The 57,671-nt window shown below is 39.1% G+C and carries 57 protein-coding genes and 1 riboswitch (2 of these 58 cut by a window edge); of the genes, 42 read left to right on the top strand and 15 right to left on the bottom strand.

Annotated elements, in window-relative coordinates; translation table 11 throughout:
- A protein-coding gene (locus tag L0657_RS20075; RefSeq protein ID WP_235152540.1) for a hypothetical protein crosses the window boundary here: on the top strand, positions 1-870 show its 3' end. The gene continues 870 nt to the left of window position 1, outside the view; the window shows 870 of its 1,740 coding nt (coding positions 871-1,740); its start codon lies off the left edge, out of view; it ends in the stop codon at positions 868-870.
- A 23-nt stretch (positions 871-893) separates the two neighbouring features.
- Here the strand turns inward: L0657_RS20075 and L0657_RS20070 are convergent, their stop codons facing one another.
- From L0657_RS20070 to L0657_RS20060, 3 genes are all read right to left on the bottom strand, one after another.
- Positions 894-2,588 (bottom strand): GMC oxidoreductase, encoded by a 1,695-nt coding sequence (locus L0657_RS20070; protein ID WP_235152539.1) that lies wholly within the window; start codon positions 2,586-2,588, stop codon positions 894-896.
- 29 nt (positions 2,589-2,617) lie between these two features.
- Positions 2,618-3,361, bottom strand: a complete 744-nt coding sequence (locus L0657_RS20065; protein WP_235152538.1) for a glucosamine-6-phosphate deaminase — start codon at positions 3,359-3,361, stop codon at positions 2,618-2,620.
- Between the two features lie 71 nt (positions 3,362-3,432).
- On the bottom strand, positions 3,433-4,056 hold the full coding sequence (locus tag L0657_RS20060; RefSeq protein WP_235152537.1) for a pseudouridine synthase: 624 nt from the start codon (positions 4,054-4,056) through the stop codon (positions 3,433-3,435).
- Between the two features lie 232 nt (positions 4,057-4,288).
- Between L0657_RS20060 and L0657_RS20055 the strand changes: the two genes are divergently transcribed.
- From L0657_RS20055 to L0657_RS20015, 9 genes are all read left to right on the top strand, one after another.
- Positions 4,289-5,632, top strand: coding sequence for a deoxyguanosinetriphosphate triphosphohydrolase (locus L0657_RS20055; RefSeq protein ID WP_235152536.1), 1,344 nt, complete (start codon positions 4,289-4,291; stop codon positions 5,630-5,632).
- Between the two features lie 119 nt (positions 5,633-5,751).
- Entirely contained in the window at positions 5,752-6,876 is a 1,125-nt protein-coding gene (locus L0657_RS20050) for an FIST signal transduction protein (RefSeq protein WP_235152535.1), read from the top strand.
- 3 nt (positions 6,877-6,879) lie between these two features.
- Positions 6,880-8,571 (top strand): PAS domain-containing sensor histidine kinase, encoded by a 1,692-nt coding sequence (locus tag L0657_RS20045; RefSeq protein WP_235152534.1) that lies wholly within the window; start codon positions 6,880-6,882, stop codon positions 8,569-8,571.
- A 52-nt stretch (positions 8,572-8,623) separates the two neighbouring features.
- Positions 8,624-9,055: a response regulator gene (locus L0657_RS20040; protein WP_235152533.1), complete on the top strand. Its 432-nt coding sequence runs from the start codon at positions 8,624-8,626 to the stop codon at positions 9,053-9,055.
- 28 nt (positions 9,056-9,083) lie between these two features.
- A complete protein-coding gene (locus L0657_RS20035; RefSeq protein ID WP_235152532.1) occupies positions 9,084-11,054 on the top strand; it encodes a response regulator in 1,971 nt (656 codons plus the stop codon).
- Positions 11,055-11,161: 107 nt separating this feature from the next.
- Positions 11,162-11,386, top strand: coding sequence for a CDGSH iron-sulfur domain-containing protein (locus L0657_RS20030; protein WP_234647321.1), 225 nt, complete (start codon positions 11,162-11,164; stop codon positions 11,384-11,386).
- 140 nt (positions 11,387-11,526) lie between these two features.
- Positions 11,527-12,420 (top strand): alpha/beta hydrolase, encoded by an 894-nt coding sequence (locus L0657_RS20025; RefSeq protein WP_235152531.1) that lies wholly within the window; start codon positions 11,527-11,529, stop codon positions 12,418-12,420.
- Between the two features lie 113 nt (positions 12,421-12,533).
- Positions 12,534-13,793 carry a putative DNA modification/repair radical SAM protein gene (locus L0657_RS20020; RefSeq protein ID WP_234647319.1) on the top strand — a complete coding sequence of 420 codons (1,260 nt, stop codon included), beginning with the start codon at positions 12,534-12,536 and terminating at the stop codon, positions 13,791-13,793.
- Positions 13,762-14,559 (top strand): TIGR03915 family putative DNA repair protein, encoded by a 798-nt coding sequence (locus L0657_RS20015; RefSeq protein ID WP_235152530.1) that lies wholly within the window; start codon positions 13,762-13,764, stop codon positions 14,557-14,559. Before L0657_RS20020 ends, L0657_RS20015 begins: the two co-directional genes overlap by 32 nt.
- Positions 14,560-15,686: 1,127 nt before the next feature.
- On the opposite strand, the gene pdeM is transcribed toward L0657_RS20015, so the two are convergent.
- Both pdeM and L0657_RS20005 read right to left on the bottom strand, forming a co-directional pair.
- Positions 15,687-16,328: a ligase-associated DNA damage response endonuclease PdeM gene (gene pdeM, locus L0657_RS20010; protein WP_235152529.1), complete on the bottom strand. Its 642-nt coding sequence runs from the start codon at positions 16,326-16,328 to the stop codon at positions 15,687-15,689.
- On the bottom strand, positions 16,318-18,780 hold the full coding sequence (locus L0657_RS20005; RefSeq protein WP_235152528.1) for a ligase-associated DNA damage response DEXH box helicase: 2,463 nt from the start codon (positions 18,778-18,780) through the stop codon (positions 16,318-16,320). Before L0657_RS20005 ends, pdeM begins: the two co-directional genes overlap by 11 nt.
- Positions 18,781-18,917: 137 nt before the next feature.
- On the opposite strand from L0657_RS20005, the gene L0657_RS20000 reads away from it, so the two are divergent.
- The gene (locus tag L0657_RS20000) at positions 18,918-19,133 is read left to right on the top strand and encodes a DUF2281 domain-containing protein (protein WP_235152527.1); all 216 of its coding nucleotides are present in this window, start codon (positions 18,918-18,920) and stop codon (positions 19,131-19,133) included.
- A gap of 22 nt (positions 19,134-19,155) precedes the next feature.
- Here the strand turns inward: L0657_RS20000 and L0657_RS19995 are convergent, their stop codons facing one another.
- The 3 genes from L0657_RS19995 to L0657_RS19985 all read right to left on the bottom strand — a co-directional run bounded on the left by L0657_RS19995 (position 19,156) and on the right by L0657_RS19985 (position 23,132).
- Entirely contained in the window at positions 19,156-20,331 is a 1,176-nt protein-coding gene (locus L0657_RS19995; RefSeq protein WP_235152526.1) for an ATP-binding protein, read from the bottom strand.
- Between the two features lie 74 nt (positions 20,332-20,405).
- The gene (locus L0657_RS19990) at positions 20,406-22,004 is read right to left on the bottom strand and encodes an ATP-dependent DNA ligase (protein WP_235152525.1); all 1,599 of its coding nucleotides are present in this window, start codon (positions 22,002-22,004) and stop codon (positions 20,406-20,408) included.
- Positions 22,005-22,034: 30 nt separating this feature from the next.
- On the bottom strand, positions 22,035-23,132 hold the full coding sequence (locus L0657_RS19985) for a ligase-associated DNA damage response exonuclease (RefSeq protein WP_235152524.1): 1,098 nt from the start codon (positions 23,130-23,132) through the stop codon (positions 22,035-22,037).
- A gap of 137 nt (positions 23,133-23,269) precedes the next feature.
- On the opposite strand from L0657_RS19985, the gene L0657_RS19980 reads away from it, so the two are divergent.
- The 23 genes from L0657_RS19980 (at position 23,270) to L0657_RS19870 (ending at position 43,797) form a co-directional block, all read left to right on the top strand.
- Positions 23,270-23,665, top strand: a complete 396-nt coding sequence (locus tag L0657_RS19980) for a DUF5618 family protein (RefSeq protein ID WP_235152523.1) — start codon at positions 23,270-23,272, stop codon at positions 23,663-23,665.
- Positions 23,666-23,832: 167 nt separating this feature from the next.
- Positions 23,833-25,776, top strand: coding sequence for a magnesium chelatase subunit D family protein (locus L0657_RS19975; protein ID WP_235152522.1), 1,944 nt, complete (start codon positions 23,833-23,835; stop codon positions 25,774-25,776).
- Positions 25,777-26,011: 235 nt separating this feature from the next.
- Positions 26,012-27,490, top strand: a complete 1,479-nt coding sequence (locus tag L0657_RS19970) for a cobyric acid synthase (protein ID WP_235152521.1) — start codon at positions 26,012-26,014, stop codon at positions 27,488-27,490.
- 12 nt (positions 27,491-27,502) lie between these two features.
- Complete coding sequence (locus L0657_RS19965; RefSeq protein WP_235152520.1) at positions 27,503-28,519, top strand: histidinol-phosphate transaminase; 1,017 nt, start codon at positions 27,503-27,505, stop codon at positions 28,517-28,519.
- On the top strand, positions 28,504-29,448 hold the full coding sequence (gene cbiB, locus L0657_RS19960; RefSeq protein ID WP_235152519.1) for an adenosylcobinamide-phosphate synthase CbiB: 945 nt from the start codon (positions 28,504-28,506) through the stop codon (positions 29,446-29,448). The genes L0657_RS19965 and cbiB overlap by 16 nt, the downstream gene beginning before the upstream one ends.
- 55 nt (positions 29,449-29,503) lie before the next feature.
- Positions 29,504-29,796, top strand: a riboswitch (cobalamin riboswitch).
- Between the two features lie 29 nt (positions 29,797-29,825).
- Positions 29,826-31,067 carry an ABC transporter substrate-binding protein gene (locus tag L0657_RS19955; RefSeq protein ID WP_235152518.1) on the top strand — a complete coding sequence of 414 codons (1,242 nt, stop codon included), beginning with the start codon at positions 29,826-29,828 and terminating at the stop codon, positions 31,065-31,067.
- A 70-nt stretch (positions 31,068-31,137) separates the two neighbouring features.
- Positions 31,138-32,202, top strand: coding sequence for an iron ABC transporter permease (locus L0657_RS19950; RefSeq protein WP_235152517.1), 1,065 nt, complete (start codon positions 31,138-31,140; stop codon positions 32,200-32,202).
- A complete protein-coding gene (locus L0657_RS19945; protein ID WP_235152516.1) occupies positions 32,199-33,221 on the top strand; it encodes an ABC transporter ATP-binding protein in 1,023 nt (340 codons plus the stop codon). The genes L0657_RS19950 and L0657_RS19945 overlap by 4 nt, the downstream gene beginning before the upstream one ends.
- 27 nt (positions 33,222-33,248) lie before the next feature.
- Positions 33,249-33,833 carry a cob(I)yrinic acid a,c-diamide adenosyltransferase gene (locus L0657_RS19940; RefSeq protein WP_235152515.1) on the top strand — a complete coding sequence of 195 codons (585 nt, stop codon included), beginning with the start codon at positions 33,249-33,251 and terminating at the stop codon, positions 33,831-33,833.
- Complete coding sequence (locus tag L0657_RS19935) at positions 33,830-34,333, top strand: bifunctional adenosylcobinamide kinase/adenosylcobinamide-phosphate guanylyltransferase (protein ID WP_235152514.1); 504 nt, start codon at positions 33,830-33,832, stop codon at positions 34,331-34,333. The genes L0657_RS19940 and L0657_RS19935 overlap by 4 nt, the downstream gene beginning before the upstream one ends.
- A 156-nt stretch (positions 34,334-34,489) precedes the next feature.
- On the top strand, positions 34,490-35,497 hold the full coding sequence (cobT, locus tag L0657_RS19930) for a nicotinate-nucleotide--dimethylbenzimidazole phosphoribosyltransferase (protein WP_235152513.1): 1,008 nt from the start codon (positions 34,490-34,492) through the stop codon (positions 35,495-35,497).
- Between the two features lie 137 nt (positions 35,498-35,634).
- Positions 35,635-36,036, top strand: a complete 402-nt coding sequence (locus L0657_RS19925; RefSeq protein ID WP_235152512.1) for a hypothetical protein — start codon at positions 35,635-35,637, stop codon at positions 36,034-36,036.
- A gap of 48 nt (positions 36,037-36,084) precedes the next feature.
- On the top strand, positions 36,085-36,483 hold the full coding sequence (locus tag L0657_RS19920) for a ketosteroid isomerase-related protein (RefSeq protein ID WP_235152511.1): 399 nt from the start codon (positions 36,085-36,087) through the stop codon (positions 36,481-36,483).
- A 110-nt stretch (positions 36,484-36,593) separates the two neighbouring features.
- A complete protein-coding gene (locus L0657_RS19915; protein ID WP_235152510.1) occupies positions 36,594-37,184 on the top strand; it encodes a GNAT family N-acetyltransferase in 591 nt (196 codons plus the stop codon).
- 51 nt (positions 37,185-37,235) lie between these two features.
- Positions 37,236-38,129, top strand: coding sequence for a carbon-nitrogen hydrolase family protein (locus tag L0657_RS19910; RefSeq protein WP_235152509.1), 894 nt, complete (start codon positions 37,236-37,238; stop codon positions 38,127-38,129).
- A 24-nt stretch (positions 38,130-38,153) separates the two neighbouring features.
- Complete coding sequence (locus L0657_RS19905) at positions 38,154-38,945, top strand: adenosylcobinamide-GDP ribazoletransferase (protein WP_235152508.1); 792 nt, start codon at positions 38,154-38,156, stop codon at positions 38,943-38,945.
- Entirely contained in the window at positions 38,930-39,454 is a 525-nt protein-coding gene (cobC, locus tag L0657_RS19900) for an alpha-ribazole phosphatase (RefSeq protein WP_235152507.1), read from the top strand. The genes L0657_RS19905 and cobC overlap by 16 nt, the downstream gene beginning before the upstream one ends.
- A 101-nt stretch (positions 39,455-39,555) precedes the next feature.
- A complete protein-coding gene (locus L0657_RS19895) occupies positions 39,556-39,909 on the top strand; it encodes a hypothetical protein (RefSeq protein WP_234647295.1) in 354 nt (117 codons plus the stop codon).
- 77 nt (positions 39,910-39,986) lie between these two features.
- Positions 39,987-40,421 (top strand): hypothetical protein, encoded by a 435-nt coding sequence (locus tag L0657_RS19890; protein ID WP_235152506.1) that lies wholly within the window; start codon positions 39,987-39,989, stop codon positions 40,419-40,421.
- A gap of 12 nt (positions 40,422-40,433) precedes the next feature.
- Positions 40,434-41,537: an FAD-binding domain-containing protein gene (locus L0657_RS19885; RefSeq protein ID WP_235152505.1), complete on the top strand. Its 1,104-nt coding sequence runs from the start codon at positions 40,434-40,436 to the stop codon at positions 41,535-41,537.
- Positions 41,538-42,179 carry a flavin reductase family protein gene (locus L0657_RS19880; RefSeq protein ID WP_235152504.1) on the top strand — a complete coding sequence of 214 codons (642 nt, stop codon included), beginning with the start codon at positions 41,538-41,540 and terminating at the stop codon, positions 42,177-42,179.
- The gene (locus L0657_RS19875; protein ID WP_234647291.1) at positions 42,180-42,329 is read left to right on the top strand and encodes a DUF2256 domain-containing protein; all 150 of its coding nucleotides are present in this window, start codon (positions 42,180-42,182) and stop codon (positions 42,327-42,329) included. It abuts the gene before it with no gap.
- Positions 42,316-43,797, top strand: coding sequence for a cryptochrome/photolyase family protein (locus L0657_RS19870; RefSeq protein ID WP_235152503.1), 1,482 nt, complete (start codon positions 42,316-42,318; stop codon positions 43,795-43,797). Before L0657_RS19875 ends, L0657_RS19870 begins: the two co-directional genes overlap by 14 nt.
- 34 nt (positions 43,798-43,831) lie before the next feature.
- Here L0657_RS19870 and L0657_RS19865 read toward each other — a convergent pair whose 3' ends face one another.
- From L0657_RS19865 to L0657_RS19855, 3 genes are all read right to left on the bottom strand, one after another.
- Positions 43,832-44,368, bottom strand: a complete 537-nt coding sequence (locus tag L0657_RS19865) for a hypothetical protein (protein WP_235152502.1) — start codon at positions 44,366-44,368, stop codon at positions 43,832-43,834.
- Positions 44,325-44,819, bottom strand: coding sequence for a Panacea domain-containing protein (locus L0657_RS19860; protein ID WP_235152501.1), 495 nt, complete (start codon positions 44,817-44,819; stop codon positions 44,325-44,327). Before L0657_RS19860 ends, L0657_RS19865 begins: the two co-directional genes overlap by 44 nt.
- A 288-nt stretch (positions 44,820-45,107) precedes the next feature.
- On the bottom strand, positions 45,108-46,070 hold the full coding sequence (locus tag L0657_RS19855; protein WP_235152500.1) for a hypothetical protein: 963 nt from the start codon (positions 46,068-46,070) through the stop codon (positions 45,108-45,110).
- A 487-nt stretch (positions 46,071-46,557) separates the two neighbouring features.
- On the opposite strand from L0657_RS19855, the gene L0657_RS19850 reads away from it, so the two are divergent.
- From L0657_RS19850 to L0657_RS19840, 3 genes are all read left to right on the top strand, one after another.
- Positions 46,558-47,799: a site-specific integrase gene (locus L0657_RS19850; protein WP_235152499.1), complete on the top strand. Its 1,242-nt coding sequence runs from the start codon at positions 46,558-46,560 to the stop codon at positions 47,797-47,799.
- Positions 47,783-48,736 (top strand): hypothetical protein, encoded by a 954-nt coding sequence (locus L0657_RS19845; protein WP_235152498.1) that lies wholly within the window; start codon positions 47,783-47,785, stop codon positions 48,734-48,736. Before L0657_RS19850 ends, L0657_RS19845 begins: the two co-directional genes overlap by 17 nt.
- 446 nt (positions 48,737-49,182) lie before the next feature.
- Positions 49,183-50,643: a hypothetical protein gene (locus L0657_RS19840; RefSeq protein ID WP_235152497.1), complete on the top strand. Its 1,461-nt coding sequence runs from the start codon at positions 49,183-49,185 to the stop codon at positions 50,641-50,643.
- A 251-nt stretch (positions 50,644-50,894) separates the two neighbouring features.
- Here L0657_RS19840 and L0657_RS19835 read toward each other — a convergent pair whose 3' ends face one another.
- Both L0657_RS19835 and L0657_RS19830 read right to left on the bottom strand, forming a co-directional pair.
- A complete protein-coding gene (locus L0657_RS19835) occupies positions 50,895-51,608 on the bottom strand; it encodes a tetratricopeptide repeat protein (RefSeq protein WP_235152496.1) in 714 nt (237 codons plus the stop codon).
- Between the two features lie 24 nt (positions 51,609-51,632).
- Positions 51,633-52,112, bottom strand: coding sequence for a hypothetical protein (locus tag L0657_RS19830; RefSeq protein WP_235152495.1), 480 nt, complete (start codon positions 52,110-52,112; stop codon positions 51,633-51,635).
- A gap of 107 nt (positions 52,113-52,219) precedes the next feature.
- Between L0657_RS19830 and L0657_RS19825 the strand changes: the two genes are divergently transcribed.
- From L0657_RS19825 to L0657_RS19805, 5 genes are all read left to right on the top strand, one after another.
- The gene (locus tag L0657_RS19825; protein ID WP_235152494.1) at positions 52,220-52,444 is read left to right on the top strand and encodes a helix-turn-helix domain-containing protein; all 225 of its coding nucleotides are present in this window, start codon (positions 52,220-52,222) and stop codon (positions 52,442-52,444) included.
- Positions 52,445-52,624: 180 nt separating this feature from the next.
- Entirely contained in the window at positions 52,625-52,957 is a 333-nt protein-coding gene (locus L0657_RS19820) for a hypothetical protein (protein WP_235152493.1), read from the top strand.
- A 75-nt stretch (positions 52,958-53,032) separates the two neighbouring features.
- Positions 53,033-53,863 (top strand): AAA family ATPase, encoded by an 831-nt coding sequence (locus tag L0657_RS19815; protein ID WP_235152492.1) that lies wholly within the window; start codon positions 53,033-53,035, stop codon positions 53,861-53,863.
- On the top strand, positions 53,844-54,803 hold the full coding sequence (locus tag L0657_RS19810) for a DUF3871 family protein (protein ID WP_235152491.1): 960 nt from the start codon (positions 53,844-53,846) through the stop codon (positions 54,801-54,803). Before L0657_RS19815 ends, L0657_RS19810 begins: the two co-directional genes overlap by 20 nt.
- A gap of 78 nt (positions 54,804-54,881) precedes the next feature.
- Positions 54,882-55,112, top strand: coding sequence for a hypothetical protein (locus L0657_RS19805; RefSeq protein WP_235152490.1), 231 nt, complete (start codon positions 54,882-54,884; stop codon positions 55,110-55,112).
- A gap of 669 nt (positions 55,113-55,781) precedes the next feature.
- Here L0657_RS19805 and L0657_RS19800 read toward each other — a convergent pair.
- Both L0657_RS19800 and L0657_RS19795 read right to left on the bottom strand, forming a co-directional pair.
- Complete coding sequence (locus L0657_RS19800) at positions 55,782-56,915, bottom strand: hypothetical protein (RefSeq protein ID WP_235152489.1); 1,134 nt, start codon at positions 56,913-56,915, stop codon at positions 55,782-55,784.
- Between the two features lie 31 nt (positions 56,916-56,946).
- Positions 56,947-57,671, bottom strand: partial view of a hypothetical protein gene (locus tag L0657_RS19795; protein ID WP_235152488.1) — the 3' portion only. The gene runs 187 nt beyond the window's last position; 725 of the gene's 912 nt are visible here — the last part of the coding sequence; its start codon lies beyond the right edge, outside the window; its stop codon occupies positions 56,947-56,949.

Genomic DNA, 57,671 nt, shown 5'->3' with positions numbered 1-57,671 from the left:
GTTTTCCTGTTTGTCTCACCGTTTGTCAGCACGGGACTAGGCTTCTCGTTTAATAAAATTACGATACCATATCAGGATGTTCTCTTCACAAACCTATCTTTTCAACAAAAACTTAGTAACCATAAAAATCGTATAGAATACCATATTGACTCCAAAATTGCAAAATCTTTTAAAGGGAAAACGGTTGATGTTGTGCCATATGAAATTGCCTATACTTTTTTTAATGACCTGCATTATAATCCACGTCCGGCAATTCAGTCTTATCAGGCCTATAATAATTATTTGACAAGCCTTAATTACGACAAATATCTGTCGCCAACTGCGCCGGATTATGTGTTATATACAACAGTCGGCCCAACAGATTCACAGCGTTACAATTTTTGGAGTGATTCCAAAACGACGCTGGCTATGCTTCAAAATTACGACTACGATACTACAACGATCAGTAAGGATACGCTTCAAATTGTCAAAAAACGGGCAGGCGCGCTTCAAATCGTAAAATCTGGTCAGAAAGATCTGACATTCAAACTTGACGAGGAAGTGCAAGTTTCACAACAAAATAAATTGACCTGGATCGAAGTCAAAGTCAAATATTCTCTCTGGGGAAAAATTATGAGAGTGCTTGTGCAGCCTCCCGTTTTACGTGTGAAGGCTACTTATGAAGACGGGACAACGGAAGTTTTCAAGGCAATTATATCAGAAATTGAAGCAGGGATATTCCTGAAAAAGCTTCAAACCAACACAGAAGCAGAACATTTTTTCAGGACGCGAGGACAAAATCAATCCATTACAAAATTGCAGTTTTTGCAAAATCATGCAGGATTTCAGGAGGACATCACGGCACATCTTTATGATGTATCATTTCAGTAACTGTTCCTGCAATAACTTAAAATTTACAAATCACCTTTTTTGATTTCCTGGACTGCAAAATCAACCGCCCGCGCAGCCAAAGCCATATACAAAAGTGACGGGCTTTGATTGCCGGTACTTGTCATGCAGGCACCATCTGTAACAAAAACATTTTTGCAGTGATGCAGCTGATTCCATTCATTCAGCATAGAAGTTTTGGGATCTTTGCCCATCCGGCATCCGCCCATTTCATGGATATCCAGTCCGGGAGCTTGCTTGTTGTCATGCTGCGAAATGTTTTTACATCCTGATTTTTCAAGCATATCCGCACTTTCTTTCAGGAAATCGCGGATCATTTTTTCATCATTATCATCATACCCAACCGAAGTGACGAGTAACGGAATTCCCCACTGATCTTTTTTATCCAAACTTAAACTGACCTGATTTGTGACTTTTGGTATTGTCTCGCCCTGCATATACATATACACTTTCCATCCGCCCGGCTTGCTCATATTTTCTTTCAGTGCCGACCCGATTTCGGTTTGAGCAGAATCGTTTCCCCGCGTTCGGTATGCGCCCATGAAGGTTGTAAACCCGCCGACATAATCAGTATCCTGTTTATGTAGATTCCGGTAGTTGGCGAGAATAGGCTCGGTCGGATTTCTTCCGAAGTAATATTTATCTTCATAACCATCAATATCTGCGGCCACCGATGCGCGATAATTATGAAAAGCCACGTATTTCCCTAAAACACCGCTGTCATTTCCAAGTCCGGCAGGAAAGCGGTTCGATTTTGAGTTGAGTAATATCAGATTGCTGTTCAGCGCAGAAGCATTCAGGAAAATAATCCGGGCAGAAAATTCAATAACTTCTTTCGTATTGGCATCAATAATTTTCACTCCACTGGCTTTCCCTGATTTTTCATCAAATGTTATGGAGTGCACGACAGAATGCGGCCTGACTGTGAGATTCCCGGTTTTTTCCGCCCAGGGCAAGGTCGAACTTACAGAACTAAAATAACCTCCATAAGGACAACCGCGCATACACAAATTTCTAGCCTGGCACCCGCCCCGTCCCTGTTTCAGATGGATCTCCTTCGGTTTGGTCAAATGCGCCCATCGCGCATGAACAAGATGTCGGTCTTTATAATTTTCCTTGATTTTTTGTTGAACAACCTGTTGCACACAATTCAATTCAAACGGTGGAAGATATTCTCCGTCAGGCATTGATTCAAGTCCATCCTTATTGCCGCAGACGCCAATAAATTCCTCAACATGCGAATACCAGGGCGCGACATCTTGATAACCAATCGGCCAGCCAATGCCGTATCCAAAACGTTCGGGAGCTGTGAATTCAAACTCGCTCCAACGCTGACAAGCTCTGCCCCAGGTTAGCGATTTTCCACCAACCTGATAACCCCGGATCCAGTCAAACGGCTTTTCCTGCACATATGGATGATCTTTGTCCTGCACAAAAAAATGTTTCGTATCATCGCCGAATCCCGCAGCCTTACTAATCAAAGGATTTTCATTCAGGAATTTTTTAGTCAGATTTCCACGATGTTCAAAATCCCAGGGATTCAAATGCGCCGTTGGATAATCTTTGTTATGCTCCACATTTCTTCCGCGTTCCAGCACAAGCGTTTTCATTCCTTTTTCGCAGAGCTCTTTCGCCGCCCAGCCTCCGCTTATACCAGAACCAATTACAATTGCATCGAAAGTATTTTCATTTTGTGACATACCGGGTATCGAAGAAATTATAGGGAAGATTAAAAAAACGAGGATGATCTGTCGAGTTTTGACGCTGCGTCTTCATCCACCAGAACATAAGCATTTGCATGCGATTGGACAATTGTCCCGGGAATTTCGTTCGTGACCGAATTTGTTAAAACTTCTTTAAGAATCCCTGATTTTTTTCCTCCGGAAACGATAAGGACAGCCATTTTCGCTTCCATCAAATGCTGTAAACCAAGCGTAATACCGCCAGATAATTCCGTAGATTTCTGGAAATATTTCTGTGCAACCTCGACTGTTATTGGATCCAGTTCAGCTTGGTGGGCGTATAATTTAAAATCGGTTCCGGGTTCATTTAATCCGATATGCCCATTCATCCCCAGCCCAACCATAATCAGGTCGATAGGGCCATTATCCTTAATATACGCATCCATTTTCTGACATTCTTCATCCAGATCCGCAGCCATACCATCAAAGAAAACAATTTGTTCTTCCCTGATATTTAATAGTTTAAAAAATTTGGAATACATAAAATGCTTGCAGCTTCCCTCATCGTTTTCGTTCATTCCGATCCATTCATCCAGGCCTACGAAATGGCAACGATCAAAATCGACTACCTTTTCTTTTCCGTATTTAACCAGATATTCCAGTACAATCAGTGGAGATTCTCCTGAGGGAAAACATAAGATTGAATTAGCTTTTTTTTGAACTTGTGCCACAACGAGATCTGCCGCAGCCTTAGACATTGCATCTTTTGAAGGATATACTTTCAGTTCCATGGAATCGACTTTACAAAAAAGAATACAAAAACTTGTTGCTATTTATTCTTTATAAAAGTCAATTATAAGCACTAATTACTTGCAACCTCTTCTTTCCAGTTATTTATTTTCAACTTTCTAAAAAACTCCTCCTCTGCCATCTCCAAAACTTCACCTGGCTTTAAATCTCCCAAAACAATATCTTCAATAGAAACCCGGATCAATCTTTTGCATTTATGTCCCGCAGCACTCACCATTTTCCTCACCTGATGGTATTTGCCTTCCGTCATCGTGATTTTTAGCCAGCTATGCGGAATGTCTTCTCGTTCAGGAGAACGCTTGATTAAACCTGCTGGTTTCCCAATTATTTCCACTTCACAGGGTGTTGTAACCCAATGAATATTTCCTTTGATCAGAATTGGTATACCTGTTCTCAATAACATAAGCGTTTCTTCGCTGACCACATTTCTTACGTGAACAATGTAAGTTCTGGAATGTGGTACTTCACCCTGAAACAACAGGCGTGTTACTTTTTTATTTGTCGTTAAAATCAATAATCCCTCAGAATGACTATCGAGGCGGCCAATTGCATGCGTTCCCTCCGGAAAATCAAATGAAATATCACCTAACAAACCCACATTATCAGGGCTGATAAACTGTGATACCATATTTGCCGGCTTATTAAGAATGAAGTAACGATGTTTGGTTTGCGTCATGGATTAGTCTAAAACGAAAATATTCTCTATAAGATTAAATTCAAAGATTGTTCATTTTTACCAAAAAACAGAAGATAACTTTCCGACACCTGCCCACCATTATCTTTGCCGGCTGGAATTTCCAGGCATAATATTCCTGATCTCTGACGTTGCTGTTTACAATAAAATACAGCGGCTAATTCGTATACTTGCGACTTAGCTATATGCAGTTTACAATTATTCTTTCAGTGCAATGAATTGGGAAAAATTACTCTCGGCGAAACGCTGGGGCAGTGAAGACAAAAACATTGAGGACCAGGCCGAAGCCAGATCGGAATTTCAGCGCGACTACGACCGGTTGATATTTTCTTCTCCATTTCGAAGGCTGCAAAATAAAACGCAGGTTTTCCCTTTGCCAGGAAGTATTTTCGTACATAACCGATTGACGCATAGCCTCGAAGTCGCCAGTGTCGGACGTTCTTTAGGGCGTATTTTTTATAATCGTTTAAGAAAAGATCGTCCCGATCTGGATGAAGAACTTCCGTTGATCAGTGAAATTGGGAATATTGTTGCTGCTGCTTGTCTGGCGCACGATCTTGGAAATCCGGCTTTCGGGCATTCGGGAGAGGCAGCGATTTCTTATTATTTTACAAATGGCGAAGGACTGATCTATAAAGATAAGGTCTCCGAGGCACAATGGAAAGACCTGACAAATTTCGAAGGAAATGCAAATGCTTTCAGGATATTGACGCACCCTTATGCTGGAAAAGGTTATGGAAGTTTTGCGTTAACCTATTCCACGCTCGCTTCCATTGCAAAATATCCTTGCGAATCACTCGCTGGGAAGGACAAGACCAAAATTTACAGAAAAAAATATGGCTTTTTCCAATCCGAACAAACTGGTTTTGTTAAAATTGCGACCGAACTCGGCCTTAACAAAGTTGACGGTGAATATTTAATTTACAAACGACACCCAATCGTGTTTCTGGTGGAAGCAGCAGATGATATCTGTTACAATATTATCGATCTGGAAGACGCACATCGCCTGAAAATCCTGTCGTACGATGAGGTCAAAAATCTGCTTTTGCCGCTTTCAAATGATCCAAAAATAGAAGAACGACTGAATGATATCGATGATGATGATGCGAAAATAAGTCTGCTTCGTGCGAAGGCAATCAATACTTTAATCGGCCAATGTTCGGAGCTTTTTTATCGGGAACAGGAGTCGATTCTGGCCGGAGAATTTAATCATTCCCTGATTGATCAAATCAATGAGCCATACCGCACAGTGATGAAAGAAATAGAAACAATTTCGATAAAGAAAATCTACAATTATTCTTCCGTTGTCCAAATCGAGGTGGCTGGTTATAAGGTAATGGGCGGACTTCTTGAAGAATTTATTCCGGCATACCTGAACAACGATTCTCATTATTCAAAAAAACTGGTGGAATTAATCCCAAAACAATTCATCACCAACGCAACCGACGAGTACTCAAAAATCCAGACGGTATTGGACTTTGTGTCTGGCATGACCGACCTATATGCAGTAGAATTATTTCGAAAAATTAAGGGAATTTCTTTTCCATCGATTAGTTAAAAACCGGCAAAAATTTGTAACCAAAGATTATTAATCTCGGTTCATATTTAATTTGAAACAGGTCGAAAACTTTCGTTACCTTGTATGTCTAACGAGCTTATAAAGCGACTTTACTCAACATGAAAATTGAACAACTGATCTACTCTGGTGGACATTCCCTCAACAACTTTACCGTAAATCCTCACCTGATTTTTGCTTTCGGACACAGGGAAATTCTTGAAAAAAGCAATCTCACAAACGAGCTTATAAATAATTATCCTGACGCTGCTTTTACAGGCTGTTCAACATCGGGTGAAATCATGGGTGAATCTGTCACCGATGGGAAAGTTATCGTGACGGCAATTGAATTTGAAAAATCCACAATTGAGTCCAAAAAAGTATCTTTGAAAGAGATCGGATTTGACAGTTTCGAGGCCGGCAAGAAGCTGGTTTCTCAATTTCCAGTTGAAAATTTAAAGCATGTTTTTGTCGTTTCCGACGGCCTGAAAGTTAATGGAACTGACCTTGTCAAAGGAATAGCGGCGCAGCTGCCCGACCATGTCACACTTACAGGAGGACTTGCCGGTGACGGACCGAATTTTTCCAGAACCGTAATCATAGAGCCTGATGGCGCAGTCGCTACTGAAAGTGTTGCCGCCATTGCTTTCTATGGAGAGTCATTAGAAATCGGCTTTGGCTCTCGCGGCGGCTGGGACAGTTTCGGCATGGACCGCCTGGTTACCAGATCGCATGAAAATGTTTTATTCGAAATTGACGGACAGCCGGCACTGGATCTATACAAATCTTTTCTCGGAGATAAAGCAAAGGATCTCCCCTCTTCCGGACTTCTGTTTCCGTTGAGTATGCGGGATAGTGAAGACCGCACCCCGGTTGTTCGAACGATTCTGGGTATTAATGAAGGAGAAAAAAGCTTGACTTTCGCGGGTGATATCCCCGAAGGCTCATTCGTAAGATTGATGAAAGCCAATACGGACAGACTTATTAATGGTGCAGAAGAAGCGGCCATTGTCGCGCGTAATGGAAAAGTGGAGTCTCCTGAATTTGCTCTTCTCGTGAGTTGCGTGGGAAGAAAACTGGTGTTAAAACAAATTGTTGAAGAAGAAGTGGAATGCGTATCAGCAGTTCTCGAGAAACCTGTTATGACCGGTTTTTATTCCTATGGAGAAATTGGGCCTTTCAACCAGAATGCAGTTTGCGAGCTTCATAACCAGACCATGACCATCACAACTTTCCGTGAATCTTAACTTATGACTGCACCAGAAACAACGGAAATAACATATCACCGCCTCCTAAAACGACAGATCCGAAAATCTTTGTCTGCTGAACTGGCAGAAAATCCGGAAATTCAGGAATTTCTTGCTTCTGTAAATCAAGCATATCTGGAATTTCAGGATGATATGTCGCGCGTGGAGCATATTCTTGAACAGAGCTCTTCGGAATTATTCAAAGCAAACCGTGAACTGATCAAGATCGCAGACGAAAAAACGGAAGAAGCGGCTTCGACAAACAGACGGCTTGAAGAAGTAGCAAACAGTATTTCCGAAGTGCTTATTCAGCTTAACAAAGATGGAAAGATAATTTATCTCAATAATGCGTGGAAAAAGGTTACCGGATTTGAAATTTCTGAAAGTTTGAACAAAAACTGGAAAGAATTCCACGTTAGCCAGGACGCCCAAAATACGCTTAATTTACTATTTACCGGCCAGATAAAATCCATTCAGGAAACCTTCATTTTAAAAACCGGAGATAATAAAGAAAAGTGGCTTGAACTGACTATGTCGGCTCAACTATCTTCAAAAAATGATATCCTTGGATTTATTGGTACGCTAAGCGACATTACAGCACGAAAAAAACAAGAAGCAGAGATTAACAGAATGGTAGACTGGTTCAATGAATCCAGCGAGGCTGTTCAGGTTTCGGACGATCAGGGAAAATTACTATTTATAAATCAGGAGGCGGCCAGGCGTTTAGGTAAATCTCAGGAAGAAGTTATAGGCACGCATATCAGCGGGATTGAAAAAATATTTGAAGACCATGCAGCATGGCAGGAGCATGTTGAAACGCTCAAAGGAATGTCGAAGATGATGATAAACGGCGTTCATAAAAGACAAGACGGCTCAACATTTCCTGTGGAGGCAAGTGTCAAATATTATGAGTCAGAGGGACAGGGATACATCCTGGCGTTTATTCAGGATATATCTGAAAGGGTAGAAGCTGAAATGAAACTGAAATCTTACATGCGTGATCTTGAAAGGATCAATGCCGAGCTCGATCAATTCGCATACGTTGTCAGTCATGATTTAAAAGCCCCATTGCGTGCGATCAATAACTTATCGGAATGGATTGAGGAAGATATCACTGATCTTCTGGAAGGTGATACCAAAGATCAGTTTCGGCTGTTGCGAGGACGCGTGCATCGGATGGAAGGTCTGATCAACGGAATTTTGTCCTATTCAAGAGCGGGGCGAATTAAAACCAATAAAGAGAAATTTCTGGTAAAATCCGTTATCGATGATCTTTGCGAAACATTCAGTTCTAAAAAACAAATTGAATTTAAGCTCGAAGGCAACCCCGATCTTGAAATGGTATCTGAGAAAATTACACTAATACAAATTCTCCAGAATCTGATTTCAAACGGAATTAAATACAACGACAAACCCGATATTGAAATCACGATTGGATGGAAAAATAATAATCATGAACTGGAATTTTTTGTCCGGGATAATGGTCCCGGAATAAGTCCTGAATTCCATGATAAAATATTCGTCATTTTCCAGACATTGCAATCCCGCGATGAATTTGAAAGTACCGGCGTTGGTTTAGCTATTGTCAAAAAAATTCTGGATGAGAAGCATGCTAGAATCTGGATAGAGTCAACGATGGGAATAGGCACCACTTTTCATTTCACCTGGCCGGCTCTTGAAAAAAACGAAGTTTGAAAATTCACCTAACAACTACACTAATTAGTCCCAACTATAAAAATCTGAACAAATGTCCATTCCAAACCCTGTTCCTATGACAATTTTGCTGGTTGAAGATGATGAGGTCGATATCATGAACGTGAAACGAGCCTTTAAAAAGAATAACATTTCCAATCCGCTCGTTGTCGCACATAATGGAATCGAGGCGCTGGAACTGTTGAGGTCTACCGAAACGGATGCTCCAAAACCGAGAATAGTGCTGCTTGACCTGAATATGCCGAAAATGGGAGGAATCGAATTTCTTAAAGAGATTCGCCAGGATTCTGAACTTGCGGCATTATCAGTTTTTGTGATGACTACATCGAATGAAGACGGCGACAAAATAGATGCGTTTAATCTAAATGTTGCCGGTTACATTTTGAAGCCACTTTCCATGGATCGTTTCATTGCAGCCGTTTCTACCTTGAAAAGTTACTGGACACTTTGCGAGTACCCTGAATAACCCCATAAACCCTCTTCTGGCAAATAATATGACATCATTAAATATTTTATTAGTAGAGGATGATATGATCGACGCCATGGAATTTCGGCGCGCGGTAGGAAAATGTAATGTGGAAATTCTGGAAATACGTGTTTGTAAATATGCAGAAGAAGCCATAAAAACACTTGAAAAATGGCTGCCAACCTGCATTTTTATTGACTATCAACTGCCTAAAACCAATGGCTTGGAGTTGCTTAAAAAGATCAAAAAAATTGCTCCCAAATTGCCTGTTATCGTGTTGACGTCCCAGGGTGACGAGCGTATTGCTGTCGAGATGATGAAAGCCGGAGCTATGGAATATTTTCCAAAAGCAGAGATAAACCCTGAAAAACTTACCAAAACTTTCCATACAATGAGCCAGATGCTGGACGTGGAGATGGAAAGAGAAATAGCGCAAAAAGAACTTGCGGAAAAAGAAGAATTTATTCAAAAAGTCGCCCAGCTTTCTCCCAATATCATTTACGTGATCGATATAAAAAAATGGACAAACATCTTTCATAACCATCAGATCGGAGAAATTTTAGGGTATAGTATCGAAGAAACCGGATCAGGAAATTCGTTTGCATTCATTGATTTAATTGATTGCCAAGACCTTCAAATATTTAAAAAACATTATAATCAAATCAGGTACAACCTGAAAGATGGCGAAGTAATTGAGAAGGAATTCAGGTTAAAACATAAAAACGGCTGCGACGTATGGATTATAACCCGCGAAGTACCTTTTAAAAGAAACAAAGCGGGCGAAGTTCAGGAAGTCCTTGGGACTGCGATTGACATCACGAGCAGAAAAATTGCAGAAACAGAACTCATTAACGCTAAAAAAGAAGCAGAAGAAGCTGCGCGGATTAAGTCAGATTTCCTGTCAACGATGAGCCATGAAATCCGTACACCAATGAATGCTATTATCGGGTTTACAGATTTATTATTGACCAGCAATTTTTCTGAACAGGACTCTCAGTATCTGAACACAATCAAATATTCAGCTGATAATCTGATGGTTATATTGAATGATATTTTAGATATTTCAAAGATAGAAGCAGGAAAATTCAGTATTGAAAACTTCGAATTTGATCTTCGTGAAAAACTTCAATACCTCTATCAGACATTTGAATTTAAGGCGCAGGATAAGGGGTTAAAACTGATATTTGAAATTGATGAAAAGATCCCTCCGATCCTGATTGGTGACGCTTACAGATTAAACCAGATAATGGTCAACCTGATCGGGAATGCACTTAAATTCACTTCCAGTGGATTTGTAAAACTGAAAATTGATGTGATTAGTCAGCAGTCAGATCTGGTAGATTTAAATATTCAGGTTTCAGATTCGGGTATTGGAATCTCAGACGACAAATTGTGCATGATCTTCGACAGCTTTTCTCAGGCACATAACAATAATGCAGCAAAATATTTTGGAGGAACCGGACTTGGGCTGAGTATCACAAGAAAGATAGCCGAGCTTATGGAAGGAGAAATTACAGCTGAAAGCGAACTGGGCTCCGGAAGTAAATTCAGTGTAAAACTTACGTTCAGACGAGGAGAAATTCTTCCAATAAAAAATTTACTGAATAATGATACTCCCTTTTCACTCAAAGGGTTTAGTGTAATAGTAGCCGAGGACATTTTAGCTAATCAGCTGTTATTAAAACACTTATTAACTAAATGGGAAGCAGATTTTATAATTTGCAACAACGGCCAGGAGGTTTTAAGCACTTTACAGGTTCGCAGTTTTGATCTGGTGCTAATGGATTTACAAATGCCGGTGATGGATGGAATGACAACCATTAAATTCATCCGCAGCTCATTTCCTCACTTGGATGCAGTGCCGATTGTGGCTCTCACTGCGGATACTTTTGCCCGGACAACACAAGATATTCTGGATTGTAATTTCGATGATTTCGTAACGAAACCATTCAAGATAGACGAATTAACCAGCGTGATTCGAAAGCAGCTAAGACTTTGAAACCTGCCTGGTCCAGAAACGATAATTAGATTTGTACTGATGCTAAATTAGCTCAGTGATAACTCTCCATCCATTACGATTGTTACCTTTGGGCAAAATTATTCATCATGACAAAAGTAAAGCTTACCGTAAATAACAACGGATCTCTGAAAGTTGACGGAGATTTTGAAATCGTAGACGCACAAGGAAATGTGTACGGATTGGAAGGAAGGACTGTGGTTTCGATCTGCCGCTGCGGTATGTCAGCTAACAAACCTTTCTGCGACGGTTCCCACAAAGGACATTTTGAGCATAATGCAGTTGCATTTAATCTGCCTCCGAAAAAGGTTTAGGCTAGAAAAAATTCTATTTAAAATCCACTGATTTTCACCAATCAGTGGATTTTTTATTGCCATATGTTTTCATAAAATTAAATCCACAGACATCCGTCCAACGTATGTTATTATATATCAAAATCAAAAAGTCCGGATCTGTGAGTTCAAAAACACGTGTCAGCATCATCATCATACTAATATTATTCGGAGCCTTTTTGTTAACACTTTCAGGCTGTACTTTTTTGGGAAATAAAGCGCATAAGAATATCATTTATGCGAAAGCAACTGGCAAAATTCCGGATCAGGAGCTGAATATTTTCGAACCAAATAAACCAAAATCACCAAAAGATGTTCTGATATTTATCCATGGCGGAAACTGGAATTCGGGTAAAAAATCCCAGTATAGTCTGATGGGACGCAACTGGACGAAAAAAGACATTGTTTATGTTATCATCGATTATCCATTAAGTCCATCTGCGACTTACAAGGAAATGGCTGAATATTCAGCGAAATCGGTCAAATGGGTAAAAGAAAATATTCATAATTATGGTGGAAATCCTGACCGGATATTCATCTCAGGGCATTCGGCTGGCGGACATCTGGCAGCACTTATTTCTATTGATGACAAATATTTTAAAAAACTGGGAATGGAAAATCCGATCAGGGGACTGATATTAATCGACGCAGCGGGACTGGATATGTATGGTTATCTTTTGGAAGAAAAGTTTTCAAACGACAACACCTATCTTAAAACTTTTACACCTGATCAGAAAAACTGGAAAGACGCTTCGCCGCTTTATCATTTGCATAAAGGAATGCCTCCGATGACGATTCTCAGGGGTGAAAAAACTTATCCATCCATCGCTTCCAGTAATGAAAAATTCATCAAGGCTTTACTAGAATATGCTCCGGAAACGCCCTATGAAATTTTGAAAGGCAAAAAACACATTCCTATGATAACCCAGTTTTTCAATCCATGGAACAAGCGTTATAATCAAATTCATCAGTTTATGGAAAGTATTGACAGCAAAGGAAATGTTGTCGATAATTAGGTAAATGACCTACGAATTATATCAAAAAAATTCTTTCAAAGTTCATTTCAGTATCAAAATTTTATTATCTTTGTGATACTAATAGTATCATCAACAAACGTTAGAACATCGATATGTCGGAAAGACTTCATGAGAAGCTGGAAATTCTTGCTGATGCGGCCAAGTACGACGTATCCTGTTCATCCAGTGGAAGTAAGCGTAAAAATCATAACAAAGGATTAGGTGAAGCAACGGGTAGTGGAATCTGTCATACTTACACAGAAGATGGCCGTTGCGTATCTCTTCTGAAAATTTTGCTTACCAACCATTGCATTTTTGATTGTGCATATTGTGTCACTCGAAAAAGCAACGATATCAAAAGAGCCGCATTCACGGTTCAGGAAGTCGTCGATCTGACGATGAATTTTTATCGCAGAAATTATATTGAAGGCCTTTTTCTTAGTTCCGGTATTTTTAAAAATGCTGATTACACGATGGAAAGGCTGGTTTCTGTCGCCAAGAAACTTCGCACGGAAAATAAATTCAATGGTTATATCCACCTCAAAACAATACCAGGCGCAAGTGATGAATTAATGCACGAGGCTGGTTTGTGGGCGGATAGACTTAGCGTTAATATTGAAATTCCTACGGAAAGCGGATTGAAATTATTGGCACCGGATAAGAATATAAAGGACATGATTGAGCCGATGACTTACCTGAAAAAGGAAATCATCAGGACGAAGGAAGAATCGAAAATATTCAAATCTGCACCGCTTTTCGCCCCTGCCGGACAAAGCACGCAAATGATCATCGGCGCCAGTGGCGAATCGGATAAAGATATCATGCATACGGCAAATAAATTCTATAAAGGGTTTAATTTGAAACGTGTTTATTATTCTGGTTATGTGCCTATCAGTAATGATAACCGGCTCCCGGAACTAGGAAGCGCTGTACCTGTTTTAAGAGAAAACCGCTTATACCAAACGGATTGGCTGATGCGGTTTTATGGGTTTCATGTGCAGGAATTACTTAACGATCAATTCCCGAATCTTGATCCTGAAATTGACCCAAAACTTAGCTGGGCGCTTAGAAACATGGCGTTTTTTCCGGTTGATGTTAATACGGCTGATTTGCAGCTGATACTTCGTGTACCTGGAATTGGTGTACAATCAGCCCAGAAAATTGTTGGTGCTCGTCGGTTTAACAAATTGGGATGGGATCATCTCAAAAAAATCGGAATTGCACTTAACCGGGCAAAATATTTTATAACCTGCAATAGTCCGATAACCGATCGGAAGGATTACACGGAAGCCAAAATCCGTCAGTTCATCCTTAACGAATCCCGAAGTAAATTTCTTACCAATGGAGGCCAGCAGTATAATCTTTTCGGATAAACCTGTCAATGTTTCCTACGACGGAACCTGGTATGGACTGCTGACTGCTGTTTTTGAAGCCTATTCAAAAAAGTGGAATGTTTCCGGTTTTTCAATTATTGACAAAGAAAGCCAATCAGATTTTTTTGCTGAAAAGGTTATTGTAGTGACGGACGAAACGAAGTCGCAAAGAGTTTGGCTGGGGCTGAAAAAGAAAGTCCCGAAGGAAAATTGCATTCAATTATACCGCTGTTATTTATCAGAAATGCCCGGAATGGAATTTACAATCTTTTCCTGCATCAAATTTTATTTTTCCGGTTTTGATTCGCCGCACCTAGCCTATGGAAATTCTGATGTTCTGAAGATCAGCCAGACTTCAAAAATGGTATACAGGGAAAAACACAGAATGGAAGCGTTTGTAAGATTTCAGCGCACGGCGGATGATTTATATTATGCCGGAATCGAACCTGATTTCAACGTAATTCCTTTACTAAGCCAGCATTTCGCTGAACGTTATGCCGATCAGAATTGGCTGATTTATGATATCAAACGGAAGTATGGAATTTATTATGATCAGGATAAAGTGGAAGAAATCACGCTGAATTTTTCAAATGAAGCAGGAGAAAAAACAGCCGTAAAAGATGTTTTTCATGATTCCGAAACTTTGTATCAGGAGTTATGGAAGAATTATTTTAAAAACGTAAATATTCCTTCCAGGCGAAATATCAAGTTGCACGTGCAGCATGTGCCGAAACGGTATTGGAAGCATTTGATTGAGAAGAAATGATTAAGTGATGTAAAAATACATCTGAACAAAAACTGGCTAAATACGGAATCCAATTCCGTATTTAGCCAGTTTTTTTTGGTTTGGAGCTAGGGCCATTGATATGCACATGTAACCCTTTCAGGGTTCAGTTGGTCGCTTCGTTCAATGCATTTCTATAATAATGTCAACCCTTCGGGTTTATTTCCAAAATCAATATCCGGAACGGATAACATTATTATAGTATCAGATTTCAATGTCCAAAACAAAAATCCCGAAGGGATGACATTATTATAGGAATCAGATTCAATGTCTAAAACAAAAATCCCAAATGGATGACATTATTATAGAATCAGATTCAATGTCCAAAACAAAAATCCCGAAGGGATGACATTATTATAGAATCAGATTCAATGTCCAAAACAAAAATCCCGAAGGGATGACATTATTATAGAAATCAGATTCAATATCCAAAACCAAAATCCCAAAGGGATGACATTATTATAGGAATTAGATTCAATATCCAAAACCAAAATCCCAAAGGGGTGACATTATTATAGAATCAGATTCAATGTTCAAAACAAAAATCCCGAAGGGATGACATTATTATAGAAAACAGATTCAATGTTCAAAACAAAAATCCCGAAGGGATGACATTATTATAGAAAACAGATTCAATCTTCAAAACAAAAATCCGAAGGGATGGCATTATTATAGAAATCAGATTCAATATCCAAAACAAAAATCCCTAAGGGATGGCATTATTATAGGAATTAGATTCAATATCCAAAACAAAAATCCCGAAGGGATGGCATTATTATAGAAATCAGATTCAATGTCCAAAACAAAAATCCCGAAGGGATGACATTATTATAGGAATCAGATTCAATGTCTAAAACAAAAATCCCAAATGGATGACATTATTATAGAAAACAGATTCAATGTCTAAAACAAAAATTCCAAATGGATAACATTATTATAGAATCAGATTCAATATCCAAAAACAAAATCCCGAAGGGATGACATTATTGTAGAAATCAGATTCGATGCCCAAAACAAAATCCCGAAGGGATGACATTATTATAGAAATATCGAAATGTGAATGGGTTAAACCCGGAACGGGTGACATAATTACTTAATATTGCCCGCCATTACCCAATCGCAAAAACCCGCTCCTCCGTCAACATATAAATCTTTCTTCCTGCTACCAGATCAACCCCAAATCCCCCTGTAAAAACGCCAAAACTTGGCAAAATGGCCTGATTTTTATCCACAACAAAACATGGCAGCCGAAAACTTTGACGCCCTTTTCCATACGATGTAAAAACCGGGTGGATATGTCCGGCAAATACAAATTTCAATGGGTCCAATTCTACTTTTGGATGATGGGTAAAAATGAAGTTCTCTTCTTCAAAATCATTTTTATACACTTCAATATTATTTTCCAAAAACAAACTGACCGGCAAAACATCATGATTTCCGATCACAATGATCATTTCAACAAAATGATATTTTTTCCTCCATTCCGAAAAGGTTTCCCACTCTGAATTGTATTTATTATGAAAAAGATCACCCAGGAAAACGATACGCGATGGATTCGTATTTTGAAGTAATTCATCCAGCCTTTCAAAATTATTTCCCGCTGCAAGTTGCGGCACTGCTATTCCCTCTTTTCTGAAATGTGTGATTTTACCAAGGTGTAAATCTCCAATAAGTAATGTTTGTTTTTCCTGCCAAAAAATCGCCTTTTGTGTTAATAAATCAAAGTGGTTATTTCTAATTTCAATCTGCATCACTATACTGTTTGAGCATTTTTTGTATCCGGTCTTCCAATTTTTCAGAAGTCAGCTGCTCCCTTAGCCGGTCTACCATTATAGGGAACGAAAAAGGCGTTGGCTTTCTCGTCCTTTTGATTATTATTTTTTGTGTTGCAATCCTGTCAAGCGCTTTCCGCATCCTGACTTCTTCCAGCTGATAAGTCAATACTTCCTGATAGGCCTGATTTACCAGCAAATTATTTTTTTCATATTTAGTCATCACCGTAAACAACAACGAGCTTGACGCCTGAACCTGCTTCGTTTTCATAAATTTCCCAGGATAACCCTGAAACATCAGTCCGGCAATGGCGGCAATCTCTCTGAATTTTCGCTTCGCCATTTCAGTTGCATTCACGCTCTGGTAAATGTCATCAACCAAATGAGCCGTTGAAAATAAGTCATTTTCCTTTGTTATTTTTTCCATATCAACATACTGGTCACTGAGCAATTCAAATCCGTAATCATTCATCGCCAGTGAAAAAGTGATTGGAGACAATTTACTGAGCCGGTAAGCCAGAATTATCGCCATACCTTCATGAACCAACCTGCCTTCAAAAGGAAAAATAAAAATGTGGTGCCCTTCCTTGGTCTCGCATTGTTCGATCAATAATTCACCTGCATTGGGAATCATCGATCGTTCCCGCTGCAATTCCAGAAGCGGTTTTAATTTTGCTAATTCCTTTTCCTTATGCGGATTTTCGATCGCATCGGATAACCGGTCGCGAATAAAAGCTGACAATTGAGACGATAACGGCATTCTTCCTCCCGCCCAACGCACCAAAAATCCTCGTTTCCCTTCCGCTTTTTTGACAGTTACCGTCATTTCATGGATACGGATAAACTCTACGCTCATGCCGGCAAAGACAAAAACATCACCCGCTTTCATCCTAGTTACAAAAGATTCTTCGACAGAACCCAGGTACCGTCCATGCTGCAACTTCACTTTCAGCGATGTTTCTGAAACGATGGTGCCCATACTCAGCATATGCCGGTGCGCGATCCGGCGACTGGTAACCTTGTAAAGTCCGTCGATTCTCTCCACTTTTTTATATTCATCATACACTTCCAGTGATGGGCTGCCGGTTGTAATATAACCCAAAAGCCACTCCCACTCTTCCCGGTTGATGAACTGATATCCATAACAATTCCTGACCTCATCAAACAGCTGTTTTTCATCAAAACCTTCACCGACAGCAAGCGTGATCATCCATTGCGCCAATACATCAAAAGCATGAATTACGGGCGGACGATCCTCAATTATTTGTCTTTCAACACCATCACGAAGGGAGACCGCCTCGATCAGTTCCAGTGCATTTGTAGGACAAAAGAAGATTTTACTGGCAACACCTGGCTGGTGTCCGCTTCTACCCGCCCGCTGAATAAACCGCGCGATACTTTTAGGACTTCCCACCTGAATGACGGTATCGACAGGACGAAAATCGACGCCCAAATCCAAACTTGCCGTACAAATGACCAGTTTCAGTTTTTCAGCATGTAAGGATTCTTCCACCCAATCCCGGATTTCACGATCAAGAGATGCGTGGTGAAGAGCCATAATTCCGGCAAATTCCGGATATTTATCGATGATCACCCGGTACCAGATTTCTGTTTGCGAACGTGTGTTTGTAAAAAGTAAAGTGGTTTTACTTTTTTGAATAATATCAACGACATAATCAATCAGCCGCGTCCCCATATACCCTGCCCAGGGAAGTGTTTCCACTTTTTCAGGCAATATACTTTCAACAAGAATTTTCTTCTGTGTTTTTGCTTTGATGATCACCGTATCTTCCTCCGCAGAATCCATCCCGACCAGAACCTGTTTCGCTTCTTCAAGGTTTCCTATGGTTGCCGAAATGCCCCAGGTTTGAAGGTCAGGATTGATCGTTCTCAATCGTGCAATCGCAAGTTCTGTTTGCGTGCCACGTTTGCTTCCCATCAGTTCATGCCATTCGTCGACGACGATGGTATGCAGATTTTTGAAAGTTTCAGAACTGCCTTTTTGTGCAAATAAAAGATGCAGACTTTCCGGTGTGATCAGCAATGCTTCCGGCATTTGCTTTTTCTGGCTGGCTCTTTCTTTGGTACTGGTATCACCCGAACGAACGCCAATCCGCAACGTCAGATTCATTTCCAAAGCCGCGATTTCCATATTCCGGAAAAGATCTTTTGACAAAGCACGCAAAGGTGTCACCCACAAAATCTGCAATCCTTTACTTCGTTTTGCAGGATTTTTGGGTAATGAATTAATATATCGGATCAGAAAAGGAATCCATAAAGAATAAGTTTTCCCGCTTCCTGTCGGAGCATTCACCAGACCACTTTTCCCGGAAAGATAAGCCTCGGAAGCTTCCTTTTGAAAAGCCGCCCATTTCCAGTTTTTCGATTTAAACCATTGCTCAACAATGATATGTCCGCGGGATTTTGTCAAAGGGATATTCTTTTTTTAATTATTGATAATTAATATTTTTAGGATATGATGCTTTTATCAAATTTCATTCCTGATTTTCTAAATTATCAACTAATCTTTCAAATAGGTATATTTGTTAACGACTAAATATAAAAGTTATGCTAACTACAATTGAAGGTGTTTATGAAAATGGTCAGGTAATTCTGACAGAAAATCCTCCTTTGAGAAAAAAAGCAAAAGTTTTAATAACTTTTATGGAGGAAGTGGAGCCAGATGTATCCTTAAAAAAACGTCCATTGGGGACAATGAAAGGCACTATTAAAATGTCGGATGATTTCAACAAAGCTATTGATGACTTAAAAGATTTTATGTGACTCGTTTTCTCAGATTGAATTCTTAGCTGACAACAACTTCCTGCATCAAATCAAACAAAGAAATCGCCGTTACACCACCACCCATGGGAAAAGTATCTTTACCTGAGTAAACAACAAACATGCGGTCCGGTTTTAAATCTTCGCAAGCGACATGAAAGCCTTTGGATAACTTGGGTGAGGCGCTTCTTTTTATTTCAATCGCCCATTTTTCCCCACCCTTAAATTCAAGAATTAAATCAATTTCAGCGCCACCCGGACTCCCATAATAATAAGGACGAGCTGAATTGTGCGGAATTACACTTATGATATTTTCAATTACAAATCCTTCCCAACTTGTCCCGATAACAGGATGCCCCAATAAGGTATTGAAGTCGTCGATGTTTAACAAAGCATGTGTAATGCCGCTATCTCTTACATAGACCTTGGGGCTTTTTGTCAATCGCTTACTTGTATTGTAAATCCATGGCTGCAATCTCCTTACCAAAAGCAAGTCCGTCATCAGATCAAGATATCGGCCCACTGTAACGCTTGATACATCCAGGCTTCTGGCCAAATGAGATGCATTAAAAACACTTCCCTGGTGATGTGCAAGCATAGTCCAAAATCTCTCCAAAGTGGCTGCTGGTATTCTGGGTCCAAGTTGTGGGATGTCTCTTTCCAGATATGTTTTGATGAAATTATTTCGCCATTCCCGGCTGAGCTGATCCGAATCGGCTAACAAACTTTCTGGAAAACCCCCTCGCAGCCATAGGCTATTAATGTTATTTGGATCACCTTCGGTATATTCCAGAACATCAATCGGATGAAGTTCCAGATATGATATTCTGCCAGCCAAAGATTCACTGGATTGTTTCAAAAGGTCTATCGACGCCGACCCCAGAAATAAGAACAATCCACGCCTATTGTCCTTTCTACGCTCCCGATCTATTATTCCTCGTAATTCGGCAAATATTTCAGGCAGCTTTTGAACCTCATCCAGTACAATTAGTTTCTCTCTGTTTACGGAGTGAAATACATGGATATCCTTAACTTTGTCGAAGTCTGTACGATTTTCAAGATCCAGGTAAATTGAGGGAAGCGATTCTGTCAGATCTAGCGCTATGGTTGTCTTACCGACCTGACGAGGTCCCAGCAAAGCTACTGAAGCATTGTTTTGCAACGCTCTTTTTACTACATCTTCTAATCTTCGCTTTATCATCTCTGCAAATTTAACATCAAATATTAAATTTGCAGACTAAATATTAATTTTTTTAAATATAATATTAAAAAAAATCACTTATACATCTCCAAAATTCCCTTCAAACTTGCCAGCGTATCCGCCTCCGCAGCCTTCTTATCCTTTCTCCACCTCAAAATCCTGGGAAAACGAACTGCGATACCTGACTTGTGCCTTGTCGATTCATTAATACCTTCAAAACCAATTTCAAAAACCAACTCAGGTTTGACAGTTCTAACCGGACCGAATTTTTCAACGATATTGCGTTTGATAAAATAATCAACCTGACCAATTTCCACATCTGTCAATCCGGAATAAGCTTTTGCAAAAGGTATCAGTTTTCCATCTTCACCCCAAACTGCAAAAGTATAATCGGTGAAAAGTTCAGCTCTCCGGCCGGATCCTTTTTGAGCATATATCAAAACGGCGTCAACACTTAACGGATCAATTTTCCACTTCCACCAATCACCCTTTTTCCGTCCGACCTGATAGGTACTGTTTTTTCTTTTAATCATAAAACCTTCCGCAATATTTTCACGGGAAGTCGGATGCAGATCGTGTAATTCGCTCCATTCTTTGAATTCCACTAATGGAGAAAGATTGAATATGGATTGTACAGGCATGTTTTTATGAATTTCCTCCAACTGTGCTCTTCGCTGCATCTGGCTTAAATTCCTGATATCGATGCCATTTGCTTCCATGATATCATAAGCGATAAAAGCAACAGGAGCTTCTTCCAGTACCTTTTTAGTAAGATTTTTCCGGCCGATCCGTGTCTGCAAAACATTGAATGGCATTGGCTTGTTATCAAAATAACTCACAATCTCACCATCCAGAACGGTACCATTTGGCAAAACGGAGCTCAAGAAATGCAACTCAGGAAATTTATCCGTAGATAATTCTTCACCCCTTGTCCAGATAAACAATTCATTATTTCGGTAAATAATCTGTGAGCGGATGCCATCCCATTTCCATTCTACAAACCAGTCTTCCGGATTGCCTAAATTGGAAACATCGCCCTCAATCGGATAAGCAAGAAAAAACGGATATGGTCTGGACGCATTATCATTTTCACCTTCGTCCAAAATCAATTTCTCAAAAGTCGTTTCCAGGGGATCCCATTTACCCATCACCCGATGCGCAATAACGTTGGAATCCGTAGCAGTCGCCTCGGCCAAAGCGCGGACAACGAGCGTCTGTGAAACCCCGATCCGGAAACTGCCCATTAATAATTTATTGAAAACAAAGGTTTCGTGTTGCGAAAGCTGCGACCAGGCCTGAAGAATATGATCGTGTTTTTCTTCGTCGGTCATTTTGGGTAACAAGCCCAAATAATAAAACCATTCAGTCAAAGATTTATCAGAATCCTCAGAACCATTTCTGGGCAAAATCAGTGAAATCGTTTCCCCCAGATCGCCTACGCTCTGATAACTTTCCTGAAAAAGCCACATGGGAATATTAGCCTCCGCGGCGGCCCATTCTTTCACTTGTGTTCGGTTGACTTTAAAGGAAGGCCGACGACCCGTAAACAATGTCAGTGCCCACATTTTATCTTCATCCGACGCAGACAGAAAATAATTTTTCATCAACTCAACCTTTGCATTGGTCTTGTTGGTCCGGTCCAGATTCATGAAAAGTTCAGCGAATTGCTTCATATTTAGCTGTTGGATTTTAGCGGTTAGGGTTTAGCTCAGTTTTAGGTCCGGATCATCCGGGATTGGCGACATATCTTTTTTGTTTTCAATGCCTTCGGATTCCGGTCCTTCACCCGTTGCCCTGTCTTCCGTTTCCTCTTCATTCCCATACATCGTAGTCACCTCACCAGCCTCGACACCATTTTCATTCAGCCATCTTGAAAAAATACTGGTATAACCGTGCGTGACATATACTTTCTCAGCACCGGATTCAATTACCGCAGTATTCAAATCCTGCCAATCCACATGATCACTCAATATAAAACCCTGATCGACAGCCCGACGGTTTTTTGCGCCACGCAAAGCCATCCAGCCAGAACAATAACCCAAAGAATAAGGATTGAATTTTCTTATCCAGGTACTGCTGTCCACCGATGGCGGTGCCAAAACCAACGATCCGCGAAATAACTTTTTATCCGTTTCCTTCGTAACCAAAGTAAGTTCCGGCAAATCAAAACCAGCTTGTCTGAGTCTGTCATTCAGTGTGTAAATAGCGCCGTGTGCATAAATGGGGCCATCAGGCAACTGAATACCTTTTAAGATCCGTTGCATTTTTCCCAATGAATAACCCATCAGGATACTGGCTTTATCTTCAAGCCGGTTTTGCGCAAACCAGTTATCAATTTCTGAGTAAATTTCCTGCTGCGGCTGCCATTTGTATATCGGCAAACCAAAGGTAGACTCGGTGATAAAAACGTTACATTTTACGGGTTCAAAAGGCACACAAAATTTGTCATCTTCCAATTTATAATCACCACTCGCTACCCAAACTTCCCCTTTATATTCAACCCGGACCTGTGCAGAACCGATAATATGCCCGGCAGGATGTAATGAAAAAACGACGCCGTTAATCACAAACTTTTCACCATATTCAACCGTCTGCAAAGAAATATCCGGACCAAGACGAAGTCTTAAAATTGGCTCACTGTCCTTATGCGCAAGATAATGTTTGCTTCCCCAACGGGCGTGGTCGCTGTGTGCGTGTGTGATGATCGCGCGGTCAACAGGTATCCAGGGATCGATATGCGCATCTGCCTCGGAGCAGTAAATGCTTTTGCCGGTGAATTGTAAAAGTGATTGTGTCGCCATAACCAAAATTTCAATAAAAGTATGCCAATATTAAACCTCAACAGCTGACACGATAAGGTAATAAATTATGTTATTTTTGAAATGACTTTTAACAAATTCGGAGTCAAATCAATAACTCATTTTCTATTCCTATTGATATGGCCATTCAGAACCAAGACAACATACCTTCCCCAGCAGAAGAAGCTGCCCGTTATTTGCAAAACGCAAAAGAAATTTTAAGCGAAAAAGCAGGTAAAAAGGACGGATTATATGCTGATGTAAAATATGTCAAAATGGCTGCGGGAACAGCTTATTCCGCTGCGTTGCTCATTTTGGATGAATATTTAAAACAAAAAGAAGGAGTCAAATTCATCAAACCTAAAAGTATTGAAGATTACACAAACAGGGTTAGAAAGTATGACAAAAAGCTGCTGAGGCTGTTGGTCAATGTTTACGATGAACTACATATTATTGGGTATTACCACGGTACAAAATCGGTCGATACAATTCAAACTGGTTTAAATAATGTAACTAAAATGCTTGCGTATATCTGAGCTTAAATCTAAACGCAAAGGTAATAGGAGTTTAGGCACAGAGTTTAATGAGATTTAATTATCCATTGCGTAACTCCGCGCAAAACTCCCTCAAACTCTGCGTTTCTTTCCCTAATTTTGCCATTCCCCTAACGACACGGGGAAAGTGAAATTAATTGTTCTTCTCTATGAAATACCCGTTTGCAGCTTTGGTTGGACAGGAAAAATTAAAGCGTGCGTTGTTATTATGCGCTATCAATCCGTCGATTGGAGGTTTATTGATCAGAGGAGAAAAAGGAACGGCGAAAAGTACTGCCGCCAGAGGATTGGCTGAGATAATGCCTTTAATTCCTAAAAATGAAATCCCTAAGTTAACTATTCAGGAAAACAACTCGCAGGATATTTACGGAGAATGTCCTGTGGATATTGAAGAAATTCCAGTCCCTTTTGTTAACCTTCCACTCGGTGCAACCGAAGATCGGGTTTTGGGAAGTCTGGATCTGGAAGGTATTTTGTCAGAAAAAAAGAAAAGATTACAGCCCGGATTACTGGCCGCTGCTCACCGGGGGATTTTATATATTGATGAAGTAAATCTACTTCCTGATCATCTGGTAGATGTTTTGCTGGATGTTGCCGCTATGGGCGTGAACACAATCCAGCGCGACGGACTGTCCGAAAGTCATCCGGCAAAGTTTACTTTGATAGGTACCATGAACCCGGAAGAAGGAAATCTTCGTCCGCAATTTCTGGATCGTTTTGGCCTGATGGTGGATGTGGAAGCCCCGCGAGATATAGCGGAAAGAACGGAAGTGGTACGCAGGAGGATCCAGCTTGAAAATGACCCGGAAAATTTTTCTGCTCAATGGTCTGCCGGACAGAAAAATTTGCAGGATAAAATTAACTCGGCTCAGCAATTACTTCCGTCTGTGGTTTTGCCGGATGGATTGTTGACTTTGATCAGCCAGCTTTGTACAGAATTAAACGTGACAAGTTTGCGGGCTGATATTGTGATGTATAAAACGGCAATCACTTTGGCGGCATTGGATAAACGAACTATTGTCACAGCAGACGACGTGCGACAGGCTGCTGAACTAGCACTAATTCACAGACAGCGAAAAAAGCCGTTTGAAGGAAATAATAAGGGAGACAACAAGCTCGATGAATTAATGCAGCAGGAACAACCTGAGCAAAAAAATCAGCCGCAGCAGCAAAATCATCCTGAATTAAAAGAAGATCTAGATCAACAAATTAAGGGTCCGCTGCCTGACGATGAGAATAAAAATAATCAGGAATCATCATCCTCAAATCAGGAACAAGTATTCGGCGTAGCACCTCAAAAAGAAGCGCCAAATTTTAAAGTGGATTTAAATCCGGTTTCCCACCAAATGCCGGAAGGTCGAAGAAGTCACGCAATTAATACCAATCGAGGTCCTGAGCTACGCGCTGTTCCAGATCAATCACCTACCGATATTTCGGTAATGGCAACTGTACAATCTGCTATAATTCGTGATCCGGATGATTTTCAGATCACACGAAACGATCTGCATCAAAAAATTAGAAAAGGAAAAACCGGAAATTTAATTCTGTTTGTTGTGGATGCTTCCGGATCCATGGCCGCCAGCAGCCGGATGGAGGCAGTGAAAGGAAGTGTGCTGAGTTTATTGACTGATGCTTACCAAAGAAGAGATATGGTCGGCGTAATTTCTTTCCGCGGTGTGGAAGCGCATCTGCTCTTGGAGCCAACTTATAGCGTCGAACAGGCGGAACAAGCCATGCAAAGTTTGCCCACAGGTGGCAGAACGCCTTTGCCTCATGCGTTGCAAATGGCTACTCAGGTAATCAATAAATTAAATCCGGATAGAGATCTGAAACCGCTTTTGGTGATTCTGAGCGATGGAAAAGCCAATGTACCGCTTCCGGGTGGTGGAGATGCGTGGCAGCAAACTTTGCAATTGTCAGGGCAGTTATTTCAAAACAATATCCCTGCTCTGGTGCTCGATACAGAAAACAATTACCTTCGTTTCGGAAGAGCTGCCGAGATGGCGAAGGCGATGGGCGCAGAATGTTTATCGCTTGAAGAGCTTTCTTCGGAGAGTATCACGGTTACTATTTCGGGGCGTATTGTTAAATAGCAATCCCGAAGGGATGGCAGTATTATAGAAATGAGCCAAACCGAACTAATTTAACCCGGAACGGGTGGCATGTGATTCGACAAGAAATTTGATAAAGAATCTGCCACCCGTTCCGGGTTAGCACTTTGCCTCTAAGCGTCCCATAACTATAATACTATCATCCCGTTGGGATTGATTCCCAATGGACAACTATTAGTTTACCAATAAAATTATATTTACAAGATTATCTAAACCAATGTCAACCTACCGCATCCTCACAAAACCAATCATGTTCGTAGGCACTGCCTCCGATGTCGGCAAAAGCGTCATTTGTGCCGGGTTTTGCAGGATTTTTAAGCAGGATGGTTATCAGCCAGCTCCATTCAAAGCACAGAATATGTCCTTGAACAGCTACGTAACACCGGACGGTTTGGAGCTGGGAAGAGCGCAGGCTGTACAGGCCGAAGCAGCCGGTATTCCCTGCCATACCGATATGAATCCGGTTCTGTTGAAACCAACCAACGACCAGGCTTCCCAGGTCATTTTGAACGGAAAACCTGTTGGAAATCAGTCGGCATACGAATATTTCAAAACCACCGATCGCAAGGAATTATTTGAGGCTGTAACACAAGCTTACGACAGACTTTCTGCCCGATACGCCCCAATTGTTATGGAAGGCGCCGGCAGCATTTCGGAATTAAATCTAAAAAAACGGGATATCACAAACCTGCGGATGGCACTTCATTCCGGCGCGGCAACTTACCTTATTGGAGACATTGACCGTGGTGGAATTTTTGGAAGTGTTTATGGTACGATCGCTTTGCTGTCACCGGAAGAGCGGCAATGTATCAAAGGTATTATCGTCAATAAATTTCGAGGAGACGCAAGACTTTTTGAAGATGGAAAAAAAATGCTGGAAGCATTAACCGGCGTTCCAGTCGTTGGCGTTTTACCTTTTTTCAAAGACATTCACATCGAAGAAGAAGACTCCGTTTCGCTTCAAAATAAATTCAATACCACAACCGAAGGAAAAATAAATATTGCAGTCATTTTACTAAAACGACTATCCAATTTTACGGATTTTGACCGTTTGGAGAAAGATCCGCGCGTACATTTATTCTATACCTCACAACCAGATGAAATTGCAAAAGCCGATATCATCATCATTCCCGGAAGTAAAAATACGCTTGATGATTTATTGACGATCAAAAATAACGGCGCAGCAGCAGCAATTGTCAAAGCGCACAAAAACGGCAAAAAAGTTATCGGAATTTGTGGCGGTTATCAAATGATGGGCGAACTGATTGAAGATCCCGATCATGTGGAAGGGTCGTTAGAATCAATACCCGGACTTGGTTTACTTCCTGTAAAAACAGTTTTAAAACCAATAAAAACGACATTGCAGCAACAATTCAGTTATAGAGAAAATCAGGAAGTTTGTCTCGGCTATGAAATTCATATGGGCGAAACAACCGCTGATTTCGATTCGCCGGTAACTGTTTTATCAAATGGAAAATCTGATGGTTTTTTCTTAAACAAAAATTGCTGGGGAACTTATCTGCATGGAATTCTGGATAATGCGGTGGTGATTGAAGACTTATTAGCCGAATTTTCAACAGAAAAATCTGCCGAAAATTTCAACTATAAGCAATTTAAAGAATTACAATACGACCGGCTTGCAGATCATATCCGGGCGCATGTGGATATGGAAATGCTATATAAAAGTCTGGAATAAAAGGAAAAATCTATGTTACAAGGCCACGGTGACGATTCGTACCGTTACTCCAAAAAAATCATTGCAAATTTCAGTACCAATGTATGGTATGGGGGCGAACCGTTGGGATTGAAAGAATACATTTTTGAGCAATGGTCAGCGATTAATCGGTACCCGGAAGTGATGGCTGAAAGTTTATGTGAAATGGTTGCGGCTCATCACGACTTAAAATCTGACCAGATTTTAATAAACAGCGGAACAACCGAAAGCATATATCTGATCGCACAGGCTTTTTCATGTAAAAAAACGACGATCATTACGCCCGCATTTGCTGAATATGAAGATGCATGTAAATTGTTTCAACACGATTTAACATTTTTACCCTGGTCCAAAATCCGGGAATTTCCAACATTATCAACTGATCTCGTTTTCATCTGCAATCCCAATAACCCAACAGGAGAAGCGTTTACTCAGCTTGAAAACTGGATACAACAAAACCCGCAAACATTGTTTGTAGTGGATGAAGCCTTTATTGATTTCACGCTTCAAATCCGTTCTTCCATACCGGTCATTAACCGTTTCCCAAACCTGCTGATCATGCATTCGCTTACGAAAGCTTATGCCATTCCGGGATTAAGACTGGGTTATGTTGTCGCCTCAGAAGATTTAATTTCTAATTTGAAAAGTATAAAACAACCGTGGACAGTGAATACGATGGCACTGCAAGCCGGTAAATTCATTTTTGAAAATTATCAGCAAATTCAAATTCCCTTGCAGAATTTGTTATCAGAAAAAGAAAGAATTAGCCAACGACTTGGTCAGAATTCATCATTGAAAATTCATGAAAGTGCAACGCATTTTTTTCTGGCAGAAACACTGAAAGACGATGCAGCAAAACTGAAACAGTTTTTGATCGAAAAACACGGACTTCTGATTCGTGATGCAAGTAATTTCAGAGATTTATCAAAACGACATTTCCGGATTGCTACTCTATCGCCCGAAAGGAATAATTTGTTAATTGAAGCCCTCGACGAATGGAGAAATTACTGATCATAGCTCCGTTGGTTTTCGGGTATATTCTGGATTTGATTATCGGCGATCCTGATAACTGGCCTCATCCCATTCGTGTTTTTGGAAACGCCATTGCTGCCGGCGACAAATTGTTAAACAAAAATTCATCCCAGTTTCTGAAAGGAATGTTACTTGCAATCAGCCTTTGTCTGCTCACATTTTTCTTTTTTTATTTCTCAAACAAAATACTTTTAACCATCAATGTTTGGCTTTTTATTGGGATCAACAGCATTTGGGTCTGGTATGGATTAGCGAATAATGCCTTAATCACCGAAGGACGAAATGTATTTTTAGTTTTGGAAAAAGAAGGTTTGGAAGCAGGCAGAAAACAGTTATCCCGCATCGTCGGCCGGGATACTTCACTGTTAAGCGCACAGCAAATCCGTATTGCCGTTTTTGAAACCATGTCGGAAAACCTGAGCGACGGTGTCATTGCGCCCTTATTGTTTTACGCAATCGGCGGCGTTCCGGCCATGATGGTTTATAAAATGATTAACACCATGGATTCCATGATTGGTTACCGGAGTGATAAGTATGAACAATTTGGAAAATTTGCCGCGCGCCTCGACGATGTTGCGAATTTTATTCCGGCACGTATCACGGCGTTGTTGATGATTATTGTAACATCCAGTTATCGCGGTTTACAATTTGTGTTTAAATATGGCAACCAACATAAAAGTCCAAATTCAGGTTACCCCGAATCTGCCCTGGCAGGAATTCTGGATTGTCGTTTCGGCGGTCGAAATGTGTATCATGGAAAGTTGGTTGATAAACCTTTTATCGGGGAAAATAATCGGGTTATTGAACCAGGCGAAATTCGGAAGGTTATTTCGATCAATCATAAAAGCTGTTTTTTGATGGTAGTAATAATTATTGCTTTCTTTTTTTTGTTGAATCACAATTCATAGCCAGAGAGGAGGCAGATTTATTCTTACCAAATTGAAAACCCCAAGCAAATCTTAGTAGTTTTGCACCCATCAGGGTAGTATTCCGGATTTGAAAAAATCGGGTTACTTTAAAAGGGAATACCGGTGAAAATCCGGAACAGTCTCCGCTGCTGTAAGTTCATAAAAACATTCATGACAAAAGCCACTGGGGGCAATGATTGAGTGAGTGAATGATAGAATGAGTGAATAATGGCTAATTGCAACACACTCTCTCATTCTAACATTCTATCATTCAAAATTAACTCCCCCGGGAAGGCGTCAGAGGGAATGGAACGAGTCAGAAGACCTGCCTTTTCACTTAACACGCAAAGCTTTCGGAAGAAAGGCTTGCAGCACAAATGACACAAAAACAGAAAACCTCCTTTCAGGAAGTTCGCTATGACTATGCGCGACTTTCTCATTTCAGTAAAACTGCCCGTTTTGCGGGATTGTTTTTCGCAACATTAATACTTCTTACAGGTTGCGGTACTTCTTCAAACCTCACTGAAAGCGCAGAAACGGCTTCTTCCGGGAAAGATTATTTTTCCGAGAAAATCCAGATTCATCATGCCAAAGGGTTTACGATTGAATACCACGACAATTATAAGGTAATCAATATTTTAAGTCCTTTTGAAAAAAGCACGGATACGGCCAGGTATGTTTTATTGCAGCGCGGCACAAAAAAGCCGAAAGGTTATGCCAACAGTCAGTTTATCGAAATCCCGATTCGCAGCCTCGTTGCGATGTCTTCCATGCATGTCGGCTTGGTTGGACTTTTGGGTGAGGAGAAAATTGTAACCGGGCTTGGCAACCTGAAATATGTCTCAAATTCTGAAATTATCAAACAAATTGAGGCTGGAAAGATTGCCGAAGTTGGAAAAGACCAGGGTTTGAATGAAGAAAAACTGATCACGATGCATCCTGATCTGGTCATGACAACAGGCAGCCCGGTTGCCAAAATGGAAAGATATACCACTCTGAACGCTGCGGGAATTCCTGTTTTAATCAATTCAGAATGGGTGGAAACAACGCCATTAGGTCGTGCTGAATGGGTTAAACTTTTAGCCGCACTGCTAAACCGGGAAGATTTTGTGAATAAGAAATTTGCCATAATGGAAGAAGAATACGAAAGTCTTGCGGTTTTATCTCAAAAAGTAAAATCCAAGCCAAGTATCATCACCGGTATGAATTCCAAAGATTCTTGGTTTGTTCCGAATGGGAATAGTTACATGGCGCAGTTCTTCCGTGACTCCGGCGCAGATTATTATTGGAATAATACAAAAGCAACCGGAAGTTTAGCACTTAATTTTGAGGCTGTATATCCAATAGCCCTGACGGCTGACTATTGGCTGAATGTCGGAATCAGTAACTATGACAACAAGAAGGAAATTCTGGCAAAAGATCCCCGTTATACGGATTTCAAAGCCTATAAATCCGGGCAGATTTATAGTTATAACAAACGTGTAAACAGTCGCGGGTCGAATGACTATTGGGAATCGGGTGCTGTAAATCCGCAAATCGTTTTGGCAGATCTGATCAAAATTTTACATCCGGAACTACTCCCTGAACATGAGTTGGTTTATTATAAGCAGGTGAAATAGGCTGTCGGCTTTCGGCGGTCAGCTATCGGCTAGTGCTACTCAAACATCACAGCTGATTTAAACAGTGATTATGCAAATTGTTTCTCAATCCTCGTCCAAGTCCCGGCAACTGATCATTATTGGTTTGTCGGTTTTGGCTGTGCTATTTTTTATGCTGGATATCATGCTGGGATCGGTGAGCATACCTTTTAGAGAAGTGGTGAAAATTGTTTTTTCAGGAGAATCGGATACGACTGCATGGTTATTTATTATCGAAAAAATACGATTACCAAAAGCAATTACGGCCATCCTGGTAGGCTGCGGATTATCTGTTAGCGGTTTGCAAATGCAGACTTTGTTTCGCAATCCATTAGCCGGTCCGTCAGAATTGGGGATAACTGCCGGAGCAGGATTGGGCGTTGCAGCCGTGATGTTGACAAGCGGCAGTACGGCCAGTATTTATGCAATCCGTCAGCTTGGCGTTTCCGGAAGTTGGCTGATTGTGGTGATGGCTTCGCTTGGTGCCGCACTGGTTTTATCTATGGTTTTACTTATCGCAGGAAGAATTAAGGATAATGTTATTTTATTGATTGTCGGCGTGATGGTCGGGACGATCACCGTTTCCGTGATCAGTATCTGGCAATATTTTAGTCAGCCGGAACAGTTGCAGGAATATATTCTCTGGACTTTCGGCTCACTGGGCGGGATTGTCCAGTATCATTTATACGTACTTTCCGGTGTTGTAATCCTCGGTTTGCTTATCGCTTTTGCTTCTTCCAAAGCATTAAACGCCATGTTATTGGGAGAAAATTATGCGCGAAGTATGGGTCTGACCGTTGGCAAAATCCGTTTCATTATCATGGCCAGTACCAGTTTATTAACAGGAAGTATCACCGCTTTCTGTGGCCCGATTGGTTTTGTCGGTATCGCTATTCCGCATATCACCCGTGCACTTCTGGGAACTTCCGATCACCGGATTTTGATTCCTTGCTGCTGTCTGGTTGGAACAGTGCTGATGCTTGTCTGCGATATTATTTCACAAATGCCGGGAACGCAGACGGTATTGCCTATCAATGTGGTAACCTCGCTTTTGGGTGCTCCGGTGGTGATTTGGGTGATCGTCAGTCGAAATAATTTACGTTCTTCTTTCTCATGAACGATTCACCGATATTAACCGCCAGAAATTTGTCTATCGGCTATAAAGCTGGAAAAAGACTTCCCCGAATCGTTTCAGAATCACTAAATCTGGATTTGTTTCCCGGACAACTCGTATGTTTATTAGGTCCTAATGGCGCCGGAAAATCTACGCTTATGCGAACGCTTTCAGGTTTACAACCCTTGCTTGCAGGAGAGATTCTGATCGATCATGAATCCTTAATAAATTTAAAACCTGCTGATCTTGCACAAAAGCTGAGTCTTGTTTTAACAGAACGCATTGATACCGGAAACCTGACTGTCAGCGAACTTGTCGCGCTTGGAAGAACGCCTTACACGGGCTGGCTGGGATCGTTATCCGATTTGGATAAAGAAAAAATCAGCTGGTCGATGGATGCGACGGATACCAAACAATATGCCAATCGCCGGATGAACGAGCTGAGCGATGGTGAGCGGCAAAAAGTCATGCTGGCCCGGGCATTATCGCAGGATACCAGACTGATTTTGCTGGATGAGCCAACGGCGCATCTCGACCTACCAAACCGCGTTGAAATGATGCGGCTATTGCATAATCTCGCCCGGCAAACCAATAAGGCAATTCTGCTTTCGACACACGAACTGGATCTCGCACTCCAGGCGGCCGACAAACTTTGGCTGATGCATCCGGCTGGAAAACTTGTTTCGGGCGTACCGGAAGATCTGGTTTTAAACGGAAGTTTTGAAGCGGCATTTATTAAAAACGGATTCCATTTTGATAGAAATACCGGCACGTTCACCATTCACAAAGAAGCCGCCTCCACTCCTATCTATTTATCCGGAAAAAGTAATCTTGTTTTCTGGACAAAACGTGCGTTACAACGGGAAGATTTTGTAGTAAGTGATAATCCGGATTTGCCGTATAAAATTGAAATCATAGAAAGTGAGGAAAATCATGTCTGGGAGTTTAACGACGGATTGAAAACTAAAAGATATCTAACGATCAGCGAATTACTCGCTGATCTACAACAGATTAAACCATAAATAAAATTTAAAAGCGAATTTTTATAAATGAAAATATATACAAAAAAAGGCGACAAAGGTACGACTGGGCTTTTTGGTGGAAGCCGCGTTTCAAAAGATGACCTCCGGATTGAATGTTTAGGAACGCTGGATGAAGCCAACTCAACAATCGGATTACTTCGTGTAAAGTTGGGAAATGATCACGCATGGCAGCCAAATCTGCACAAGATCCAGAAAGATTTGATGGATATGATGTCACATCTGGCCCGTCCTTCGGATGCAAAAAAAGAAAACAAAAATCCGATGCCGGAAGATGGCGCTGAGTTTTGTGAAAACTGGATTGATACATTGGAATCAGAAATGACCTCTCCTTCTGACTATTTTTTACTTCCTGGTGGAAATGAAGTTTCTGCCTTATGCCATGTCGCGCGCACGCAAATGCGCAGAGGAGAGCGCAGACTCGTTTCGCTGATCAAAACCGATACAGTTCACGAGGCGATTCCTGCCTATATCAACCGCTTATCAGATTTATTTTTCACATTGGCGAGAGCTGAAATGGACAAAGCGGGCGTTGCGGAGGAGAAATGGCAGTTATTTTTATACAAACGTTTTAAAGCGCCGGAAGAAAAATGATCATCTACATCACCGGAGGGGCACGCAGCGGGAAAAGCCGTTTTGCACAGGAAAAAGCTTTGCAGCTCAGCAAAACTCCGGTGTATGTCGCAACTGCGCATATCTGGGACGACAATTTTGCCGAACGTGTTCAATTGCACAAAAACGAGCGTGGACCGGAATGGACGACCTACGAATCGGAAACGAATATCCATCAACTTCCTATTGAAAACCAGGTGGTTGTTATCGATTGTGTGACACTTTGGTTAACGAATTTGTTTGTCGCTTTTGATAACGATATCAATAAATCGCTGGCTGCATTTAAAGAAGAAATCGATGCGATAGCAAAACTTTCCGGCACTTTCATCATCATCTCAAACGAAATTGGAATGGGAGTACATGCAGAAACGGAGATTGGGAGAAAGTTTACAGATTTGCAGGGATGGGCAAATCAATACGTGGCTGGCAAGGCTAACGAAGCCATCTTCATGGTATCCGGCTTAGCACTAAATTTAAAATGATAGGTTACACGTAGGTTACACAGAGAACCACAGAGCTAAAAAGAGGGACACAGAGGTTTAGTTTTGAGATAAAGAAAAACTCTGTGCCCCTCCCCTTCAACTCTGTGGTTCCGCGCGGCGTCCGCTCTGTGTAACCTAACAATATATCCAAGAACTATGACTTTACAAGAGCAGATACAGCATAAGATAAATAATAAAACAAAACCTCTGGGCGCACTGGGCAGACTTGAAGCAGTAGCTTTGCAAATTGCTTTGATCCAGGAAACTTTGACGCCAAATTTGGTTAAACCGCATATCGTAGTTTTTGCGGCGAGCCATGGAATTGCCAACGAAGGCGTCAGTGCATATCCTTCCGAAGTTACTTTTCAAATGGTTTTGAATTTCCTCAACGGCGGGGCGGCAATTAATGTTTTTACTAAACAAAATGATATCGAACTCGCCCTGGTCGATGCCGGTGTTGACCATGATTTTGAGCCTAACGAAAAGCTGATTAACGCTAAAATTAATCATGGTACTAAAAGTTTTTTGAATCAGTCGGCAATGACAGAAGAAGAATGTCAACAGGCTATTGAAAAAGGAAAAGAGATTGTAAAAAATATTTCAAAAACCGGCTGTAACGTGATTGGTTTTGGAGAAATGGGTATTGGAAACACTTCCTCCGCAGCCGTGATTATGAGCAAATTATTTGATATCCGTATTGAAGATTGCGTTGGAAAAGGGACGGGCGTAAATCCGGATCAATATCAAAACAAAGTCAATATACTTCAAAAAGCAATTTCAAATCATGCAGAAGTTTCACCGGATCCGATTCAAGTTTTACAAATTTTCGGCGGTTTTGAAATTGCGATGATGTGCGGCGCGTTTCTGGCAGCGGCTGAGGAGAAAATGGTTTTGATGGTCGATGGATTTATCGCTTCGGCAGCCTTTCTATGCGCTTTCCAACTAAATCCTACGATCAAAGATTTCGCGATTTTTTGTCATCAATCAGAAGAAAAAGGACATCAACTTTTACTTGAAAAATTGAATGTCAAACCATTATTAAACCTTGATATGCGGCTGGGTGAAGGAACGGGCTGCGCCGTGGCATATCCATTGTTAAAAAGTGCAGTGGCATTTTTAAACGAAATGGCAAGTTTCGAAAGCGCGGGGGTGTCTGATAAATGAATTTTGTATTGAATTGTTAGGTTACACAGAGAGCCACGGAGGAATGAAGAGACCCACAGAGTTTGTTTCTTATCTCAAATAAAATCTCTGTGTATCTCTTTTTACCTCCGTGGTTCTCTGTGTAACCTAAAAAAATTATGAAGAAAGTTAAGTATATTATTGCAGCAGTCATCGCACTTGTAATCGCCTATATCATTTACGATTCCACCTCTCAGCCTACCGTCAATGATCTGAAAGGTAATTTTAAGGAAGTCGCGTTATACAGGAATCCAAATAATACCGGGCCGATTTTTCGGATTTATGCTGTTACCGTTCAGGGTGAGCCTTGGCAGGAAATGCAGAAATATGGCGATTTGATGCCCTATACCAAATATGGAAATACCAAAGTTTTCTTTTTTCAGGAAGGTCATTCTGCACCTACCTCGATCAAATTGAAGGAGCCAAATTTTGATACGCAGTTTCAGCAAAATTGTATCGCCAAATATGAAAAAGACGCAAACGGACAGGTTTCTTTGACCAGAAAACCTTTTAATCCATAAGACGAAACCTATCTTTGTTAAAACGTTCTTACTAAAACTTCTTTCTGAATGGCTGCATTAGACATCGTAAAACAATATTACAACGCATTCAACGAAAAAAACTTTGAAGGCATGCTTGCCCTTCTTCATCCGGAAGTCCGCCACGAACCCAATCAGGGCGAAGTGAGAGTTGGTATCGAAAAGTTTACGGAATTCATGAAAATGATGGATGATTCGTACGAGGAAACATTGACCGATATCGTATTTTTTACAGAACCAACCGACAAGAGAGTTTCCGCTGAGTTTATCGTGAATGGCATTTACAAAAAGGCTGATGAAGGCTTCCCCGAAGCTTACGGACAAAAATACGTTATACCTGCCGCTGCATTTTTAGAAGTAACAGATGGAAAAATCAGCAGGGTAACCACTTATTATAATCTGGAACACTGGATTAAACTGGTTTCTTAGGCCGTCGGCTATCAGATTTTGGATATTAATTATGTTTTATCCATACCATATTCCAGCAAATCAAGAAACACAAAACTGGCTAAAAACTGACTGCCGATAGCTCCAAACTTATGTCTCTCACTTTTATAACCAAACAAGGCAACGCCATTGCATCTGTTTTTGACGATCTGGCGAAATTGCGGATAGCCGTTTTTCGGGATTTCCCTTATCTCTATGAAGGCTCGCTGGATTATGAAAAGGAATATTTAAAAATCTATTCAAAATCAGAACGTGCCTTTTTATTCGCTGTTTATGATGACGAAAAAATGGTCGGCGCTACCACTTGCATTCCTTTAAGCGATGAGACAAACGATGTTCAGGCTCCGTTTAAAAATGCCGGTTCAGACATTGAAAAGATCTTCTACTTTGGCGAAAGTATTCTGCTCACTCAATATCGCAGACTGGGTTTGGGACATCGTTTTTTTGATGAAAGAGAAGAACATGCAGCCAGTTTTGGCACGTTTAAAACGACCTGTTTTTGTTCGGTTGAAAGAATAAATCACCCGGCACAACCAGCAGATTATCGTCCGAACGATGCCTTTTGGATCAAACGCGGATACCATAAAGTGCCAGAATTGACAACAACCATGGAATGGCCGGATATTGGCGAACCAATATCGACTCCTAAAACAATGATTTTCTGGATGAAGGAAATTGTCTAAAAAAGGTGCAACGCACCGCAATAATTGAATAACCAACACATCGAACCCATTATGATCATCGCTTCCGCCAATTATCCCATTACTGAACATGCCACATTTGACAATTGGCGTGAACATATCGAACGTTGGGTTATTGAGGCTGTAAACCAAAATGCCGGACTGCTGCTTTTTCCGGAATATGGCGCGATGGAATTGGTCAGTATTTTTTCGGACGAAATCAGAAACGATATCCGCCGCCAGGTCGTAGAGCTTGATTCTTTGAAAGATAAATTCTGCAATGTCTTCGCTGAATTGGCTAAAAAATACAACGTCATCATAGTTGCCCCGAGCATTCCGGTGATCGAGGACAAAAGAAATGTTAACCGCGTTTTTGTTTTTTCTTCCAAAGGTTTGGCCGGTTACCAGGATAAATTTTTCATGACCCGTTTTGAAAATGAAGAATGGGGAATCCAAAGCGGCGTTAAAAACCTTACACTTTTTGAAGCTTCCTGGGGTACTTTTGGCGTTCAAATTTGCTATGATATTGAGTTTGCTCTCGGTTCACAATTGTTATGTTCAACCGGTGCATCACTCATTTTAGCACCGAGTTGTACAGAAACCATTCGTGGAGCTACGCGCGTACATATCGGAGCGCGGGCACGGGCGATGGAAAATCAGGCCTATACTGTTGTTTCACAAACCGTTGGAAATGCACTCTGGTCACCGGCGGTGGACATAAATTACGGCTTTTCCGCATTTTACTCCACGCCTGACATTGATATGCCGGAAGATGGAATTATTTCAACATTGGAACCTCAAAAAGAAGGCTGGTTAATTCAGGAACTTGATTTTTCTAAAATTAAAACGGTTCGTGATACCGGCCAGGTCTTTAATTTTATGGATCACCAGCATTTACATATTGGTTTCAAAAATGAAGAAATAAATATCATCCGTAAATCAATATAAATCCCCGGCACTGTATCCAACTCTATGAAGCAGGAACTACGGCTTTTTTTTACGGCACTCCAATTTTACACCCGTCTCCCCGTTCCCGACTGGGTTGGTTACAATCCGGATGACATGAATAAAGCAACGCGCTATCTTCCGTTAATTGGCTGGATTGTCGGGTTAAGCTCTGGTATTTTTTTCCTGCTTGGTTCATATCTGATCGACATTTCTACCGGAATTATTCTTTCCATGATTTCTTCCATTTTATTAACCGGCTCATTTCATGAAGATGGTTTTGCTGACGCTTGTGATGGTTTTGGGGGCGGTTGGACGAAGGAAAAAATTCTTGAAAATATGAAAGACAGCCGCGTCGGGACCTATGCCGTTGTCGGGCTTATTCTGTTGCTTGGGTTAAAATTTTCTTTGATAAAAGCAGTAATTCCACATATTAAAAATCAACCTTTTCTGGTTTTACTGACGCTTATAAGTGCTCATGATTTAAGCCGGTTTATGGCTGTGACGATGATTTTTACACATACTTACGTCCGGTTTACCAATGACAGCAAATCAAAACCGGTAGCAGAAGTTGGAAGCAGAAACACACTTTTCATTGCTGCTGTTTTTGCTATAATTCCACATCTTATTTTGTGTTTTCTTTTAAATCAACCGGCATTTCTGTTGGTGATTCCTTTCCTATATCTGATCAAAATATTGCTCGCCCGTTACTTCACAAAATGGATCGGTGGGTATACCGGCGATTGTCTGGGTGCGACACAGCAGGTTTGTGAAATTGGTTTTTACTTCTTCACCGCCGTTTTATGGAAATTTATTTAGTCAGGCATACCACGCCTTCCCTTTCGCCCGGACTTATTTATGGTCGGCTGGATGTTGCTTTGGAAGATACCTTCCCTGCCGAATTTGAAATTATAAAAACAAAACTTCCCGAAAATCCGGACTCCATTTATTCCAGTCCTTCCACACGTTGTACCGTATTAGCACAAAAACTAAATCCCGTTTTCACAATAGATGACCGTCTTACCGAGCTGAACTTTGGTGATTGGGAAGGTGCTACCTGGGATACAGTTAACGAATCCGATCTTCAAATCTGGATGGATGACTTTGTGAATGTTATCGTTCCCGGCGGTGAAAGTATGCGACAAATGTCTGCGCGGGTTTTATCATTCTGGTCTGAATTAATACAAACAAATCTTAAGAAAACGGTTATTGTAACCCATGGAGGCGTTATACGATTAATTCTTGCACATCTTCGAGACATCGAACTTGTCCACGCTTTTGACATAAAAGTGGCTTATGGAGAAGTTGTTACGATCAACATTTCATAGATGTAGAATATTAATTGATCAATGATCTTCCACCATTTTCAACTCCGGGTACAACTTTTTAAGGCAAGTATCAAACTCGACATTTACCTTAAACAACGGTTATGGATACTAATATTGATATTTTAGGTGATCAGGAAGAAACGCTGGGAACGGCTGAGGATTTGAGAGAGGAAATTGCGGTGGAAGTTGTGCAGCATGAGGTTGTGGGCAGTCACGTAAAAATAGAATTTGAAACATCAAAAGGACTTTGTACCGGTTATTATTTTGTCAATGAGCTTGGTCACGAAGAGCTGAATATGGAGCCTGATTCCGTAATTATACTCACCAATTTATTCCCGGATTATTATGGGGCCTATATCAATGCACTAAACCGGGACTGGGTCGATATTGATCTTTCGGTGAAGTATGACGGCTGTCCGGAGTACAAAATATATAACCGGCATGTGGTTTTATAATTCTGTAAAATCTTTGTAACAATCTCACTGAAATTCAGTTATTTTTGGTTTATCCTCAACTTTAAAATTGATAAGCCATGAAAAGAATTTTCGTATATTTTCTGTTGATTTTGATCAGCAGCAATTGCAAAAAAGAGGTAGATGAAGCTACTGATCCATGCAATTGTACAACAGCGGTCAATTGTACTGAGAATTATATAACACTTGTATTAACTGTGACAAATACGTCTGGACAGCCGGTAGATCTGGACGATTATTATACAACCAAAATATCGACCGGAGAAAAAATTAATCTTAAAAATGCCGAATTTGATAGCCTGAGAGGAACAATGGGAGAATATCCGATACTTGCAGACGGGCAAAAGGACATGACTGAAAAATGTGGTACCGACTTTGAATTTACAGGAATAAAAAATGGCAATGAAATTGTAAAAAGGACTTATAAAATTGGCCATGATTGCTGTCACGTGAAGATTTTAGAAGGCGATCCGAATATCATAATTTCGGAATAAAAGATTAATTGGATGTTCGAAACAGATTTTGAAAAAATACTTGACCAGGTTGAGAACATTCAGCCTATGACTTACGGAAGTACACGCAACTTTAAGGATGGCGCGGTTACCCGGTTGTCACCCTACATATCACGCGGTGTTATTTCGACAAAATATGTTTTTACAAGTCTGATCAACCGCGGCTTTAATCCATGGGAAATTGAACGGTTGATCCAGGAATTAGCCTGGCGCGATTACTGGCAGCAGATCTGGATTGAAAAGGGAAATCTGATTGATGAAGATTTCAAAACACCACAGATCGATGTTGAAAATCATCAGATTCCAAAAGCTATTATTGAAGGAAAAACAGGCATAGAAGTCATTGATCAGGCCATTTCAGATTTTTACGAAACCGGATATCTGCATAATCATCTCCGATTATACATTGCGAGTATTGTTTGTAATACTGGTAAAAGTCACTGGAAACTTCCGGCAAAATGGCTTTATTATCATTTGCTCGATGGCGACTGGGCGAGTAATGCATTAAGCTGGCAATGGGTGGCCGGTTCAAACAGCAACAACAAGTATTTTGCCAATCAGGAAAATATCAACAAATTCTTTTATTCTGATCAAAAAGATACATTTCTGGACGCTGGTTACGAAGCATTTCCGCTCAAAGAAATTCCTGACAGTTTGCAGGAACTCACGACACCAGTTTTATTGACAACCTTGCCTGCAAAACAATCTCTGACCATAGATAATCAAAGGCCTACACTGCTTTATAATTTCTACAATCTTGATCCGCTTTGGAAAAAAGATATGGACGTCAACCGGGTTTTACTTCTTGAACCTTCACATTTTTCAAAATATCCGGTATCAGAAAAAACGATAAATTTTATTTTATCCCTTGGTCAAAACATTGAAAACTTACAGATTTACACTGGTGAGTTTGATGATTTTGTGAATAAATATCAGCTTGAAAATATCTACTTTAAAGAACACCCAACCGCGGCGCATTACAAGGGAACTGAGGAAAATCGAGACTGGATGTTTTCTGTTAACGGTTATTATTCGTCGTTTTTCAAGTTTTGGAAACAATGTAAAAAAGAACTTTCTACTTTATATAACGCTCATTAAATGCATCTTACAAAAGAGGACATTCAAAATACAGAAAAAATCAAACGGTTAAATATCATTAATTCGATAACCGGTATAAAACCTGCGAATCTGATCGGAACGATATCAAATGATGGAAAAACCAATCTGGCAATTTTCAGTTCTGTCATTCATTTGGGAAGTAATCCGGCACTGATCGGTTTTATTTTAAGACCTGACCGTGAAGCCGGACAGCATACTTTTGACAATATCAAAGAAAACGGTGTTTATACGATCAACCATATTCACGAATCTTTTATCGAGCAGGCGCATTATACCTCAGCGAAGTTCGGACGTGATGAATCAGAGTTTGACAAATGTGCTTTGACGGAAGAATTTATTGCAAATCACAAAGCGCCCTTTGTTAAAGAAAGTACGGTAAAACTGGGAATGAAAATTGTTCAGACAATTCCCATTGAGCTCAATGGAACGGTTCTGATCATCGGTGAAGTTGAACATTTGATCATCCCGGATACGGCGATGGACGATCAGGGACAAATTGATCTGAGCGAGCCGAACGACGTTGGAATTTCAGGATTAAACACCTATTACAAACTGGAAAAAATAGCGGCGTTTCCTTATGCTAGACCAAATGCACTGCCCGATTTTTCAAAAAACGATTAAATGAAAAAAGAGCACTTGCCGGAAAAAATATGCGTCGTTTGCGGCAGGCCATTTTCGTGGCGAAAAAAGTGGGAAAAAGTTTGGGATGAAGTTAAGTATTGCAGCGATAAATGCCGGGGGAATAAAAACAAAATTCATGGAAGCAGTTAATATTATATTTCCACATCAGCTGTTTGAAAAAAGCCCGATCGCTGAAAATGGTTTTCCGGTTTATCTGGTGGAAGAGGAATTGTATTTCAATCAGTTTAAATTCCACAAACAAAAAATCGCCTTTCACCGGGCGACGATGAAATGTTATGCAACTTATCTGGGAACAAAAAATGTGGAGGTAAATTACATTGAAGCCATTGATCCGCTTTCAGATATACGAAAACTGATCGCTGCACTGGCTTCAAAAAAAATCAAAACTATACATTATATTGATCCAACTGATAACTGGCTTGAACAGCGATTGATTACTGCTTCCGGCAAAGCAGACATCGAAATAATTCAATACAGAAATCCTTTATTTTTGAATAGTAAAGAAGAACTGGGCGTCTTTTTTCATGACAAAAAGAAGAAGTTTTTCCAGACAGAATTTTACATTCAGGAACGAAAAAAACGTCAGATTTTAGTCGATAAAAATAACGAGCCGGTTGGTGGTTCGTGGAGTTATGACGTTGATAACCGCAAAAAATATCCACGCAAAAAAGAACCGCCGCATATTACTTACCCTGAAACGACTGCGTTTTACGAAGAAGCAAAAACTTATGTTCAGGAAAATTTCAAGGACAATCTCGGTAACCTGACCAAATATCCATTTTATCCGCAGGACTTTAAAACGACCGAAACCTGGCTTAAAGCGTTTCTCGATGATCGTTTTCAGGAATTCGGGCCTTATGAGGATGCAATTGTTAAGGATGAAAGTATTCTGCATCATAGCGTGCTGACGCCGATGTTAAATATCGGATTAATAACGCCCGATCAGATTATTAAAGCGGCACTGGATTATTCTGAGAAAAACGATATCCCTTTAAATACCACCGAAGGATTTATCCGGCAGTTGATTGGCTGGCGTGAGTTTATGCGCGGATATTACGAACGTAACGGTTCCATAGCGAGAACCAAAAACTACTGGAATTTCACCCGAAAGATACCGAAATCTTTCTATGACGGCACAACTGGAATTGAGCCTGTGGATCAGACAATCAAAAAAGTTTTAGAGCGCGGATATTGCCATCATATCGAGCGACTGATGGTCTTAGGGAATTTCATGTTATTATGTGAATTCGACCCGGATGATGTTTACCAATGGTTTATGGAATTGTTTATCGACGCCTACGATTGGGTGATGGTGCCGAATGTTTATGCGATGAGCCAGTTTGCAGACGGCGGTATGTTATCAACCAAGCCTTACATTGCCGGAAGTAATTACATCATGAAAATGAGCAATTACGAAAAAGGGCCGTGGCAGGAAATTTGGGATTCACTTTTCTGGCGTTTTATGCACGTGCACCGCACCTTTTTCACAAAAAATCCACGACTGGGAATGCTCGTTGGTAGTTTTGATAAAATGGAAACTGAGAAACAGAAAAGGTTATTGAATACTGCGCATACATTTTTGACGTCGCTGGACTAAGAATTCTTCTACCGATTGTAAATGATGCGGTTTATCAATTAATCTGATCGGGGCCCTTACTAAAACTTGTTGAATTGGGAAATAAGTACTTCGTTACAAGGATAAAAAACGCAACCACGTTAGCCGTTGTGGTTGTCAGTAGGGTTACGATCACAGTATCCGACAGCTGAAAAGAAAACTCGAAATGATCCGGCCCTTTTAAAAATCCGCCATGGAATGGATTGATCAAATAAAAATCCTCAACACCATGAAGCCAGACAATAAAAATAACGATAAAAAGAAAGGTAGCAACCAGCTGAAAAATACGGGCCGCATACTTCTTTCTTTCACTGATATCCTGGATTACGCCCTGCAACTGGGCAATTTGCATCTGAAGCGATATGTCTTTTTCTTTATCCAGGTGCCGAACTTCCTGTAAATTCCGTATTTCCTGCAACAACATCTCCGTTGTTACCGAATTCGCTTCCTTGGCTCCGCTCTCATGTCCCGCTTCCTGAACCATCTGGATCCCGTGTGCAACGATTTGCTCAGGACTGGGCGCGGATGGATTGTCTGATGAGATTTTGCTCAAAATATTCCTTAATAACGTCGTTGGAAATTATTGTATTTTCACCTTTTGCATAAGCTTGTGCCCATGGCGAATTCGCAGCATGCGACCAGTTGGAGAGCGTCACGCCATCAAGGTTTTTAGTGATCTCCCAGGTATATTCAATGGCCTCAGTTTCTGTTGAAGATAAGGTATAACTTTCAGAAACCGCGGAAGCTTCTGAAATTTTAAAAGTAGCAGGCTGGTCAATAATCGGGCTGCTCCCCCACATTTTATAAAGCTGATAAATGGAAGGAATAACGGGGCCAAATTTCCAGGCAAAAAATGGCTCGCTACATAACGGCGTATCGTAAAGAGCCAAATGTAGCCCGTGTGCAAAAAAGACCATTTTCTGCAATTTCATTTGTGTCACAGGGCTTTCTGACGAAGAACCCATCCGCACAAATTCCTTTGCTACAATCTCTGCTGATATCATAATGGCAACGATTAAATGCGGGCTAAACTATTCATTCTATAACGAAAATTAGATTCGTAAATTATTTTGCAATCTATACACAATAACGATTATTAAAAAGCGAAAGTGCGGAAAAATCAAGAGATTTCGTAATCGTATTTAGCTTATTATTAGCGGATTATAATTTCAATCTTCGTATTTTTTTGGAGTTTGTAACTTTGTTGGGCAATTCTCAGCGGTGAACAATAAAAAAGCACTCAGCGGCAAATGGCTAAGTGCTCTAATCTTACGTATTTGACAACAAGCAACTTACTTACCAACTATAAAAGCCTCAGTAAAGTTAGTCAGCGTATATTTTTTGATTTTGTTTACCGGATGCGTATCTGCCAATTCAACAACTTCCTTATTTAGGATCAAATCCTCAGGTTTGAATTTAATGTTGAATAAGTTAAATCCGGTCAAATCTGAAAAACCTTCTGCGTTTTCGCCGGAAGAAGTTATCTCACCTTCCATTTGTTTAAGCCAGCCCAGCTCCTGATATTTTTTCTTAATCAAAGCAGCCTCAGCCTCATCTATTACGATTGCCTTTTTAATCTCGCCAATCCAGTAATGTTTCTTTGTTATCCCATGGGTTGAGTATAACCAAACCGGATATGTTTTATTGGCATGAGCGGCTTGTCCCTTACGGATTGGTTCCAGGAAGCCATAATGAAAGCCATCTATTAATTTGCTGGTATCAAAAAGCCATTCGTCAAGGCCATAACCGAACTGCGCTTCCTGTGAATCCTTTGTAGTAGCTTTTCCAACCATTCCTGACGGGCGTTTCCATTCAAGCTCATTCGATGATATACGCGCTGCTTTTTTGTTGATCATCGAATCCGGAAAGATCAGCGTGATATTTTCAGCTGTCGTTACCTGGAAAAGTGTCTGGTGCCAGTTTTCGTTTTTAGTACCTACCGGTATAATGCCGGAATATAAATCCTGATTTTCGTCCCAGGCAATTTCCAGTCTTCCATTCTCAGCGTCATCGATACCGGTAACAGTACCCGTAACTTTGACATCAACCTCCTGGTATCTGTTACGCAAGCTGCTAACGGAAAACCGATCATTAATTTTAATGGCCTTCAACGCCGCCAAAATATTTTTGTTAAGCCGATTTTTCAAGTTTATATCGGTAGCCCAATAGTTTTGCTGAATAAAATCCTTCAACATGTTTTGCGGGTTACTTATGTGACCATGATTGGAAGACCCCACCCAGTATGTAATTGCCATAAACTTTTATCAGTTAATATTTTATTAAATTTCAAACATTAAGGCCTTAGACCTTGCCTACTGTTTCCAATAAACTATGAAATCCTTTTATTGTTTTTATCTAAATCCAAACTAGAACAGCTCTGAAAGGGTGGTTCATTTGGTTTAAATAATGCTCAGGAAGTCAAGTCTTAGTAGTAGTTTCCTTATCGCCGGCTAATATGAAATATTCATTATCTCATTCAAAAAACGGCTAAAACTGAGATGAACAAAAAAAGCACTTACCAAAAATTGATAAGTGCTTGTCATTCAGGGCTCCCGAAGTTGGGCTCGAACCAACGACCCTCTGATTAACAGTCAAACCACGACGAATCCAAGCTCCAAATCGACACTTAATATATCATTGACTAAGAATCACTTATACTCTTTTAGTCTTTTTGGGGACTGAGCGAGATATAAGCAACTTTCTTAGTTGTGTATCAAATTGTGTATCAAATTTTAAGTTAAAATGGGAATCTCAAAACCAACATTTTTAGTAGTTCTTGACGATCGTCGAGAAAAGTCAAACGGAACCTTTCCCTTAAAACTTCGGATTGCTTACAATCGTAAGAGGAAATACATAAATATAGGAATTGATCTAAGCAGAGAAGATTTTAATAAACTAAATACCTCAAAACTAATTCACCTTAAAGATGCGAAGTTAAAGATTAAATCACTCGAAACAAAAGCTGAAAATATATACAAGGAAATGACAGAGTTTAGCATCTCAGCATTTGAAAAATTATTTCTTGCAAAACCAGAAGAGATTCAACCAAGAGGTGTTTACGGATTACTCTCAAAGTACGTTGCTCAATTAAAATCCGAAGACCGCCTTTCCACCGCGTCATCGTACGAATGCACACTAAATTCCCTGAAAAAATTTAAAGTAAAACTGACCTTTGAAGAGATTACACCAGAGTTTTTAAATGCATATGAACGATTCATGGTCAACAACGGAAAATCAATGACTACTGTTGGAATCTACCTTCGGTCATTAAGAACAATTTACAACCAAGCAATCGAAGCAAAATTCGTTAAACAAGAGCTGTATCCTTTTAAAAAATCAAAATTCCAAATTCCTGCGGGACGAAATATTAAAAAAGCTCTAATACTGTCGGATATTGAGAAAATCTTCACATACCAAACTGTCCATGGATCAAGTATGGATAGAGCAAAAGACTTCTGGATCTTTTCCTATTTGTGTAACGGTTTAAATTTGAAAGATATTAGTAGATTACGTTATAAGGATTTAGATGGGGACAATCTTACAATTATACGTGCAAAAACAAAACGATCAACCAAAGCAAACCAAAAATTCATCAGCATACACCTAACTGACTATGCGAAAGCAATAATTAAAAAGTGGAGTCAACCAGAAGTAACACCTTTAACCTACATTTTCCCTATTTTGCCTGAAAATGTTACCGCGCAGAGAGAAAGAGAGTTAATTCAGTACCTTGTTAAGTCTGTTAATAAATACATGAAGGAGATTGGAGAGGATTTAAGTATAACAAAACCGATTACCTCTTATACGGCGAGACATTCATTTTCAACTGTTTTAAAACGTAGCGGAGCTCCATTGGAATACATCTCCGAGAGTTTGGGACACAGTAGTTTTCAGACTACTGAGAATTATCTGGACAGTTTTGAAAATGAATCAAGGAAACAATATTCTAATCTTTTAACAAAATTCAGTGGAGACAAATCATGAAGAAGACGGCTATAAAGGATCAATAATAGAATCGATAATGACTTACCTCGGAGAATATGCGATCGAAGGGGTAAGTTATAAAGATATTAGATTACATGAAAATGGGGGTTTGAATCAGGAAAATGCAGATTTTCAGTTAATAGTTATTGATGAAGCCACTTCTAAGAACTTAAAGCGGTTTGACCTAGATTACCTTATTAAATATGCTGTAAAAAATGAAATCTTTTTTAAACATAAAGAAGTCATTAAAGCTGTTGGATTACAGGACTATGAACTTTTAGTGATGATTTTATTATGTAAAGGAATATGGGGAAAAGCTAAAACTACTAGACAGATTAAGCATCTTGATAATTTACAGAAAAGTAAAAGTTTAATAAGCAGAGATATTGAAGAATTTAACAAATTTATCAGGTTATATCAGCTCTTGAAAGATCAATACGACTATTATAATGACTTACAGGCAAATCCTTTAAGCAATGAGGTTCCTAAATCTATCTTAGAAAAAGTGTCTTTCACATTTAGGGACGAATCGATTAACGAAAACGTAACTATTGAATACCTAAGCAAAGATCAGTATAGCATAAACCCCATATTGAAGATTATTTTAAAATATGCTAATACTATGAAATCAAATCCTGATGAACTCTATGAAGACCTAGGAATAGAAGGCTTTGACCTGTTATTTTATAAGCAGCGGTCTGAAAGAAATATTATAAATCCTCATCACTTATTCTGCTACAATTTTATAGAGCTCATAAAATCAGAATTTATCAAGAAACAAAAAAGAGTTGTGCTCAGGGAGATTTATGGTATCTATATTGCTTTATTAAGAGAAAGTGGTTATAAAATAAATACTGATCTCAATGTTCCAGGTTCCGAAGAATCCAATATAAAGAAATGGTACTCTACTGCAAAAAAAGTCCTTAAACAAGAATAAAAAAAGAACTTATTTATTCAAATAACTGAAAAATAAGTTCCAAAATATCTCTTCTTAAATATTCTGTGTTCTCTCATCTTTGTTCTGGTAATTAAAAAGACAATGTGATGAAACACGATATTAAGTATAATTCTTCCTGAGCTTACCTAGAAGTTTTGTAAGCCCTTTTACCTGAATTATTTCTTCAGGTAACTATTTTGGATCAATTGTAATACACATTGATCTACTTAAAGCAAAACAGTTATGCTAGCAATGCCCTTTTCTACAACTTACAGCAGCTGAACAGCTTAAAAAGACATCCTTATCCCTTAAAGCAATCAGTTTGTTCATTTGACATCATTCGTGTTTATTGAAATTAATCGGTTGATCATAAATCGTATAAGGATAGCTTCTCAATTAAATTATCATTACCATTTTGGTTGTGAAGAAAATTTAAAAAAAAAGATATGCATCAAAACGATAAAGTATCCCAAACTAATGATGGTACGTGGGATAAAGAAAATGAAAGCAATGTTGGTGAAGAGGTAAGTGAAGATCAAATCTCTCTCAATAACTTAGAGGTAAGTGATCCATCAAATGCTGACTTAGCTGAGTCGGAAGAAAGTGAGTTACCAGATACATCAAATGGTAATATCAAAATCGCGAATGAAGATGAAGTTCCTATTGATGAATTAACAATAGGAATCAAACAGATAACTGAGGAAATTGTTCAAATTTATGAACTAAGAGCAGAAACTGTTAAAGAAGAACCTTCAACCACATTGCCAAGTGAGCTAAATAAACCTGTTTTAACTTTAAAAAACAGTCCAGGCCTTAATAAGTTGCTAGCAAATGAACAGTACATAATAGAAAAATCCAATCAAGGTACTATTTATACTCCAGCACTAATAACGAAAGCATCAATACCAGTTATTAGAAGAGGTACGCTAAATCTTATACAAGGTGGATATGGCTCTCATAAAAGCAGACTTGCAGCAATGATGTCAATATGTTTGCTTAAGTCTCCAGATATGGAACTCGATACATTAGGTTATGAAAAGGTTGACGAGGAAGAAGTAACTGTAATTTATTTTGATACTGAAAGAAATCAATCAGAAGAGTTTGCAGAGGCGGTTAAATTAATAGCATGGGGTGCAGGTTTTAATTCTGCCGGTGATATTCCCAACTTTAGGTTTACATCTTTGAAAAATACCGCAAAAAAGGATAGACTTAAGTTAGTTCAAGAATTTATAAGCACTGTTAGAAGTGAAACTAAAAATCCAATTATGGTGGTTATTGATGTTGCAACCGATCTCATCGAGAACTTTAATAACCCTGTTCAAAGTATGTCATTGTTAGACTACCTTGGTTTTTTAACAGATGAGCTGTCTGTAACAGTTTTATTATTAATTCATGAAAATCCAGGTACATCTAAGGCACGAGGACATTTTGGTACAGAAGCAGTAAATAAATCATCATATGCAGTAAGAATTGCGTATCAGTTAAATAGACAAGGTGAACGTACAGATGTCATCTTATTAAGTGATGTTAAAAACCGTCATGCAGAAAACGTGGAACCAATGATATTGCAATTTGATGAAGATACTAAACTGTTGAAACTTGGAGATCCTGATTTTTATGCAAGATGGGTTTTAAATAAAAATAAAGCCAAACCAAGTTTAGAAGCTTATTTAAAGATATTAGCAGAATGCTTACTTCAACCTTTGAAGCAACAAGAGCTTGTGGTTATATTAACAAAACACTTTAATTGTTCTGAAAATACAGTTAAAAGTAGGCTAAATGAAATAGAGCTTAACAATTCTGAGATGTACATTGAAGACAAAATCTTTAATTTACAGAAGATTTCAATTAATGGTAAACCTACAACCTACGAGCTACTTGAAATTAATAGTTCTGAAACCACGTAACTTATATAAGCCAGCTAAAACAATGTGTATTAATAAATTGCATTGGTTGGGTTTATAAAGTGTGAGTTAGGACTTTCATTAACTCACAGTTAAGTATTTTACTATTTACATTTTATAATCAAAAATAGATTCTGGGGAGTAGTTATTATAATATAACTACTTCCGGATTATTTTTGAAGTATTAGAAAGCTTTATTACTTATGATGAAATCATTAAAAACAAATTCTGAGATGCGTTTAAGACATATTTCACTACAGACAATTATCCTTTAAGTCCTGATATGCTTCTTTCTTACCTAAATCAGCAGCTTTACTAAAATCTTCACATCCACCATTTTTATCATTAAGTGCATATTTTGTCCAGCCACGATTATAGTACGTCTGTGCTAATGTAGGATCAATGGTTATAGCTTGGTCAAAGTCTAACAATGCATCCTTATAATGTTCAAGCTTGAATTTAGCATAACCTCTATCAGTGTAGGACTGAGTATCATAAGGATTGATTTTAATAGCCTGTGTATAATCAAATATTGCACTATGATTTTCATCTATTGATTCCTTAACTTTTGCTCTGTAGTAATATGCATTCCTACTTTCTTTATTGAAGGTAAGAATCTTAGTAAAATCATCAATTGCAGAATAGTGAATACCTAACATGGTTTTGCAAACTCCACGCATCAAGTAGGCATACTCATTTTTTGAATCTAATTCAATTACCTTATCATAATCTAAGATTGCTAAAAAATAGTAGCTTAACGCAGCTTTTGCATCTGCACGATATAGGTAATTTAATTTTTGCGTTGGAAATCTTTCAATTTCTGATGTAAAGTCATCTATTGCACCGTCATAATCTTTTGTTACTTTAAGCTTATATAATGCTTTATCAAATGAAGATTCTGCCCCTTGCGCTTTGACTATTAAGCTGAATAAACATAGTAGAAAAATTTGAAGTATTGTTTTACTCATTTAAGGATTAGATTTTAACACCTACTATTGTACTGTAAGATATTCCTCTCGTTTTTTACTAGCTTCTTCATATGTTGAAAAAACAAAACACTCTCTACTTCCAACTTTTCCATTTTTATATTTACCGTCTCCTTTAAAATATTCCAGCTGGGTTTGATCCATAAGTTTATATTTGAGATCATTGTTAACAAATGAAAACTCTCCTATTCCAGAACAATAATTATAGCTTACAACTTGCTTATAATTTGTTTCGGAAGCACTCGCATCGTATTCCTCTTGTTTAACTGTTAGTAGTACAAATGCATAAACCCCTGCTGGTGATGAAGGATTATCATAATTTGGAAGATTAGAAATCGGCGGTGAAGTATTAGTAGCTAGTTTATTCTGTAGTTCTCTGTTTTCCTCTTCTAATTTACTGATACGATCTTCAAGGTCAGCATTTTTCTGTTTACCATTACATCCCAAGAGGAAAATTAGCAGAAGAAGTAAATAAGCTTTAATCATAAGATTTATTTTGAAGGGTATCACACAATTGTGCAAAATATCAAAATAAATTAAAATACCCATTATAATGGGTGGTTAATATTTTCAAAACGGTTCAGTTTTGAGCCGTGACTAAAATAAGAAATGAAGCTTTCCTGAAAGCGTTTGGTGAAAACGTTCGAAAACTGAGAGAAGAGAAAAATCTTAGTCAGGAAGAATTATATGATCTTGCTGGTCTTTCAAAAAATCAAATCGGCAATATTGAACGTGGGGAAGTAAACACAACCCTTAGTTCAGTCTATGCCATATCAAAAGCTTTAGACATCCCCCCGTTCAAACTGTTTATTTTTTGATACCCCCCACCCTTTTACTTACATAGATTTTCTAAGTGAAAGAACAAAAGCTTTGAAGGTGTTAGGTGCCCTACTTAAAGATGTACCAACAGTATCCCCCGGTAGTAGTTACATATATATTACATATAACTTTTTGGGATAGGTATTTCAATCTTTTATTATTTAAATCATCTTAACATCATGCTCACAATCACATCTTATTCTGATCGAATATCCTCAAAAGATGGAAGTTCCTATTTTGCTTTGGAACTTACTAGTAATGAACCAGAGATTGTTATCTCTCAAACAGGTAGACATTACATCTCTACAAAGAAATGCTTCATGAGTTCTACCTTCCCAGAATCTATCTGCAAGGCAATGATTGGAAAACAGATTCCAGGATCAATTGCTAAGGTTGAATGCGACCCCTATGATTTTACTAACCCTGAAACAGGTGAAATTATCACACGTCAACACCGATACGAATACGCACCGGTTGAAGTGTCTACTTCCGAACAAGCTGTTTTTGCATAGAACTTAAAATTACAAACCTTATTTGAACGAGACAGGGTCGATACGACTCTGTCTTTTTTATTAACGAACTAAATCATGCAGCTACATCGAGCAAAAAGACAGAATACCAAGGTTAAAATTGGAATCCAGGGTCCTTCCGGAAGTGGAAAAACAAAATCCTCCCTACTACTTGCATTTGGATTAACTAATGACTGGTCCAAAATTGCCATAATTGATACAGAGAACCAAAGCTCTGAATTGTACTCTCACATAGGAAATTTTAATGTTCTTCCATTATACTATCCTTTTACTCCAGAGCGATTCAATGAAGCAATTCATACTTGTATTAGTGCAGGTATGGAAGCAATAATTATTGATTCTATCTCAGCGGAGTGGCAAAACATTTTGTCTGAACATACACTCATGACCGGTAACACTTATACCAATTGGTCAAAGCTTACACCTAGACATCAAAAATTTGTAGAATCCTTAATTCAAACTGATGTACATATCATATGTACACTCCGATCTAAGCAAGCTTATATACTCACTGAGAAAAACGGTAAACAAGTTCCTGAAAAAGTTGGAATGAAACCTATTCAACGTGAAGATTTGGATTATGAGTTATCGCTAGTATTTCAGCTCTCAATGAAGCATAAGGCCACTGTAATAAAAGATCGAACTGAAATTTTTGCTGATAAACCGGAATTCCTTATAAACGCTGAAACTGGGAGAATTATTAAAGAATGGTGTAATCAAGACCTTCCAACAGAGCAAAAGCTGATTTCTCAAATTTCTGCATGCAATGACATTCCTTCTCTTAAAACAATTTTTGAAAGTCATCCTTTATACCAGGACTTATTACGTAATCAATTTAATCTTCGTAGAGAACAAATCTTATCAACCAATGGAAAATCTACTTATTGACAATCCTGTATTACAGACAAAAGCTTCTGAAGCTTTTATCGAAGCTAATACAACATCTGTTTCACTTCATGATATGATGACCAGTCATATTATTCCAGTTTTTACGAAGGATAATGAGCCACTCATTTCCCATACCGATTTCATAAGTATTGCAGAGGAAGTTTCTTCCATAGTGTTTCGGGATGAAGTTATTATACCTGCAAATATCAGAGTGTCACATCCAATTAAAGGAAGGATTCCGGATGCAAAAGACAAACCTGCAAATCAATTACTGGAAAAGGAAAAAACCATTTATTATGAAAGGATGATGTTTCTGATTGAAATACCATCAATCAGAGAAACCATTGATGGAAATACTTTAAACCTGACAATTGGTGGAGTAAAGAGTTATACACAAGACAACCTTTACAACAGAAAAGGATCAGATGAGCATTTCAAAATATTTATCGGATTCAAAAATCAGGTTTGTACAAACCTATGCGTTTCCACAGATGGACTTCAAGCAAATGTAAAAGTGAAAAATGCTATGCAGCTGATGCAAGAAATACAAAAGCTAATTACAGATTTTCGATTTGAAAAACAGCTTGAAATGTTAAAACAATTTCCATCCTATTCTTTGTCTGAGCATCAATTTGCTACCCTTGTAGGTAAATGTAAGTTATACCAATATCTACCAGTTAGCGATAAAAAAGATTTGCCTATTCTTTCCTTCGGAGATTATCAAATCAGTGCAATTGCGAAAGATTATTACACAGATCAATCCTTTTGCAGAAAACCAGATGGTTCTATTAACCTTTGGAAAGTTTACAATCTATTCACTGGTGCAAACAAATCGAGCTACATCGATGGTTTCCTTCCACGCTCTGCAAATGCTTCAAGCTTTGTAAGTGATCTTGTAAATACAATGGACAGTGGTAATACAAGCTGGTTTTTAAACTAACTCTTTCCTAATGTACCATTTTCCTTTCTTTAAAATACCGATAACTAAATTTTGTTAAATGTATAATGTAAATAAGTTATGAGAGAAGTTGATCTTTATTATATTAATCCCTTTTCCATTCTCTTTGTCGATGATTCCGGTAAGTTAAACCGCTTGTTTTGTCCGTTTAAAGTTCAACCGATTTCAGAAATTACCCCTGAAAAATCAGTGGTGGTTGAAATGGTTCGTAAAAATCCGGATAATGAAATATTATTTATAATTGAAGGAAAAGGAATTCAACATTATCATTTTAAAATTAATAGCTCCTGACGAGTTATTTAAATGAATTAAGCAAAGAACCCAACCAAAACAAAAATAATAGTGCATATACCTATATAGTTTTGGTTGGGTTTTCACAATGTAAAATACATGACTTAAGCATATCCCAATCTTTTTAAATCCTCTTATCAAATCTAAAAAATGAAAAATCTTTATATCCTTTTCTTCATTCTAAGCTTAACATCAATGGAAGTAACAGCTCAAAGCGTCTCGTGTTCGGAGCTGTTATCATTCGTCGTAAATAATGGTTATCGTAAGGGTCAAGTAGGAAGTATTACCTTATCCTCATCTTCCTGGTTAAAATCAGTAGTTGCTTATCAGTATAAAAACTCAGTTTTTGTCATTGCTGAAATCAAGAAAGATGATTATAGCTTTTCTACCAAAAAATATATTTTCTGCGGAATACCACCTCAGAATTGGATGAATTTTGAAAGTTATTATGTGGACTCTGATCTGTCATATGGAGAAAAATTCCATAAATATATTATTGACTATAAGTGTGATTGTGATTAAAAAGACCTAACCAAAAAAGATCTAATATAGGACTATTGTTTTGGTTGGTCTTTACTTGTTAATTGATACTTGCTGCATGTCAAAAAGATATATAAAATTAAAGTCAGACACATTATATTGGGGAAGTCTAACTATCTTTTAATGTAATCAATCAACTTCCAAATTTAAATCTTCCGGCTCATTCCTGTAACGAATGTAATCTTTGATAAGATTTCTCCATTCTATATCTCTTACAGCAGAGAATTTCATTCCCGTTTGTCTGCTATTATGCATCCATATATTTGCTACAGTAAACAAAGCAGCAAGTTGGCTAGTAACTTGAATGAATGTTCCGGTCCTATTACCTGTTAATAAAAATACAAAACTGCCCAATCCTTCTTTATCAGTTCCTTTATATAATTTTGACACATTGTTGTCTAATGGTACCCAATCCCTCAAAAACATCTTTAACTGAACTCCATCTATTAGATTACTAGAATAGGTAGTATGTTCAAGATTATTGCCATCATTGAATCTTCTAAAAATATGAATATTGTCTTGTTCATCCATTTTCCACCAAAACGGTTTCACTTTTCCTCCTAAGGTGAAATTTTGGAAAAGTTCGTCTGTATTAAAGTTTAGCATTGAAAGTTTCTTGGGACTAGTTTTCGGGTTATTTACAGGCTGAATATCAATGTTTTGTTTCAAATATTTACCATAAGTCCACAAAGCTCGGTCTAGTTCGGAATACTCCATTTGATATTCTTCCAACAGCGACATGAAAAATTGTTTGTAAGTGCTATACTCATCCCAATTGTCAGGAGCTAAAACAGGTAAAGCCTTTCCTTTTGTCGTAAGGTATTTAAATGCTCGGTAAACATGCTGATCAAATAGTGGATAAGTTTGTGGATAGCAACAGTGCAAAGTGAATAGTCCCCAGATATAGCCAAAACCATCTCTTTGCTGTAGCTCAAACAAAACTTGAGGTTTTTTTGATGGAAAATCTGGTGGAACAGTATCCTTTATTTTTAACTGATTCTCGGAAATAAATTCCCACGTGTCTTTACCAACCGGAGTATGATGTGCCCACCTTTTACTCAAATAATAATTGATCCCATTATTATCGGAGTATACTGAATCTATGTTACCTTCTTTTACGCAACCTGTTTTCCAAGCTCCTAAAATGGAAAATTTGGAGGGATGGTTAGTTCCTTCAACTACAAGCTCATCATATACTGATATAGGATACTTGAGACTGTCATAGGCATTTTTCCATTCAACGATTTTTGCTTTGGTGAGCATTTTAATACAAATTAAGAGGGCGTAATTCAGATTAAATGAATGTCTGTTGCTCAGTAAGTTTCTCCACCCAAAATCTAACCTTTTGGGGAAGTATATTTTGATAGTTGGTCATGAACTCTTTTATTTCTTCTATACTAAGACAAACTACATTTTCATCGTCACTTCCCAGATATGTTTGATTAGTCGTGAACAGGAATACTTTCGCATCGATAGCTTTGTAACTATCTCGGTTTAAATCTACATTGCCATTCTTGACTTGGACAACAGCTTTTTCAGAAGATGTTTGGTGAATTAACTCAAATTCGTATGCAAGTGTATCGTCTTTACAGCTGCTTGGAATAATTATATAATCAAATTTTACTTGAAGGTACAAACCAACGATATCTTCACAATCGTCAGCTGACAGCAGAGAGAAGATATCTCTATCTAAATTTAAGGTCGATTCATAGACATTTAGACCTGATAAGTCATTAAATATTTGCTGTGAATAAATAAGTGCTGTTTCGCCATTTACTCTTTGCAAGGTACTTGCAGGAATAAAAGATCTTACTACCTTTCCAGGGACATTGCCAATTAATCCAACTTTTACCCACTCGCAATCTCGGATATTAGCGATATCATTATTGACTGCATCAGTCGAATAATCATATCTCCATTCGCTGGTAATACGACCCAAGAAGTAGTTTCCATCGGTTGTTCTAGTCCATACCAAATCGTTAATCTGCATTTTATAATAAATGGCATTCCATGCATTCG

Origin of the sequence: Dyadobacter sp. CY345 (assembly GCF_021502725.1) — a bacterium.
Lineage (GTDB): Bacteria > Bacteroidota > Bacteroidia > Cytophagales > Spirosomataceae > Dyadobacter.
This window is presented reverse-complemented; position numbering and strand designations above follow the sequence as displayed.

Coding starts and splice junctions, on each gene's coding strand:
- L0657_RS20070 (WP_235152539.1), bottom strand. CDS start 2,588: ATGTCACAAAATGAAAATACTTTCGATGCAATTGTAATTGGTTCTGGT.
- L0657_RS20065 (WP_235152538.1), bottom strand. CDS start 3,361: ATGGAACTGAAAGTATATCCTTCAAAAGATGCAATGTCTAAGGCTGCG.
- L0657_RS20060 (WP_235152537.1), bottom strand. CDS start 4,056: ATGACGCAAACCAAACATCGTTACTTCATTCTTAATAAGCCGGCAAAT.
- L0657_RS20055 (WP_235152536.1), top strand. CDS start 4,289: ATGAATTGGGAAAAATTACTCTCGGCGAAACGCTGGGGCAGTGAAGAC.
- L0657_RS20050 (WP_235152535.1), top strand. CDS start 5,752: ATGAAAATTGAACAACTGATCTACTCTGGTGGACATTCCCTCAACAAC.
- L0657_RS20045 (WP_235152534.1), top strand. CDS start 6,880: ATGACTGCACCAGAAACAACGGAAATAACATATCACCGCCTCCTAAAA.
- L0657_RS20040 (WP_235152533.1), top strand. CDS start 8,624: ATGTCCATTCCAAACCCTGTTCCTATGACAATTTTGCTGGTTGAAGAT.
- L0657_RS20035 (WP_235152532.1), top strand. CDS start 9,084: ATGACATCATTAAATATTTTATTAGTAGAGGATGATATGATCGACGCC.
- L0657_RS20030 (WP_234647321.1), top strand. CDS start 11,162: ATGACAAAAGTAAAGCTTACCGTAAATAACAACGGATCTCTGAAAGTT.
- L0657_RS20020 (WP_234647319.1), top strand. CDS start 12,534: ATGTCGGAAAGACTTCATGAGAAGCTGGAAATTCTTGCTGATGCGGCC.
- L0657_RS20015 (WP_235152530.1), top strand. CDS start 13,762: ATGGAGGCCAGCAGTATAATCTTTTCGGATAAACCTGTCAATGTTTCC.
- pdeM (WP_235152529.1), bottom strand. CDS start 16,328: ATGCAGATTGAAATTAGAAATAACCACTTTGATTTATTAACACAAAAG.
- L0657_RS20000 (WP_235152527.1), top strand. CDS start 18,918: ATGCTAACTACAATTGAAGGTGTTTATGAAAATGGTCAGGTAATTCTG.
- L0657_RS19995 (WP_235152526.1), bottom strand. CDS start 20,331: ATGATAAAGCGAAGATTAGAAGATGTAGTAAAAAGAGCGTTGCAAAAC.
- L0657_RS19990 (WP_235152525.1), bottom strand. CDS start 22,004: ATGAAGCAATTCGCTGAACTTTTCATGAATCTGGACCGGACCAACAAG.
- L0657_RS19985 (WP_235152524.1), bottom strand. CDS start 23,132: ATGGCGACACAATCACTTTTACAATTCACCGGCAAAAGCATTTACTGC.
- L0657_RS19980 (WP_235152523.1), top strand. CDS start 23,270: ATGGCCATTCAGAACCAAGACAACATACCTTCCCCAGCAGAAGAAGCT.
- L0657_RS19975 (WP_235152522.1), top strand. CDS start 23,833: ATGAAATACCCGTTTGCAGCTTTGGTTGGACAGGAAAAATTAAAGCGT.
- L0657_RS19970 (WP_235152521.1), top strand. CDS start 26,012: ATGTCAACCTACCGCATCCTCACAAAACCAATCATGTTCGTAGGCACT.
- L0657_RS19965 (WP_235152520.1), top strand. CDS start 27,503: ATGTTACAAGGCCACGGTGACGATTCGTACCGTTACTCCAAAAAAATC.
- cbiB (WP_235152519.1), top strand. CDS start 28,504: ATGGAGAAATTACTGATCATAGCTCCGTTGGTTTTCGGGTATATTCTG.
- L0657_RS19955 (WP_235152518.1), top strand. CDS start 29,826: ATGACACAAAAACAGAAAACCTCCTTTCAGGAAGTTCGCTATGACTAT.
- L0657_RS19950 (WP_235152517.1), top strand. CDS start 31,138: ATGCAAATTGTTTCTCAATCCTCGTCCAAGTCCCGGCAACTGATCATT.
- L0657_RS19945 (WP_235152516.1), top strand. CDS start 32,199: ATGAACGATTCACCGATATTAACCGCCAGAAATTTGTCTATCGGCTAT.
- L0657_RS19940 (WP_235152515.1), top strand. CDS start 33,249: ATGAAAATATATACAAAAAAAGGCGACAAAGGTACGACTGGGCTTTTT.
- L0657_RS19935 (WP_235152514.1), top strand. CDS start 33,830: ATGATCATCTACATCACCGGAGGGGCACGCAGCGGGAAAAGCCGTTTT.
- cobT (WP_235152513.1), top strand. CDS start 34,490: ATGACTTTACAAGAGCAGATACAGCATAAGATAAATAATAAAACAAAA.
- L0657_RS19925 (WP_235152512.1), top strand. CDS start 35,635: ATGAAGAAAGTTAAGTATATTATTGCAGCAGTCATCGCACTTGTAATC.
- L0657_RS19920 (WP_235152511.1), top strand. CDS start 36,085: ATGGCTGCATTAGACATCGTAAAACAATATTACAACGCATTCAACGAA.
- L0657_RS19915 (WP_235152510.1), top strand. CDS start 36,594: ATGTCTCTCACTTTTATAACCAAACAAGGCAACGCCATTGCATCTGTT.
- L0657_RS19910 (WP_235152509.1), top strand. CDS start 37,236: ATGATCATCGCTTCCGCCAATTATCCCATTACTGAACATGCCACATTT.
- L0657_RS19905 (WP_235152508.1), top strand. CDS start 38,154: ATGAAGCAGGAACTACGGCTTTTTTTTACGGCACTCCAATTTTACACC.
- cobC (WP_235152507.1), top strand. CDS start 38,930: ATGGAAATTTATTTAGTCAGGCATACCACGCCTTCCCTTTCGCCCGGA.
- L0657_RS19895 (WP_234647295.1), top strand. CDS start 39,556: ATGGATACTAATATTGATATTTTAGGTGATCAGGAAGAAACGCTGGGA.
- L0657_RS19890 (WP_235152506.1), top strand. CDS start 39,987: ATGAAAAGAATTTTCGTATATTTTCTGTTGATTTTGATCAGCAGCAAT.
- L0657_RS19885 (WP_235152505.1), top strand. CDS start 40,434: ATGTTCGAAACAGATTTTGAAAAAATACTTGACCAGGTTGAGAACATT.
- L0657_RS19880 (WP_235152504.1), top strand. CDS start 41,538: ATGCATCTTACAAAAGAGGACATTCAAAATACAGAAAAAATCAAACGG.
- L0657_RS19875 (WP_234647291.1), top strand. CDS start 42,180: ATGAAAAAAGAGCACTTGCCGGAAAAAATATGCGTCGTTTGCGGCAGG.
- L0657_RS19870 (WP_235152503.1), top strand. CDS start 42,316: ATGGAAGCAGTTAATATTATATTTCCACATCAGCTGTTTGAAAAAAGC.
- L0657_RS19860 (WP_235152501.1), bottom strand. CDS start 44,819: ATGATATCAGCAGAGATTGTAGCAAAGGAATTTGTGCGGATGGGTTCT.
- L0657_RS19855 (WP_235152500.1), bottom strand. CDS start 46,070: ATGGCAATTACATACTGGGTGGGGTCTTCCAATCATGGTCACATAAGT.
- L0657_RS19850 (WP_235152499.1), top strand. CDS start 46,558: ATGGGAATCTCAAAACCAACATTTTTAGTAGTTCTTGACGATCGTCGA.
- L0657_RS19840 (WP_235152497.1), top strand. CDS start 49,183: ATGCATCAAAACGATAAAGTATCCCAAACTAATGATGGTACGTGGGAT.
- L0657_RS19835 (WP_235152496.1), bottom strand. CDS start 51,608: ATGAGTAAAACAATACTTCAAATTTTTCTACTATGTTTATTCAGCTTA.
- L0657_RS19830 (WP_235152495.1), bottom strand. CDS start 52,112: ATGATTAAAGCTTATTTACTTCTTCTGCTAATTTTCCTCTTGGGATGT.
- L0657_RS19820 (WP_235152493.1), top strand. CDS start 52,625: ATGCTCACAATCACATCTTATTCTGATCGAATATCCTCAAAAGATGGA.
- L0657_RS19815 (WP_235152492.1), top strand. CDS start 53,033: ATGCAGCTACATCGAGCAAAAAGACAGAATACCAAGGTTAAAATTGGA.
- L0657_RS19810 (WP_235152491.1), top strand. CDS start 53,844: ATGGAAAATCTACTTATTGACAATCCTGTATTACAGACAAAAGCTTCT.
- L0657_RS19805 (WP_235152490.1), top strand. CDS start 54,882: ATGAGAGAAGTTGATCTTTATTATATTAATCCCTTTTCCATTCTCTTT.
- L0657_RS19800 (WP_235152489.1), bottom strand. CDS start 56,915: ATGCTCACCAAAGCAAAAATCGTTGAATGGAAAAATGCCTATGACAGT.